At 66.4% G+C, this 55,465-nt stretch carries 56 protein-coding genes (2 of these 56 cut by a window edge); 29 read left to right on the top strand and 27 right to left on the bottom strand.

All coding sequences use genetic code 11. The features are described 5' to 3' along the window. The 5 genes in view from sufD to FHS47_RS19265 are tightly spaced (at most 18 nt apart) and all read right to left on the bottom strand, a layout consistent with a single transcriptional unit that may run on beyond the window. Positions 1-969: the 5' portion of a Fe-S cluster assembly protein SufD gene (gene sufD, locus FHS47_RS19285; RefSeq protein ID WP_167032131.1), read on the bottom strand. It extends 351 nt beyond the left edge of the window; 969 of the gene's 1,320 nt are visible here — the first part of the coding sequence; its start codon is at positions 967-969; its stop codon lies beyond the left edge, outside the window. Further along, positions 966-1,751 carry a Fe-S cluster assembly ATPase SufC gene (sufC, locus tag FHS47_RS19280; RefSeq protein ID WP_167032380.1) on the bottom strand — a complete coding sequence of 262 codons (786 nt, stop codon included), beginning with the start codon at positions 1,749-1,751 and terminating at the stop codon, positions 966-968. Before sufC ends, sufD begins: the two co-directional genes overlap by 4 nt. Positions 1,752-1,769: 18 nt before the next feature. Beyond that, the gene (locus FHS47_RS19275) at positions 1,770-2,180 is read right to left on the bottom strand and encodes an ACT domain-containing protein (RefSeq protein WP_167032128.1); all 411 of its coding nucleotides are present in this window, start codon (positions 2,178-2,180) and stop codon (positions 1,770-1,772) included. After that, positions 2,180-3,640 carry a Fe-S cluster assembly protein SufB gene (gene sufB / locus FHS47_RS19270; protein ID WP_167032377.1) on the bottom strand — a complete coding sequence of 487 codons (1,461 nt, stop codon included), beginning with the start codon at positions 3,638-3,640 and terminating at the stop codon, positions 2,180-2,182. Before sufB ends, FHS47_RS19275 begins: the two co-directional genes overlap by 1 nt. A 14-nt stretch (positions 3,641-3,654) precedes the next feature. After that, positions 3,655-4,089 (bottom strand): SUF system Fe-S cluster assembly regulator, encoded by a 435-nt coding sequence (locus tag FHS47_RS19265; RefSeq protein ID WP_167032126.1) that lies wholly within the window; start codon positions 4,087-4,089, stop codon positions 3,655-3,657. Between the two features lie 273 nt (positions 4,090-4,362). Here FHS47_RS19265 and FHS47_RS19260 point away from each other — a divergent pair, with 273 nt between their 5' ends. The 5 genes from FHS47_RS19260 to murU all read left to right on the top strand — a co-directional run bounded on the left by FHS47_RS19260 (position 4,363) and on the right by murU (position 11,263). Next, positions 4,363-4,701, top strand: coding sequence for a P-II family nitrogen regulator (locus tag FHS47_RS19260; protein ID WP_167032123.1), 339 nt, complete (start codon positions 4,363-4,365; stop codon positions 4,699-4,701). Beyond that, positions 4,691-6,016: an ammonium transporter gene (locus tag FHS47_RS19255; protein WP_167032121.1), complete on the top strand. Its 1,326-nt coding sequence runs from the start codon at positions 4,691-4,693 to the stop codon at positions 6,014-6,016. The genes FHS47_RS19260 and FHS47_RS19255 overlap by 11 nt, the downstream gene beginning before the upstream one ends. Positions 6,017-6,211: 195 nt before the next feature. Then, entirely contained in the window at positions 6,212-9,520 is a 3,309-nt protein-coding gene (locus FHS47_RS19250; protein WP_167032118.1) for a DUF6543 domain-containing protein, read from the top strand. A 52-nt stretch (positions 9,521-9,572) separates the two neighbouring features. Next, positions 9,573-10,583: a phosphotransferase gene (locus FHS47_RS19245; protein ID WP_167032115.1), complete on the top strand. Its 1,011-nt coding sequence runs from the start codon at positions 9,573-9,575 to the stop codon at positions 10,581-10,583. After that, a complete protein-coding gene (gene murU, locus FHS47_RS19240; RefSeq protein WP_167032112.1) occupies positions 10,580-11,263 on the top strand; it encodes an N-acetylmuramate alpha-1-phosphate uridylyltransferase MurU in 684 nt (227 codons plus the stop codon). The genes FHS47_RS19245 and murU overlap by 4 nt, the downstream gene beginning before the upstream one ends. A gap of 4 nt (positions 11,264-11,267) precedes the next feature. Here murU and FHS47_RS19235 read toward each other — a convergent pair whose 3' ends face one another. The 5 genes from FHS47_RS19235 to FHS47_RS19215 all read right to left on the bottom strand — a co-directional run bounded on the left by FHS47_RS19235 (position 11,268) and on the right by FHS47_RS19215 (position 15,211). Continuing rightward, the gene (locus FHS47_RS19235; RefSeq protein WP_167032109.1) at positions 11,268-11,495 is read right to left on the bottom strand and encodes a hypothetical protein; all 228 of its coding nucleotides are present in this window, start codon (positions 11,493-11,495) and stop codon (positions 11,268-11,270) included. An 80-nt stretch (positions 11,496-11,575) separates the two neighbouring features. Then, positions 11,576-12,598 carry a flagellar motor protein MotB gene (gene motB, locus FHS47_RS19230; protein ID WP_167032106.1) on the bottom strand — a complete coding sequence of 341 codons (1,023 nt, stop codon included), beginning with the start codon at positions 12,596-12,598 and terminating at the stop codon, positions 11,576-11,578. A gap of 6 nt (positions 12,599-12,604) precedes the next feature. Continuing rightward, positions 12,605-13,459, bottom strand: a complete 855-nt coding sequence (motA, locus tag FHS47_RS19225; RefSeq protein WP_167032103.1) for a flagellar motor stator protein MotA — start codon at positions 13,457-13,459, stop codon at positions 12,605-12,607. Positions 13,460-13,537: 78 nt separating this feature from the next. Next, entirely contained in the window at positions 13,538-14,851 is a 1,314-nt protein-coding gene (locus FHS47_RS19220; RefSeq protein ID WP_167032100.1) for a PAS domain-containing sensor histidine kinase, read from the bottom strand. Positions 14,852-14,950: 99 nt separating this feature from the next. Then, complete coding sequence (locus FHS47_RS19215) at positions 14,951-15,211, bottom strand: hypothetical protein (protein WP_167032097.1); 261 nt, start codon at positions 15,209-15,211, stop codon at positions 14,951-14,953. A gap of 207 nt (positions 15,212-15,418) precedes the next feature. Here FHS47_RS19215 and FHS47_RS19210 point away from each other — a divergent pair, with 207 nt between their 5' ends. Further along, a complete protein-coding gene (locus FHS47_RS19210; RefSeq protein ID WP_167032094.1) occupies positions 15,419-15,658 on the top strand; it encodes a hypothetical protein in 240 nt (79 codons plus the stop codon). A gap of 855 nt (positions 15,659-16,513) precedes the next feature. Here FHS47_RS19210 and secF read toward each other — a convergent pair. The 4 genes from secF to tgt form a co-directional block, all read right to left on the bottom strand. After that, positions 16,514-17,479 (bottom strand): protein translocase subunit SecF, encoded by a 966-nt coding sequence (gene secF / locus FHS47_RS19205; RefSeq protein ID WP_167032091.1) that lies wholly within the window; start codon positions 17,477-17,479, stop codon positions 16,514-16,516. Between the two features lie 13 nt (positions 17,480-17,492). After that, the gene (gene secD, locus FHS47_RS19200; RefSeq protein ID WP_167032088.1) at positions 17,493-19,367 is read right to left on the bottom strand and encodes a protein translocase subunit SecD; all 1,875 of its coding nucleotides are present in this window, start codon (positions 19,365-19,367) and stop codon (positions 17,493-17,495) included. A gap of 63 nt (positions 19,368-19,430) precedes the next feature. Next, a complete protein-coding gene (gene yajC, locus FHS47_RS19195) occupies positions 19,431-19,778 on the bottom strand; it encodes a preprotein translocase subunit YajC (protein ID WP_167032085.1) in 348 nt (115 codons plus the stop codon). A gap of 204 nt (positions 19,779-19,982) precedes the next feature. Next, positions 19,983-21,113 carry a tRNA guanosine(34) transglycosylase Tgt gene (gene tgt / locus FHS47_RS19190; protein WP_167032082.1) on the bottom strand — a complete coding sequence of 377 codons (1,131 nt, stop codon included), beginning with the start codon at positions 21,111-21,113 and terminating at the stop codon, positions 19,983-19,985. 237 nt (positions 21,114-21,350) lie between these two features. Here tgt and FHS47_RS19185 point away from each other — a divergent pair, with 237 nt between their 5' ends. Both FHS47_RS19185 and FHS47_RS19180 read left to right on the top strand, forming a co-directional pair. After that, positions 21,351-22,508 (top strand): flagellar hook-length control protein FliK, encoded by a 1,158-nt coding sequence (locus FHS47_RS19185; RefSeq protein WP_167032079.1) that lies wholly within the window; start codon positions 21,351-21,353, stop codon positions 22,506-22,508. Beyond that, complete coding sequence (locus tag FHS47_RS19180; RefSeq protein WP_167032076.1) at positions 22,505-22,768, top strand: flagellar biosynthesis protein; 264 nt, start codon at positions 22,505-22,507, stop codon at positions 22,766-22,768. Before FHS47_RS19185 ends, FHS47_RS19180 begins: the two co-directional genes overlap by 4 nt. Positions 22,769-22,906: 138 nt before the next feature. On the opposite strand, the gene zwf is transcribed toward FHS47_RS19180, so the two are convergent. The 4 genes from zwf to recQ all read right to left on the bottom strand — a co-directional run bounded on the left by zwf (position 22,907) and on the right by recQ (position 30,090). Further along, the gene (gene zwf, locus FHS47_RS19175; protein ID WP_167032073.1) at positions 22,907-24,649 is read right to left on the bottom strand and encodes a glucose-6-phosphate dehydrogenase; all 1,743 of its coding nucleotides are present in this window, start codon (positions 24,647-24,649) and stop codon (positions 22,907-22,909) included. Beyond that, positions 24,646-26,469, bottom strand: a complete 1,824-nt coding sequence (locus tag FHS47_RS19170) for a glycoside hydrolase family 15 protein (RefSeq protein WP_167032070.1) — start codon at positions 26,467-26,469, stop codon at positions 24,646-24,648. The genes zwf and FHS47_RS19170 overlap by 4 nt, the downstream gene beginning before the upstream one ends. Positions 26,470-26,572: 103 nt before the next feature. Continuing rightward, positions 26,573-28,231, bottom strand: coding sequence for a YbaL family putative K(+) efflux transporter (gene ybaL / locus FHS47_RS19860; protein WP_167032067.1), 1,659 nt, complete (start codon positions 28,229-28,231; stop codon positions 26,573-26,575). Between the two features lie 44 nt (positions 28,232-28,275). Then, positions 28,276-30,090 (bottom strand): DNA helicase RecQ, encoded by a 1,815-nt coding sequence (gene recQ, locus FHS47_RS19160; protein WP_167032064.1) that lies wholly within the window; start codon positions 30,088-30,090, stop codon positions 28,276-28,278. Between the two features lie 172 nt (positions 30,091-30,262). Here recQ and FHS47_RS19155 point away from each other — a divergent pair, with 172 nt between their 5' ends. Further along, the gene (locus FHS47_RS19155) at positions 30,263-30,553 is read left to right on the top strand and encodes a hypothetical protein (RefSeq protein ID WP_167032061.1); all 291 of its coding nucleotides are present in this window, start codon (positions 30,263-30,265) and stop codon (positions 30,551-30,553) included. 3 nt (positions 30,554-30,556) lie between these two features. Here FHS47_RS19155 and FHS47_RS19150 read toward each other — a convergent pair whose 3' ends face one another. Continuing rightward, complete coding sequence (locus FHS47_RS19150; RefSeq protein WP_167032058.1) at positions 30,557-30,925, bottom strand: MGMT family protein; 369 nt, start codon at positions 30,923-30,925, stop codon at positions 30,557-30,559. Positions 30,926-31,003: 78 nt separating this feature from the next. Here FHS47_RS19150 and FHS47_RS19145 point away from each other — a divergent pair, with 78 nt between their 5' ends. Continuing rightward, positions 31,004-31,408 (top strand): hypothetical protein, encoded by a 405-nt coding sequence (locus FHS47_RS19145; RefSeq protein ID WP_167032055.1) that lies wholly within the window; start codon positions 31,004-31,006, stop codon positions 31,406-31,408. A 6-nt stretch (positions 31,409-31,414) separates the two neighbouring features. Here the strand turns inward: FHS47_RS19145 and FHS47_RS19140 are convergent, their stop codons facing one another. Further along, positions 31,415-32,539 (bottom strand): inorganic phosphate transporter, encoded by a 1,125-nt coding sequence (locus tag FHS47_RS19140; RefSeq protein ID WP_167032052.1) that lies wholly within the window; start codon positions 32,537-32,539, stop codon positions 31,415-31,417. A gap of 13 nt (positions 32,540-32,552) precedes the next feature. Continuing rightward, complete coding sequence (locus tag FHS47_RS19135) at positions 32,553-33,182, bottom strand: pit accessory protein (RefSeq protein ID WP_167032049.1); 630 nt, start codon at positions 33,180-33,182, stop codon at positions 32,553-32,555. A gap of 155 nt (positions 33,183-33,337) precedes the next feature. Here FHS47_RS19135 and FHS47_RS19130 point away from each other — a divergent pair, with 155 nt between their 5' ends. Continuing rightward, on the top strand, positions 33,338-34,657 hold the full coding sequence (locus FHS47_RS19130; protein WP_167032046.1) for a hemolysin family protein: 1,320 nt from the start codon (positions 33,338-33,340) through the stop codon (positions 34,655-34,657). A 48-nt stretch (positions 34,658-34,705) separates the two neighbouring features. Next, entirely contained in the window at positions 34,706-35,317 is a 612-nt protein-coding gene (locus tag FHS47_RS19125; protein WP_167032042.1) for an exopolysaccharide biosynthesis protein, read from the top strand. A 27-nt stretch (positions 35,318-35,344) separates the two neighbouring features. Here the strand turns inward: FHS47_RS19125 and FHS47_RS19120 are convergent, their stop codons facing one another. Beyond that, the gene (locus tag FHS47_RS19120; RefSeq protein ID WP_167032039.1) at positions 35,345-36,112 is read right to left on the bottom strand and encodes an RNA methyltransferase; all 768 of its coding nucleotides are present in this window, start codon (positions 36,110-36,112) and stop codon (positions 35,345-35,347) included. Positions 36,113-36,244: 132 nt separating this feature from the next. Here FHS47_RS19120 and FHS47_RS19115 point away from each other — a divergent pair, with 132 nt between their 5' ends. Further along, on the top strand, positions 36,245-37,048 hold the full coding sequence (locus FHS47_RS19115; RefSeq protein ID WP_167032036.1) for an inositol monophosphatase family protein: 804 nt from the start codon (positions 36,245-36,247) through the stop codon (positions 37,046-37,048). Positions 37,049-37,181: 133 nt separating this feature from the next. Next, positions 37,182-38,225 (top strand): metallophosphoesterase, encoded by a 1,044-nt coding sequence (locus FHS47_RS19110; protein ID WP_167032033.1) that lies wholly within the window; start codon positions 37,182-37,184, stop codon positions 38,223-38,225. A gap of 26 nt (positions 38,226-38,251) precedes the next feature. Here FHS47_RS19110 and hda read toward each other — a convergent pair whose 3' ends face one another. The 3 genes from hda to FHS47_RS19095 are packed head-to-tail and all read right to left on the bottom strand — an operon-like array spanning position 38,252 to position 41,103. Beyond that, entirely contained in the window at positions 38,252-38,953 is a 702-nt protein-coding gene (gene hda, locus FHS47_RS19105) for a DnaA regulatory inactivator Hda (protein ID WP_167032031.1), read from the bottom strand. Next, positions 38,950-40,107, bottom strand: coding sequence for an AI-2E family transporter (locus FHS47_RS19100; protein ID WP_167032028.1), 1,158 nt, complete (start codon positions 40,105-40,107; stop codon positions 38,950-38,952). Before FHS47_RS19100 ends, hda begins: the two co-directional genes overlap by 4 nt. A 9-nt stretch (positions 40,108-40,116) precedes the next feature. Beyond that, the gene (locus tag FHS47_RS19095; RefSeq protein ID WP_167032024.1) at positions 40,117-41,103 is read right to left on the bottom strand and encodes a DUF2066 domain-containing protein; all 987 of its coding nucleotides are present in this window, start codon (positions 41,101-41,103) and stop codon (positions 40,117-40,119) included. 136 nt (positions 41,104-41,239) lie between these two features. On the opposite strand from FHS47_RS19095, the gene purM reads away from it, so the two are divergent. The 3 genes from purM to FHS47_RS19080 all read left to right on the top strand — a co-directional run bounded on the left by purM (position 41,240) and on the right by FHS47_RS19080 (position 43,809). Further along, complete coding sequence (gene purM, locus FHS47_RS19090; RefSeq protein WP_167032021.1) at positions 41,240-42,277, top strand: phosphoribosylformylglycinamidine cyclo-ligase; 1,038 nt, start codon at positions 41,240-41,242, stop codon at positions 42,275-42,277. Positions 42,278-42,282: 5 nt separating this feature from the next. Further along, the gene (gene purN, locus FHS47_RS19085) at positions 42,283-42,930 is read left to right on the top strand and encodes a phosphoribosylglycinamide formyltransferase (RefSeq protein ID WP_167032018.1); all 648 of its coding nucleotides are present in this window, start codon (positions 42,283-42,285) and stop codon (positions 42,928-42,930) included. 177 nt (positions 42,931-43,107) lie between these two features. Next, the gene (locus FHS47_RS19080; protein WP_167032015.1) at positions 43,108-43,809 is read left to right on the top strand and encodes a DUF3108 domain-containing protein; all 702 of its coding nucleotides are present in this window, start codon (positions 43,108-43,110) and stop codon (positions 43,807-43,809) included. Between the two features lie 96 nt (positions 43,810-43,905). Here the strand turns inward: FHS47_RS19080 and murA are convergent, their stop codons facing one another. Then, complete coding sequence (murA, locus tag FHS47_RS19075; RefSeq protein WP_167032013.1) at positions 43,906-45,165, bottom strand: UDP-N-acetylglucosamine 1-carboxyvinyltransferase; 1,260 nt, start codon at positions 45,163-45,165, stop codon at positions 43,906-43,908. Positions 45,166-45,217: 52 nt separating this feature from the next. Beyond that, positions 45,218-45,457 carry a BolA/IbaG family iron-sulfur metabolism protein gene (locus FHS47_RS19070; protein WP_166700831.1) on the bottom strand — a complete coding sequence of 80 codons (240 nt, stop codon included), beginning with the start codon at positions 45,455-45,457 and terminating at the stop codon, positions 45,218-45,220. A gap of 171 nt (positions 45,458-45,628) precedes the next feature. On the opposite strand from FHS47_RS19070, the gene FHS47_RS19065 reads away from it, so the two are divergent. The 12 genes from FHS47_RS19065 to ptsP form a co-directional block, all read left to right on the top strand. Continuing rightward, the gene (locus FHS47_RS19065) at positions 45,629-46,642 is read left to right on the top strand and encodes a KpsF/GutQ family sugar-phosphate isomerase (protein WP_167032009.1); all 1,014 of its coding nucleotides are present in this window, start codon (positions 45,629-45,631) and stop codon (positions 46,640-46,642) included. Positions 46,643-46,698: 56 nt separating this feature from the next. Next, on the top strand, positions 46,699-47,247 hold the full coding sequence (locus FHS47_RS19060; protein ID WP_167032006.1) for an HAD-IIIA family hydrolase: 549 nt from the start codon (positions 46,699-46,701) through the stop codon (positions 47,245-47,247). Next, positions 47,244-47,843, top strand: a complete 600-nt coding sequence (gene lptC, locus FHS47_RS19055; RefSeq protein ID WP_167032003.1) for an LPS export ABC transporter periplasmic protein LptC — start codon at positions 47,244-47,246, stop codon at positions 47,841-47,843. The genes FHS47_RS19060 and lptC overlap by 4 nt, the downstream gene beginning before the upstream one ends. A gap of 7 nt (positions 47,844-47,850) precedes the next feature. After that, positions 47,851-48,417, top strand: a complete 567-nt coding sequence (gene lptA / locus FHS47_RS19050; RefSeq protein WP_208382149.1) for a lipopolysaccharide transport periplasmic protein LptA — start codon at positions 47,851-47,853, stop codon at positions 48,415-48,417. A gap of 4 nt (positions 48,418-48,421) precedes the next feature. After that, on the top strand, positions 48,422-49,141 hold the full coding sequence (gene lptB / locus FHS47_RS19045; protein WP_167031997.1) for an LPS export ABC transporter ATP-binding protein: 720 nt from the start codon (positions 48,422-48,424) through the stop codon (positions 49,139-49,141). A gap of 88 nt (positions 49,142-49,229) precedes the next feature. After that, positions 49,230-50,717, top strand: coding sequence for an RNA polymerase factor sigma-54 (locus FHS47_RS19040; protein WP_167031994.1), 1,488 nt, complete (start codon positions 49,230-49,232; stop codon positions 50,715-50,717). Positions 50,718-50,835: 118 nt separating this feature from the next. Beyond that, the gene (raiA, locus tag FHS47_RS19035) at positions 50,836-51,183 is read left to right on the top strand and encodes a ribosome-associated translation inhibitor RaiA (RefSeq protein WP_167031991.1); all 348 of its coding nucleotides are present in this window, start codon (positions 50,836-50,838) and stop codon (positions 51,181-51,183) included. 96 nt (positions 51,184-51,279) lie between these two features. Further along, positions 51,280-52,230, top strand: coding sequence for an HPr(Ser) kinase/phosphatase (gene hprK / locus FHS47_RS19030; protein ID WP_167031989.1), 951 nt, complete (start codon positions 51,280-51,282; stop codon positions 52,228-52,230). 22 nt (positions 52,231-52,252) lie between these two features. After that, positions 52,253-53,134 carry an RNase adapter RapZ gene (gene rapZ / locus FHS47_RS19025; RefSeq protein ID WP_167031986.1) on the top strand — a complete coding sequence of 294 codons (882 nt, stop codon included), beginning with the start codon at positions 52,253-52,255 and terminating at the stop codon, positions 53,132-53,134. A 42-nt stretch (positions 53,135-53,176) separates the two neighbouring features. Continuing rightward, positions 53,177-53,569: a PTS fructose IIA subunit family protein gene (locus tag FHS47_RS19020; protein WP_167031983.1), complete on the top strand. Its 393-nt coding sequence runs from the start codon at positions 53,177-53,179 to the stop codon at positions 53,567-53,569. Beyond that, the gene (locus tag FHS47_RS19015) at positions 53,562-53,831 is read left to right on the top strand and encodes an HPr family phosphocarrier protein (RefSeq protein WP_167031980.1); all 270 of its coding nucleotides are present in this window, start codon (positions 53,562-53,564) and stop codon (positions 53,829-53,831) included. The genes FHS47_RS19020 and FHS47_RS19015 overlap by 8 nt, the downstream gene beginning before the upstream one ends. A 33-nt stretch (positions 53,832-53,864) precedes the next feature. Then, positions 53,865-55,465, top strand: partial view of a phosphoenolpyruvate--protein phosphotransferase gene (gene ptsP / locus FHS47_RS19010; RefSeq protein ID WP_167031977.1) — the 5' portion only. 148 nt of this gene lie beyond the right edge of the window; the window shows 1,601 of its 1,749 coding nt (coding positions 1-1,601); its start codon is at positions 53,865-53,867; the stop codon falls past the right edge of the window.

The raw sequence follows: 55,465 nt of genomic DNA, 5'->3' as shown, positions 1-55,465 counted from the left end.
GCGCCCGTCGGCGATACCGCGCCACAATGCGTCGGAGGCGGTATTGCGCGCCTTGTGGCGGATCTCGAGCTGCGTGTCGGCATGCTGCCGCCCCGCGAGCGCGAAGACGCCGCGCGAGTCGAAACGTGCACCGTCGCCATCCAGATCCGCGTGCAATTCATGACGAACCAGACCACCGCCCAGTTCCAGGGCATGGAGTGTTGCCTGGGCACCGGCGTCGATCCGCACATGGCCGCGTCGCACCAGCGTCGTCGCCGACGAAGCGTCCTGCAGCACGACCAGTCCGAGGCGGGCACCCTCCCGCAGCACGACATCGGCAACGACGGTGCCCAGTTGCGTGGCGTCGCCGGCGGAGACGAAGTGTTCGACGATGTCCGCCGCGGCATCCTTGCCCACTTCCACCAGCAGGCGTACATGCCACGCGGTGTCCGCCTGGCTGCTACTGGATACGTGCACGACGTGCACCGGGCGGCTTACCGTCGCACCCTCGGCAATGCGCAGAACGAAACCGTCAGTAGCCAGCGCGGCATTGAGGTGCACGAACGCATCGGCGGCGCCGCGGCGATAGCGATTGGCGAGCGCGAAGCGCAGCGGCTCCGGCTGCGAAGACAGCGCGGCCGACAGCGGTGCCAGTTCGATCCCGTCGGCATCGAGGGAGGAGAGGTCGGCACGGAACGCGCCGTCCACGAAGACGATGCGCGCACCGTCGACGCCCGGAAGCGTGAACAGCGTGGGATCGACGGCAATACCCGCCGCGGCCGTCCGGTCGGCCAGCACGAAGGCGCGTTGCGACAGCGCCCGCAGCGGCGTGTATTTCCAGGCTTCGTTGCGCCCCTCCGGCAAGCCGCCTTCGGCGAATGCCTGCAGGTTCTCGCGGCGGGCGATGTCGAGCCACGCAATGCCGCTGTCGGGCAGACCGTCGGCGGCATCCAGGGCCGCCCGCACGAACGGGGACGGCAGCGGATTCATGCCGGCGCTCCGGCAAGGTCGGCCTTGCGCAGTTCCGGATGGGTCTCGGCCAGCCAGGCGTAGCCCTGTTCTTCCAGCTTCAGTGCCAGGTCCTTGTCGCCGCTTTCGACGATGCGGCCACCGGCCAGCACGTGGACGAAATCAGGCTGGATGTAGTCGAGCAGGCGCTGGTAATGGGTGACGATGACGAAGGAACGGTCCGGCGAGCGGAGCGCGTTCACGCCTTCGGCCACCTGCTTCAGCGCGTCGATGTCCAGACCGGAATCGGTCTCGTCGAGAATCGCCAGCTTCGGCTCGAGCACGGCCATCTGGAAGATCTCGTTGCGTTTCTTCTCGCCGCCGGAGAATCCTTCGTTCACCGCGCGATGCAGCAACTCGTCGGAGATCTGCATCACTTTCAGCTTCTCGCGCACCAGCTTCAGGAAGCGCATGGAGTCCAGTTCGTCCTCACCACGGAACTTCCGCTGCGCGTTGAGCGCGGCACGCAGGAAGTAGGTGTTGTTCACCCCGGGAATTTCCACCGGATACTGGAAGGCGAGGAACACGCCTACGGCGGCGCGCTCTTCCGGCTCCAGCGCGAGCAGGTCGCGACCGGCGAAATCCACCGTACCCTGGGTGACCTCGTAACCGTCGCGGCCCGCCAGCACGTTGCCGAGCGTGGACTTGCCGGCACCGTTAGGGCCCATGATGGCGTGCACCTCGCCCGGCTTCACCGTGAGCGAGAGGCCTTTGAGGATCTCCTTGCCTTCGACGCGGGCGTGGAGGTTGTCGATCTTGAGCATGTGCATGGCGCTGTCCAATCAGGGCGTGAGGTGCGAGAGCGCGTCGAGCGCATCGTCGCGGCGTTCCCAGGGCACGAAGATGTGATCGTGCAGGAACGCGGAAACGGGGTTGCAGGGAATGCCGCGCCTCGCCAGCGCGGCGGAAACGGCGGCCATCATGCCGACGGCGGTAAGGCTGGACTGCACGCGCAGCGTGATCCGGGCCCACAGCAGGCGCTCGCTGCCGGCGATCTCGTCGCTATCCACGTCGACGATGAGCGTGGTGCCCTCAGCCTCGCGGAACATCATCAAGGCGTCGGCCATGCGCTCGCGCGCCTTCTCGTGCGACACGTGCAGGAAGCGCTTCGGCACCGGATCGATCTCGGGATCGAGCGCGGCGAGCAGGGCACGCAGGTCGGTCAGACCCGGTGCGGAGCCGGCGATGCCCATCAGCCCACCGCGCCTTCGAGGGACACCTCGAGCAGCTTCTTCGCTTCCACGGCGAATTCCATCGGCAGCTCGCGGAACACCTGCTTGCAGAAACCGTCCACGATCATCGACACCGCGTCTTCCTCGCCAATGCCGCGCGAAAGGCAGTAGAAGAGCTGGTCGTCGGAGATCTTCGACGTGGTGGCCTCGTGCTCGACGATGGCGCTGGGATTCTTCACTTCCATATACGGGAAAGTGTGCGCACCGCATTTCTTGCCGATGAGCAGCGAATCGCACTGCGTGTAGTTGCGCGCGCCCTCGGCACCCTTCTCGATCTTCACCAGCCCGCGATAGCTGTTCGAGCTGCGGCCGGCGCTGATGCCCTTGGACACGATCTTCGACTTCGTGCCCTTGCCGATGTGGATCATCTTGGTGCCGGTATCGGCTTGCTGGCGGTGGTGCGTGAGGGCCACGGAATGGAACTCGCCCACCGAGCGGTCGCCACGCAGCACGCAGCTGGGGTACTTCCAGGTGATGGCCGAACCGGTTTCCACCTGCGTCCAGGAGATCTTCGAATCCGCGCCACGGCAGTCGCCGCGCTTGGTCACGAAATTGTAGATGCCGCCGACGCCGTTCTCGTCGCCCGGGTACCAGTTCTGCACCGTGGAGTACTTGATTTGCGCGCGCTCCAGCGCGACCAGTTCCACCACGGCCGCATGCAGCTGGTTCTCGTCGCGCATGGGCGCGGTGCAGCCTTCCAGGTAAGACACATAGGCGTCGTCTTCGGCCACGATGAGCGTGCGCTCGAACTGCCCCGTGTTCATCGCGTTGATGCGGAAATACGTGGACAGTTCCATCGGGCAACGCACGCCCTTCGGGATGAACACGAAGCTGCCGTCGGAGAACACCGCCGAGTTCAGGGCGGCGAAATAGTTGTCGCCCGCCGGCACCACGCTGCCGAGGTACTGGCGAACGAGGTCGCCGTGATCGCGGATGGCCTCGGACATGGAACAGAAGATGACACCGGCCTCGGCCAGTTCCTTGCGGAACGTGGTGCCCACGGACACGGAATCGAACACCGCGTCCACGGCCACGCCGGCCAGCCGAGCACGCTCGTGCAACGGCACACCCAGCTTCTCGTACGTTTCCAGGAGCTTGGGATCGACCTCGTCCAGCGACTTCGGACCGGCCTTGGGCGCGGAGTAATAGCTGACCGCCTGGTAATCGATCGGCGCGATATCGAGCTTCGCCCAATCCGGCTCCGGCATGGTGAGCCAGTGACGATAGGCGGCGAGGCGCCACTCGGTCATCCACTCGGGCTCGCCCTTGATCGCCGACAACTGGCGAACGGTGTCCTCGTTCAGGCCCGGGGGAAGCGTGGTGGATTCGATGTCGGTGACGAAGCCCGCCTCGTAGCGGCGGTTGAGGGCCGCCTCGACTTCGGCGTTGTCGCGTACCGGCGCTGCCACTTCGCGTGTCATGTTCTCACTCTCGTTCATGCGTTTGCCTGTACGGCCGGCGCCGCGGGGCGCGCAGCCAGCATCTGTGCCAGGGTCATGGCGCGCAGCACGCCGTCGATGGTTCCGGAAACGGAGCGCCAACTGCCACTGACGCCGCAACTGGACTGCCGCTCGCAATGCCCCTGGGCCATGCTGCATTCCGTGAGGCCGATGGGGCCCTCCATCGCCTCGACGATCTCGGCGAGGCTGATCATTTCCGCCGGCCGCGCCAGGCGGTAGCCGCCGTTGACGCCGCGGAACGATTCCACCAGCCCCGCGTGGCCGAGCAGCTTCAGCAGCTTGGATACGGTGGGCAACTCCAGACGCGCCTCTTCCGCGATCTGGGCGGTGCTCAGAACGTCGGAAGGATGGGCGGCGATGCAGGTCATCACCACCGTCGCGTAGTCGGTCAGTCGGCTGACACGGAGCATGGGGAACGGGCGATCGTCAATATCGGACCAAAATGGTACTGATTTGACCCGCGAAAGGCAAGGTCGTGGAAGGCCGCGCGTCTCTTACGGCGTCACGAAACCGCGCTGGCGACACCCCTGCGACCCATAAGCTCCGCGCCGACGCCATGCCCCCACTTGGCCCACCACACGCCCCAATGTGGTGCTTTCTTGTGCCCATGCCACGGCGCCATGCGGCCTGCAGCGTGGCATGAAACCTGCTGACGCCTCACCGGGCCAAAGAAGGGGCAAGCCATGAAGTGGATAAACGCGATCATCAAGCCATTCACGCTGGACGACGTGCGGGAGGCGCTGGCCGAGGTGGGCATCCAGGGGATGACGGTCACCGAGGTCAAGGGATTCGGCAGGCAGCATGGGCATACCGAGCTTTACCGCGGCGCGGAGTACGTCGTGGATTTCCTGCCCAAGCTCAAGCTGGAAGTGGCGGTGACGGACGAACAGCTGGAGCGGGCCATCGAAGCGATAAGCCACGCCGCCCGGACCGGCAAGGTGGGCGACGGCAAGATTTTCGTGCTCGATCTCGAGCAGGCCATTCGTATCCGCACGCAGGAGGTCGACGACGATGCGCTTTGACCTTACCCGAACCATGGCGGGCTGTGCCCTCCTCCTCCCCTGCACGGCGTTCGCCCAGGCCGCTGCGCCCGCAGCGCCCGATTCCGGCGACACGGCCTGGATGCTCGCCGCGACGGCGCTCGTGCTCATGATGACCATCCCCGGACTGGCGCTTTTTTATGGCGGCATGGTCCGCGCCAAGAATCTCCTGTCCGTGCTGATGCAGTGCTTCGCGATCACCGCGGTGGTCACGGTGGCGTGGATCGTCTACGGCTACTCGGTAGCCTTCGACGATGCCGGCATGGCCACGGGAACCACGGGGCTGCATTCGTTCGTGGGCGGGCTCGGGCATGCCATGCTCGCCGGTCTCGCGCCGGCCACGATGCACGGCACGATTCCCGAACCGCTGTTCGTGATGTTCCAGATGACGTTCGCCATCATCACGCCTGCCCTCATCGTCGGTGCGCTTGCCGAACGCATGAAGTTCTCCGCGCTGCTGGTGTTCACGCTGTTGTGGCTCACCGTGGTCTACCTGCCGCTGGCGCACATGGTGTGGGGCGGCCCGGGATCGTTCCTCGGCGACTTGGGCGTCATCGATTTCGCCGGCGGCACTGTCGTGCACATCAACGCAGGTATCGCGGGCCTCGTCGGATGTCTGGTCATCGGGAAGCGCCGCGGGTATCCGCATACACCCATGCCGCCGCACAACCTGGGCTACACGCTCATCGGAGCGAGCATGCTCTGGCTGGGTTGGTTCGGCTTCAACGCCGGTTCCGCGCTCGCAGCGAACGGCAGCGCGGCGATGGCGATGCTCGTGACACAGGTGGCGACCGCGGCCGCGGCCATCGGCTGGACCGCAGTCGAATGGATCGTCCACCGCCGCCCGAGCGTGCTGGGTATTGCGTCGGGTGCGGTCGCCGGTCTGGTGGCCATCACACCCGCAGCCGGCTCGTGCGGCCCCGGCGGTGCGCTGGTTCTCGGCCTTTGCGCCGGTGTGGTCTGCTTCTTCTGCGCCACGCGGCTGAAGCGCCGCCTCGGCTATGACGACTCGCTGGACGTCTTCGGTGTGCATGCCGTCGCGGGCATCCTGGGCGCCTTGCTCACCGGCCCGCTGGCGTCGCCGGCGCTGGGCGGCTACGCCGACGTGTCGCGACCGCTCGAACAGCTGTGGATACAGTTCGAGGGCGTGGCCTTCACCGTGGTGTATAGCGGGGCGTTGAGCTACGGCATTTTCAAGATCATCGCCATGACGATGGGATTGCGCGTGGACGAGGAGCAGGAAGAAATCGGCCTCGACCTCGCGTTGCACGAAGAGCGCGGGTACAACTTGTCCTGAGGTAGCAACCGGCGCATCGCCGTCGCGAAAGCTGTCCTTCCACCCACGCGAAGCGAGGGAACAGGAGGGACAGTCCGCGATGCGACCAGGCCGTACCGTTCGGGGTCCGACTGCCGTCGTGGCAGTCCCCTCGAACGGTGCGCCGACAATGCTTGACGTAGGCGTACCGTCCCTCCGACGACCGAAGGACGATTTATGCCTGCCCCACACGTAAGGACGCGGCTCGCCGTCGCCACCGCGCTGTTCATCGCCACGCCCCTCTGGACCGCGACCACAGCGTTCGCCCAGCCCGAAGCGGCATCGATTGCCCCCAGCGGGAAAAATGCCCCGCTCATTGCTTCACCGGAGGATGCCCACGCCCTGCGCAACATGCTCATGGCGGCTTATGCGCTACCCGCACCGGACGCTCGCGCAGTGGCGAAGCAGTTCGTGGCGGAAAAGCTGGGGCTCGATAGCGACGCGTATGTGGTTGCGCATTTCGCCGACGCGCAGAGCCGCAAACGCGGCGAACCGGACCACACGACCTCGCTGACCGAGGCATTGATGGAGGCTTTCCCCGAGCACTCCCGTCACACCTTCTTCGCCGAAGCGGCCGATGCGGTGGGAGGCGTGACCGCTGGCGGGAAGGCCAGTCCGGGCATCATCTCCGGCGTGGAGGGCATCTTTGCCAGCGATAGCCCACGCGACTTCTTCCGCAAGACGGGCGCTTTTCTGTGGAGCCGCACCGGTCCTGGCTACATCTACAACACGTTCATCGCCCGGGACAACGTGGTCGACACCGTGAGCGAGGACCACCGGGATCTCGACGAGGCCTTTGGTGTGTTTCGCCAGGGCGGATACACGTCGGCGTACCTGGCCCGGCTTACGTTGTCCCAGATCGTCAACGCCTTCGCCGCTCCCACGACATTCGCCGAGCTTCCCTACGTGACGAGGCTCGACGACGACGTGCGGAAGTACTGGGCCGAGCGCGGCAACGAATGGCACGTGCTCGCACGCTATCACTTCGTACGCGAGGCCCGGCGGGCACGTGCCGATTGCGTCGGTACGCAATGCGTACTGAGCCACGACCAGTACAGGCAGATCATGTCCGCGGCAGCAGCGCGGATTCCGCTGGATGGCCCGGTGACGATGGCGCAACTTCGCGAGGTATCGCCGGCGGGTCCTGGCGTACGACGGCTCGACATCAACGGCTATCCGGCAAGCGACATCGTTCGTTTCGTACTCGACGACAAGAGCGAGGTCATTTACATCCCCGGTGGATACCCCTCGTTCGTCGTGGCGCACAGCGAGGAAGACCTCTGGCGATGGGTGTTCGATCAATCCCGGGACCCGATGAAGCTCAGCCGGCTACTTTCCCATTTCTCCCTGGAAAACGCGCAGGACACATTGTTCTGGACGGGTGTCAGGCACGGCCTCGAAAAAATCGGGAGCGGCCAGTGGCAGCCGAACGGAGATGCCATCGACCACCGGAACGCCGTGGTCGATGGCGACGTATTCCAGGACATGCGGGTGCAGACCGAGAAGCGCATGCGCGACGACGCCAGCACACAGAGCCGCACGGCGTGGGAAGGCTGGCGCGACGTGATCAATCGCGCGGCGGTGCTGCTCGGGCCGCTTGGTTATGTGCCCGCCCTTGCCATTCCGGTCCAGCTCGGCACCGCAGTAACCCAAGGGGGCACCGGATTGGAGCTCGCGATCGACGGCCGCACGGAGGAGCAAAGGAAACTCGGGCTGGAGCAGGCCGCCATGGTGGCGTTGACCGCACCGATCGCGGCCCCCTCGTTCGCCGGTTTCCGAGAGGGACATACCGGCGAATATCTGGACGATACTGCCGCCGCGGCCAAGCCCAAGCCCAACTTCGTCCCCCCACGCGAGGTGAACGGGCATCTGGGCTACCTGCTCGGTCCACACCGGCCGCCAAGGCTTCCGGAAGAGCGCCTCTACGTGCAGCGGGACGGGACGGTGGACCGCTGGATCACCGGCGGCACCGGTGTGCAGGTCACCCTGAGTGCGGAAATGCAGGAGGGGCCCGACGGCATCTTCCGACGGGGCATGGATACCTATGTCCGCTGGAAGTACACGACAACGGAACGTCCGTCGGTCGCGAAGGTATCCGTAAGCGAGGACGGCCCGCGCCTCACCGTAGTGTCGCCCGAAGGTCCGCCGTATGAGAAAGCCGGCCCTTTGATCACCAGGCTACCGGATGGCACCTGGGATATTGCCGACGTCCCCGAGAACGACGTGAAGGGATCGGTTCTCGGCCGCTTCAAATTCCTTCGCCACGGCCCCAGGGGGCATGGCGATACCGGCAAGGTGGGCAACAGGTTCTTGACCGACGACCCGCAGACGTTGAACCGGGCCGCGGAGATCATGGAGCAACTGGGCATGCCCGAAGCGGAACTGTCGCGGCTGCAAGCGACGGAAGCCATGGACTCCCCCGTTGCCGCGCTCGCGATCGTGCATGCCTTCGTCGAGAACCTGCCGCGGCGCCTTCGCAACCCCCATGCCAGGTCCTGGACGGGATGGGAGGCGAGAATCATCGCTCCCGTTCTGGCGAAAACCGTGAAGCGCCCGATCGCGCTGTACGAAGGTCCATTCCTGCGATACACGGCGTGGCACGACGGTCGCCTGGTGGATGCCGCGGAAGGACAGGCGGGCCGCCCCCCGGATAACGCCCTGCGTTTGACACTGCGGGAGGGTAAGTACCACGTGGTGGATGACACTGGCTTCGCCAAAGACTTCAACGGCTTCATAAGAGCGGTAGCGTGGGCGGCACAGACCCGATCCTCTCCCGCCGAGGCTGCGGAGCCGGCCCTGCGTGAGGCCATGGCAAGTGAGTTGGAGAGCCGTTCGCGCCTGCCCGAACTGAAGCGTACCGAAAGGGAATGGATACCGGCAGATATGCCGGACAGATCAGGTCTTCTTGAACTCTCGCATCTGCGCTTGCGGCTCTCCGACCCGCATGAAACCCCCGACGCTCGCGACTATCGACAGATTTCGTGGGCCGGCACCGACAGGCCGAACGCCAATGCCGTCGCGAATGCCTTGAAGCACCTGATCCAGACGCGAAGCGGGCTTCTACCCGACGAGTTGGACTTCCTCGTGGTGAACGATCCCGCCATGGAGGCGGCGGCGAAAATGCGTGGATGGGGCGACGACTGGTCTGCCGGCGGGCGCCATTACGTGCGATTGAGAGACCTCTACGGTCATTCGCAAGTCGTGCGAACCAGCCATACCGATATCCACGGACATCGCGAAATCCGCTGGCCGGGCAATGGCCCCGAATGGCATGCGGGCACGCCACGCACGCCCGGCGAACCCTGGGAACTCGACCTCGGTCAGGTGCGCCATGTCGGCTCCCGATGGATCGCCGCGGACTCGCCCGCAGGTCGGGCTCACAACCTGTGGCTGGAGTCATTCCCTGTCACGCCGCTTCCTCCGCTTCGGCCGTTCGTGGGTCCTCATCCATCGTCGCAGGCGGACAACGGCACCGGAGCGCCATGACAGCCCACGGCAAAGGCTCTAAGCTGACGAAAATGCCGCGCCATAGAACCGCATGACCGCTACCGACCGTTCCGCTGCCCGCCTTGCCTGGGCCCGCCAAGTCACCGGCCTACCCTCCCTCGAGCTGGCACCCGCATCCGCGGATGCCAGCTTCCGTAGCTACTGGCGGGGGTATGTCGACGGCCAGCCCGTCATCGTCATGGACTCGCCACCGGAACGCGAAGACCCGGCGCCGTGGATCGATATCGGCCAACGCCTGGCCGACGCCGGGTTGCACGTGCCCAAGGTGATGGTCGCAGACGTCCCCCTGGGCTTCCTGCTGATCGAAGACCTTGGCACGCGCACCTACCTTCCGGAGTTGACCGACGAAACGGCCGATGCGCTTTACGGCGATGCCCTGGACGCCCTTCTGCGCATGCAGTCACGGGTGGACACGGCCGGCCTGCCCGCCTTCGACCACGCATGGCAGACCATGGAGTTGGAGATCATGCCGACCTGGCTGCTGCAAAAGCACCTCGGCGTGATAGTGGCTTGCGAAGAGTGGGACATCATTGAAAACGCATTCACGGCGATCATGCATACGATCGCGGAGCAGCCGCGCGCGTTCATGCATCGCGACTATCACAGCCGCAATCTGCTGATCACCGCGGAACGCTCCCCCGGCATCATCGATTTTCAGGGCGCTATGTCGGGGCCCATCACCTACGATCTCGCATCGTTGCTGCGCGACGCGTACATCACGTGGGACGAAGAACGGGTGCGGGGCTGGGTGGAAGCGTATCGGCTGCGGCTGCTCGACGCGCGGCTGCTGGAAGAAACCGTGGATGCCGACCGGTTCCTCCGCTGGTTCGATCTGACGGGACTGCAACGGCATATCAAGATTCTCGGCCTCTTCTGTCGCCTCTGTTACCGCGACGGCAAACCCGGGTACCTCGACGATCTTCCGCGCGTATTGCGCTATGTGCTGGACACCGCGCGCAGGCACGCCGACGTGGCGCCCCTTGCGGACTACCTCGAGGCGAAGATAGGCAACCGGGATATCCGAGTGGCCGTCCAGGCATGAGGCACGCGCTCATCCTGGCCGCCGGCCTCGGCGAGCGCATGCGCCCGCTCACCACGCACACACCCAAGCCGCTGCTCGAGGTGAACGGTAAACCGCTCATCGTCCACCACATCGAAAAACTGGCAGCGGCGGACATTCGCTACATCGTGATCAATACCTCGCACCTTGCGGAACAGTTTCCGCAGACGCTCGGCGACGGTTCGCAATGGGGCGTGCGCCTGCGTTATTCCTATGAAGGGCCGACACCGCTGGAGACCGGTGGCGGGATGCTCGCCGCGCTGCCCTTGCTGGGCCCGGACCCGTTCGTGGTCGTGAGCGCTGACATCTGGAGCGACATCGACTACGCGGCACTCCCGCGCGAGCCCGAAGGCCTGGCGCACCTGGTCATGGTTGCAAACCCCGAATTCCACCCTTCGGGCGATTTCGCCCTTGCCGATGGAAAGCTCTACGACGCGGATGCCCCGGCGGCAGCCGAGCGCCTCACCTTCGGGAATGTAGGCGTGTATCGCCGCGACATCGTGGCGCACGAGGCGCCGGGGCGCTTCAAGCTGCTACCGATGTATCGGCAGGCCATCGCGGATGGCAAATTGACTGGCGAACGCTACGACGGCTTCTGGCGCAACGTGGGCACGCCGACGCAACTCGACGAACTGCGCGCGGTGCTGTCCCGGCGCGCCTGAGCGTTTACTGCACCGTGTCGACGCCCATCTCGCGCAATCGCTCGTGTCCGAGCGCGAAGGCTTCGTTGAACGCACTCGTGATGTCCTGGAAGTCGTTGGTGCCGGTGTTCGCTTCGATCTCCTCGCCGATGTGGTCGAGGATGCGGTAACTCGCGCGGTAGACCTGTTCGCCGGCAACGCCGTGATGCTTGACCGCTTTCGCGACGACCCTGTACTTGCTGTGATTTTCCACTACGCCTTCCCTCCCCTGTCGTCCCGATACTGCCGGGCCGGGGTGACCGTTGCAAGTGACTCCCGTGACAGGCCGGATACTCAGCCCCGGCGGAGGTTTCGCGGCACGGTGACGGCACTGCCCACATCGTTGGCGGGGGAGGCGGACGGCATATCGGGCGCGCCGCCACCGGCATGCTCCTGCTCCGCCGAATGCAGGGTCGCCGGGGCGGCAGGCACGTCCGGCTCGTTGGCCACTTCGGGAGAGAGTGCGGCGCGCGCCGCCTCCTTGGTCATCACCACGATACTGATGCGCCTGTTGATCGCCGCGGCTGGATCGGTCTTGTCGAGTGGCACCGATGCCGCCAATCCCACGATGCGAGCGACCTTGGAAGGCTGCATGCCGCCTTCGACGAGCGTGCGCCGGGCGGCGTTCGCACGGTCGGCAGAGAGTTCCCAGTTGCCGTAGGCACTGTCGGCACGAACATACGGTGCGCTGTCGGTATGCCCCGATATGCTGATCGAATTGGGCACCTGGTTCACGAAGCCCGCCAGTTCATGGAGGATCTGCACGGTGTACGGCTTCATCACACCGCTGCCGGTGTCGAACATGGGACGGTTCTGCTTGTCGACGATCTGGATGCGCAGGCCTTCCGAGGTGATGTCGAGCAGCAGCTGGTCCTTGTAAGGTGCCATGGCCTGACTCTTGGAGATGGCCTCCTTGAGATCCTTCATGAGTTGCTCGAGGCGACGTTTTTCCTGTTCGCGCGCGAGCTTCTCGACGTCGGACGAACTCGGCTTGGCGAACGCCTGCTGGTCGCCCGGCCCCTTGGGCAGGTCGAGCGCGCCGCCGAGCTTGATCATGCTGGTGCTGGCCCCGCCGGGACCCATCTTGCCCGACGGCGCCATGGTGGATTGCCCGGGCGTCATGCTCGGATTCTTGAAATACTCCGAGATGGCCGCGCGCTGCTGCTTGGTGCCTGCGCCCACCAGCCACATGACGAGGAAGAAGGCCATCATGGCCGTCACGAAGTCGGCATAGGCCACCTTCCAGACGCCGCCATGGTGGGCATGGGCCGCCTTTCGCCGTTTCCTGACGATGATGACCTGCTTCAGATCGCTCATGGCGGACTACCGGGCAGCCTTCAGGTGGGCTTCGAGATCCTGGAACGACGGACGCGAGGACGCTTGCAGCGACTTGCGAGCGAACTCCACGGCCACCATGGGGTTATAGCCGCGAAGGTTGGCAAGCAGGGCCACCTTCACGCACTCGAAGGCCTTGCCGTCGGTGCCGACGCGAGCTTCCATCGCCGCCGCCAGCGGACCGACGAAGCCGTAGGAAAGGAGGATGCCGAGGAACGTGCCCACCAGCGCCCCCGCGATGTGCTCGCCGATCACCGCGGCGTCGCCGTCGATCGACTTCATGGTGATGACGATGCCGAGCACCGCCGCAACGATGCCGAAGCCAGGGAGCGCATCGGCCATTTTCTGGACGGCCAGTGCGGGAACCATGGCCTCGTGGTGGTGCGTTTCCAGTTCCACGTCGAGCAGTTGCTCGAGTTCGTGAGGATCCATGGCCCCGCCCACGATGAGGCGCAGGCAATCCGTCGTGAAGTCGATGAGGTGGTGCTCGGCGACAAGCCGCGGATAGGCCGAGAACAGCGTGCTGTTCGCCGGGTCCTCGATGTGCGCCTCCATACCGAGCTGACCTTCCTTGCGCATCTTCACGAAGATGTCGTAAAGCAGCGACAGCAGATCCACGTAGTCCTGCTTGCGGTACTTGGGGCCCTTGAACAAGGCCACCACGTCGCGACCGGCCCCCTTCACGACCTCCATGGAATTGCTGCTGACGAAGGCGCCCAGCGCCGCACCAAAGATGATGAGCAGCTCGTAAGGTTGCCAGAGCGCACCGAGTTCGCCGTGGGAAAGGATGTAGCCGCCCAGTACGGATACCAGGACGACGATCGAACCGATGATGACCAACATGCCGTACTTCCTCCAGTCCTTTCCCTTATCGGCTTGGCAGGAGGAAAATTGAGGAACTTCGTCACGCTTTCTGAACGTTTACGACTCTTGTTCGTGTAGTCCCTGGTAGCGCGGGAAAACCAGCCGGAAGCGCGTTCCGATGCCGGCCTCGCTCTCGATCTCGATGGCACCACCCGCCTGGGCAACCATGCCGTACACCTGCGCCAGGCCCAACCCGGAACCGCCCTCCTTCGTGGTGAAGTAGGGTTCGAACAGCCGCTGGCGCACTTCCTCGGACATGCCGCCCCCGGAGTCCGTCACGCTGACGACCACCTGGCGGTAGCCGCCGGCTTCGTGGGAGAACCCGGGATGAGCGCCGTCCCCGGTCCTTTCGGCCACCTCCACGACGATGCTGCCGCCGCCGTCCATGGCGTCGCGCGCATTGAGGCACACGTTCATCAGCGCCTGCTCCACGCCATGCCGATCCAGCCACACCGGGAGCGACACGGGCTGGCGCACCACTTCCAGCCCGATCCGTCCGCCGAGCGCATGCCGCGCGAAGTCGGAAAACGCGACGACGACGTCGCCAAGGTCGACCGCTTCCGGCTGGGCATACTGGTTGCGTGCGAAGGCCAGGAGCCGGCGGGTCAGCGCGGTGGCGTGGCGGGCCCCCTCGACCGCGTAATTGATCATCCGCCGATGCCGCGGCGACAGTTCCTCCGAATCCTCCTGCAGCCCTGAAAGACTGACGATCACGGTCTGAAGCATGTTGTTGAAATCGTGAGCGATGCCGCTCACGAGCTGGCCGATCGCCTGCTGTTTCTGGGCCTGGCGCGCACCGGCCTCCGCCAGTTCGCGAGCCCGGTTCGCCATGTCCAGTTGCTCGCGGACACCGGCGAGGCGGTTTTCCGCGTCGCACCGGGCGCCGTGTTCCGACTCAAGGCGCTCCATCAGCGTGCCGTAGCGCGTGCTGGCCGACGCCGAGCGTGCAACCGTCTCGTTCAGGCGATCCTGCAGGAGTTCGATGATGGCCTCCAGGGAGGCCTGCAGTTCGACGCGCTCGGTGACGTCGCGACTGATGACGATGAAATGGTCCAGGGTGTCATTTGCCACGACGGGGGCGACCATCACTTCCCACCAGCGCGTCGGACCATTGCCCGGGCGCCTGGGACCGACGAAATCGACGCGCTCTCCCAAGGCGGCGCGCTCCAGCACGCGCGTCACCATGGCCTGCGCCTCCGGCGGCCAGAGATCCCGCCATTGCGTTCCGACCAGGCGATCTACCCCTTCGGGCGCCAACGCGACGCAGCCCAGGCCCGCGACGAAGCGGATGGTGCCGTCGCGATCGAGTTCCTTCATGCAGTCGGAGGAAGCCTCGACGAACTGCCGGTACCTGCCGTCCCCGTCGCTCATGGCCGCTGCCATCCCTTTGTCACGCCCGATGTGACGCTATGACGCGCCCTGGCAAGGCGTGCTGTCAAGCCGTCTTCGTGCAGGCTGCGGTGGGCAGGGTCAGTCTTCGTCGTCGAAACCGTTTTCGTCTTCGGCAAAGACGGGCGCACCGTCTTCTTCCACCCCCAGAACCAGCCCCAGCGCTTTTTCCGCCGCCGCGGCCGCGCTGGCCTCGTCGCGGAAGCTGCGATTCTCGTAGACGGCGAAGTAGCTGGGGTAGCTTCCGTCGGCGGGGTGCGCCGACAGCAGCGCGGTATACCGCGAGCCCTCGCGGGTGGCGCTGCTGCGCAAGGTGAAGCCGGGGAATTCGCGCTCTGCCATGGACCGGATCTCGAAGGAAGGGGAAAGTCTAACCCAGCCGGGGGCTTGCCGAGGCTGTTGCAGAAAAGCCCTTACGAATGTTGAAAAATGTGAACGGGCCGGCACTTGCTCACCCCCGTTTTGTAGGGTATTTCCTACACGCAAGCGACCTCACATGACCTTCACGAAGGTCGCGAAACAGGGGAACAGGGGAACAGGGGCATTAGCATGAATCTCATCACCACCGCGTCGCCGTCACGGCGCCTCGCGTGGACCGTCGCCACGGTACTTGCGCTCGCCGGCATCGTCGGCCTGGCACTGGCGCCCCGTGTGGCCGCCGCCATACCGAAGACGGCGATCCAAATGGTCTATGCCTGGCTATGCGCTTCCCTCGTCGGCTCCGCCTACGTCGTGGTCACCTTGGCCAACGACGCCGAAGGCGCCAGCGAGGACAGCGAGGATTTCTGACGTCCAGGGATGGGATGTAGACGAAGAAAAACCCGCGGGGAAACCGGCGGGTTTTTTTGGTTCTTCGCCGAAGTCCGGGGACGCACACCGCATGCACCGGTTCATTCGCCAAGGCGAATGCATGTAGCCAGCGGCTGGCGCCGCCGTTGCTCGGACGGTAGGGCCAGAGCCTTCGGTGTCCACCCTCGCTGCTCAGACAGGTCCTCCGCGTTCGGCAAGGAGGGGCCGCTTGCGCGGCCCGTTTACCTATCTGGCCTTCGGCCGCTCTCTTGTGCGGAACTCGCCTCGAGGGTGGACACCGAAGACTCTCCCGATACGCGAGGTGGCGTGTCGGGAGAGTCGACACGGCCGAAGACGGCAGCCGCTGCGGGCGGGATTGCATCGCCTCACCACACCCCGCGAATCTCGGCCAGGTCTTTCGTGACTTCGGGAGAATTCCTTGGGCGACACCCTACCGCGCTTCGAGCATCGCTCGCGCAGGCCACCGCGGACGCCCGCCGCTCTCCCACCACGCGCCCGCACCGCCCGGGAGGGTCCTTGGTGTCCACCCTCGAGGCGAGTTCCGCACAAGTGAGTGGCCGCAGGCCGATAAGAAACATGGGCCGCGGCAGCGGCCTTCCTTTACGAACGCGGAGGACCTGTCTGAGCAGCGAGGGTGGACACCAAGGGCCCATGCGAAGCGTTCTGATGCATAGTGCTTTGGCGACTCGGTGCTCGTGGACGCCGGGACGAGCTCGCGGAAACCGTAGCCGTCGAGCCGAAACATCTGTTGCCCCCGGTAATCCGTGAAGCACTATAAAAAAGGCCCGTCGAACGAACGACGGGCCTTCGGATCGGAACGTGGCCGGCGGCAGCTTAAGGCCTGCGGGCCAGCTCCGGGTCTTCCTTCGACTTCGGCATGAGGTCCTGCTTCGAGACGCCCAGCCACAGAAGGATCGGGCTGGCGACGAAAATCGAGGACAGCGTGCCGACCAGGATGCCGATGAGCATCGTGATCGAGAAGCCGTGCACCACGGGGCCGCCGATGAAGTACAGCGCGGCCATGGTGATACCCGTGAACAGCGAGGTGATGATCGTTCGCGACAGCGTGCTGTTGATCGAGCGGTTCAGCACTTCTTCCGGCGTGGCGTTGCGGCTGGAACGGAACAGTTCGCGCACGCGGTCGAACACCACCACCTTGTCGTTGATCGAGTAACCGACCACCGCCAGCACCGAGGCCAGCACCGTCAGGTCGAATTCGCGCTGGGTGATGGCGAAGATACCCAGCGTAACCAGCACGTCGTGGATTTCCGTGGCCAGGGCCGCGATGGCGAAGCGCTTCTCGAAGCGGATCCACAGGTAACCCATGATGCCGACGATGACGAAGATGACCGCGACGATACCGTCGCTGCGCAGCTCCTCGCCCACCTGCGGACCGACGAAGGACTTGCTCTTCATCGTCACTTCGGGACGCGACGCTTTCAGCGCCGCCATGATGTCGTTCGACACCTTGGTGGCGGCCTCGTCGTTCGTCATGTTGCCGGCCGCGGCCACGTCGCCCTTCGGCTGCAGGCGAATGGTGAACTCGCGCGTGCCGCCGACCGACTGCACCAGCGGGTTCTCCAGGTGCGCCTTCTCGAGGGCCGAGCGAACCTCGCTCGGGTCGATAGGCGTTTTGTATTCCACCTGCACGGCCACGCCGCCGAGGAAGTCCTGCCCGTAGTTGAAGCCGCGGGTCATGATCAGCGCGATGGAGCCGACCATGAGCAGCACGGCGAGGCCGATGCTGAACTTGCGCAGGCCGAGGAAGTTGAAGTTCGAATTGTGGTTGAAGATTTCCATGGCGTCCCTCCCGTCAGACCGACAGGGTCTTGAGCTTGCGGCCGCCGTGGATCAGCGCCGTGATGGCATGGGTGACCGTCACCGACGTGAACATCGACGTGAGGATACCGATGAACAGCGTGACGCCGAAGCCCTTGATCGGACCGGAGCCCATGGTCATGAGACCGAGCGCGGCGAGCAGGTGGGTGACGTTGGCGTCGAGAATGGTGGCCCACGCCTTGTCGTAACCGGTGCGGATGGCGGCCAGCGGCGAGGAGCCGTTGCGCAGTTCCTCGCGCACGCGTTCGCAGATCAGCACATTGGCGTCGATCGCCATGCCGAGGGTCAGCACGATACCCGCGATACCCGGCATGGTAAGGGTCACGCCGATCATCGACATGACGGCGACGAGCAGCACCAGGTTGAAGAAGAGCGCGATGTCCGCCACGAGGCCGAAGAGCTTGTAGTAGATGGCCGCGGCCACCAGCACGAGCCCGAGGCCGAGCATCACCGCCTTGAAACCCTTGTCGATGTTGTCCGCGCCGAGGCTGGGACCGATCACGCTTTCGCCCACGATATCCACCGGCGCGGCCAGCGAACCGCCGCGCAGCAGCAGCGCCAGTTCCGACGCTTCCGCATCGCTGGGCAGGCCGTTTGTGGAGAACTGCTTGCCGAAGGGCGAACTGATGTTGGCGTAGTTGATCACTTCTTCCGTGATCTTCGGCGTTTTCACTTCCTTGCCGTCGACCGTCTTGGTTTCGACGGTGCGCGTGATGTAGAGCACCGCCATCGGCTTGCCGACGTTGTCGTTGGTGAATTCCTGCATCTTGCGGGCGCCGGCGCTGTTGAGCGTGACGCTGACGTTCGGCGTGCCGTTCTGCTGGTCGCGGCCGGAAATGGCGCTGGTGAGCTCGTCGCCCTTCGCGATGACCTTCTTGCTGAGCAGGTACGGGCGGCCGTCGCGACCGTAGTAGAGCTTGGCGTCGGGCGGCACGCTGCCCGAGCGGGCGGCGTCCACCGCTTGCTGCGGCGTGTACAGACCCGCGCGGTACTCGAGGGTGGCCGTGGCGCCGATGATCTTCTTGGCTTCGGCAGTGTCCTGCACGCCCGCCAGCTCGACGATGATCTGGTTCGGGCCCTGCTGCTGGATCAACGGCTCGGACACGCCCAGGGCGTTCACGCGCTGGCGCAGCGTGGTGACGTTCTGGCTGATCGTGCTCTGGGCCAGTTCGCGCAGCTTGTCGGGCTTCACCGTGGCATTCAGCACGAAGCGATTGCCCGTGCTGGGACCGTCACTGACGACGAGATCGGGGTAGTCCGTGCCGATGAGCGTCGCCGCCTGCTGGCGGTCGGCGTCGGAGCGGAGCACCACGCTGACGCCCTTGCCGCGCGCGTTGCGATTGACGGCGTCGTACGACACGTTCTTGTCGCGCAACAGCGCGCGGATGTCGTCGGCGTAACGGGTTTCCTGCGCGTCGATGACGGCGTTCTGGTCCACTTCCATCAGGAAGTGCACGCCGCCCTGCAGGTCGAGGCCGAGCGGCATCGAGTTCGCATGGATGGCTCGCAGCCAGGACGGCACGGTGGTCGCCAGGTTCAGCGCCACCGTGTACGCATCGCCGAGGTCGGCGCGCAGCACGTCGGAGGCCTTGGCCTGTGCATCGACATTGCCGAAGCGGGCTAGCAGCCGCGTGCCCTTTTCGTCGAGTTCGATCGACGAAGCGGGAACCTTGGCCGAGGCCAGCAGGCCCTCGACCCGGGTCTTGAGGGCCGTGTCGACGGCGGCACCGCGGTTACCCGAGATCTGCACCGCCGGCTGCGGCGGGAAGACGTTCGGCAACGCATACACGATGCCGAACAGCAACACGATCACGACCAGCGCGTACTTCCAGCGTGGAAAATCACTCATGCCTTACATTCCATGGGAGCGGCCGTGCGCCGGCCGCGGCTGACGCATTGTCGGGTGGAAGCCTTACGACTTCTTGAGGGTGCCCTTGGGCAGCACCTGGGTGATCGAGCCCTTCTGCACCTGCACGACCGTGCCCGGGGCGATCTCGACGCGGACGAACGACTCGCCGACGTCCTCGATGCGGCCGGCCATGCCGCCGCTCATGACCACTTCGTCGCCCTTGGCGAGGGCGGCCAGCAGGGCGCGGTGCTCCTTCTGCCGCTTCATCTGCGGGCGGATCATCATGAAATAGAAGATGCCGAACAGCACCGCCATCATGATCAGCGGCGAAAAGCCGAAAGCGCCCTGCGGGGCGGCACCAGCGGCGGGGGCGGCGGCCTGTGCAACGGCGGCGAATGTCGTAAGGCTCATCGGAGTTCTCGCAAGTCATGGAACGGCCAAGGAAAAGCGACCGCTCACGGAAAAAGATCGTGGATTATGCCACGCGCCCCGGCACTCATCCATGTGGGAAGCTCCCTGTGGGAGCCGGCTATACCGGCGATCCCGCGGCAGCGGGCAAACTTGCCGCAAGCACCCATCGCCGCTGAAGCGGCTCCCACACGGGGTCTCCGGCCCTCAACCGTCGACTTCCGCCTTGCGACGCGCCGCATAGAAAGCGGCCACGAAATCCTCCAGCCCGCCCGCCTCGATCGCCCCGCGCAGGCCGGCCATCAGGCGCTGATAGTGGCGCAGGTTGTGCATCGTGGCCAACTGGCTGCCCAGGATTTCGTTGCAGCGGTCGAGGTGGCGGAGATAGGCACGGGAGAACCCGTTGGCACAGGCGTAGCAGTCGCAGCCCTCCTCGATCACCCGGGTGTCCATGGCGAATTTCGCGTTGCGGATGCGCAGGGTGCCCTTGGCGGTGAACAGGAAGCCGTTCCTGGCGTTCCGGGTGGGCATGACGCAGTCGAACATGTCGACGCCGCGGCGCACGGCCTCCACGATGTCTTCGGGCCGGCCCACGCCCATGAGGTAGCGCGGCCGGTCCTTCGGCAGCATCGGCAGGGTGAAGTCCAGCGTGTGGTTCCGCTCGGCCTCGGGCTCGCCGACGGCCAGGCCGCCCACCGCATAGCCGTCGAATCCGATGTCGACCAGCCGCTCGGCGGAGCGGCGGCGCAGGTGTTCGAAGGTGCTGCCCTGGACGATGCCGAAGAGCGCGTTCGGGTTGCGCAGGTCGTCGAACGCCCTGCGGGAGCGCTCGGCCCAGCGCAGGCTCAATTCCATGGAGTCGGACGCCACTTTCTCGGTAGCCGGATAGGGCGTGCATTCGTCGAAGATCATCGCGATGTCCGAATCCAGCACTTTCTGGATCCGCATCGATTCCTCGGGCGAGAGGAACACCTTCGAGCCGTCCACCGGAGAGGCGAACGTGACCCCTTCTTCGGTGATCTTCCGCTTGTGGGCCAGCGAGAACACCTGGAAACCGCCCGAGTCGGTGAGGATCGGCTTGTCCCAGCCGATGAACCGGTGCAGGCCGCCGAACTCGCCCACGATGTCGAGGCCGGGCCGCAGGAAGAGGTGGAAGGTGTTGCCGAGGATGATTTCCGCGCAGATGTCGAGCACGTCGCGCGGGGTCATGGCCTTTACCGAGCCATAGGTACCCACGGGCATGAAAGCGGGCGTTTCCACGGTACCGCGGCCAAAACGAAGGCGGCCGCGCCGCGCCGCGCCGTCGGTGGCGAGGAGGTCGAAGGGAAGCTGGGTCATGCCCATATTCTAGCGGGAGTCGGCCCTTCGGGCCTGTAAGTCGGCCGCTGCGCGGCCTGTGAACCGTAAGTTGCCAGTCGCGGGCGGCAGCTCACGGTTCACAGCCGCCGCAGGCGGCGACTTTCAGGCCCAACGGGCCGACTGACGGCACTAAAGTTTCGCAAGTTTCCGCCGATTCCCTAGCTCACAGGAGCGTGCCCATTCGCGGGCCCGCGGCGCCGTGGGAGGGCATCCCCCTTGATCATCCAGCCGACCAGTCTCGCTGCCCAGCTGTGGGCCGGCGCGGCCGCGGGCACCACGGCCGCGGCGGAGAGCTGGCGGGTCGGCACCCTGCTAACGGCCCGGGTCATGGGCCAGAACGACCTGGGCAAAGTGTTGCTGGAGATCGGCGGCCTGACGGTCGAAGCCGACGCGGCCGGCACCCAGCTGCCGCCGCAGTTCCAGGTGCGAGTGCTCACCCAGGGCGCGCAACCCCAGCTGGAAGTGCTGCCGGGCAATGTCGACGAGCGCGTGGCCATGCAGGGGCTGCGCGAACGCCTGCCCCAACAGAACGGCTACGCCCCGCTCCTCGGCGTGCTCGCGGCGCTCGGACGACGGCCCGTCGCCCGCCTGCTGCCCGCGCCGTTGCGTGCCGCCCTGGCGACGCTCGAGGCATCGATCAACAAGCCCGCCGAAGTCAGCTCGCCCGCGGGCATGAAGGAAGCGATCGCCCGCAGCGGCACTTTCCTCGAAGCGCACCTCGCGGAACCGAAAAAGGCCACCCCGGCCGCGGACGACTTCAAGGCGGCGCTGCTGGCCCTGCGCCGCACCCTCGCCGACCTGCCGGCAGCGCGTCCCGGCGCCGCGACCGTTCCCCGCCCCACGTTCGACACCCCGCCTCCCCTCGCCCAGCGCCCCCTGGTGGCCCAGGCACGCGCACCTGACGTGGTGGCGACGGAAGACGACGTCGACGGCCTTGTCGGCCAGTTGCGTGTCGACACCCGTGCAGCCTTGTCGAGGGTGGAGATCGCGCAACTCGAATCGCAACCGCAGGCTGGCCTGTGGATGGTGGAAATTCCTCTGGCGGGTACCGGCGGTTACGACGTGCTCCAGCTGCGCATCGAGGAAGGCAAACCCGGCCCGGGCGAACAGGACGGCCCGTGGACGGTCGGCTTTGCCATCGATCCGCCCGCCCTGGGCGCGGTGCAGGGCGAAATCCAATTGCGCGTGCCGCGCGTGTCCGTGCGCCTGTGGGCCCAGCACGCGGCGACCGTCACGCGCCTGGAAACGGAGTTCGTTTCCTTGCGCCGCCTGCTTGAGAAAAGCGGCCTGGTGCTCGATCAGTTCGTTTGCGTGCACGGACTGCCCGTGCCCACCACTGCGTATAGCGCCGTGCTCCTGGAAGCGCGCGCATGAATCCGTCGCTTCCCTCGCCTCGGCGGAGCGTCACGCTCCGCCTCGCTTCGCCTACCAGCAACGGCAACACGCAGCGAATCGACGCCGACGGCGTCAAGGCCATGCTCGAACGTGCGCAGGCCCTCGGGCTGGCGCCCCAGCTGGATCCGCAGATCGCAGCCCTGCTGGCGGCGGTACGCCTGCGCGACGATGTGCCGCCGGAGCTGTATGCGGCTCTGGCCGCCGTGGTCGGCACCCTGCTCGCCGCAGTCGACGACTGACTGACTCACGTCATTCCTGCGAAAGCAGGAATCCAGCGCCTCATCGCTCGATCGGAGATCGAGGCCCTGGGTCCCTGCTTTCGCAGGGACGACGGCTCGGGGGGCCCGCTATAAGCACGGCGGGGCGTCCGAGGAGCCTTATCTCTTGCGCGGACGTTTAGCGGGCGACGACGTCCGCTTCGTCGGCGCCGACTTGCGCGCCGCCACCGTCTTCCCCGGCGAAGCGGCGCGTGGCGCCTTCTTGGCCGTCGCGCGTTTCTTCGTGGCACGCCGATCGGGCGCCTTTTCGGCCGGAGGTGCGTCGGCCTTGGGCCTTGCGGTGCGCCTCGTGTTGAGTTCCGCCGCCGTGTTCAACGGGCGCCACGACCGGCCACCCATGGCCAGCAGCGTGTCCGCCGATGCGGGGCCGGCGCTTCCGGACGCGTAATTGGGGAAGTCGGCGGGCGTACGCTGCGACCAGTCGTCGAGGATGGGCTGCACGGCGCGCCAGCACGCCTCGACCATGTCCGCGCGCTGGAACAACGTGGCGTCGCCCGTCATGCAGTCGTACAGCAGGGTTTCGTAGCCCACATTCGGCTCGGCGCGGAACCAGTCCGCGTACTTGAAGTCCATGCGCACCGGAGCGAGTTCCACGCGCGGCCCCGGCCGTTTCACGTCGAACTGGAGCGAGATGCCTTCGTCCGGCTGGATCTGCAACACCAGCCAGTCGGGCCCGAACGCATCCATGCCGGTGCCGCGGAAAGGAGCGAACGGCGCCGACTTGAAGCGGATGGCGATCTCCGTGGTGCGCCGGCCCATGTGCTTGCCCGTGCGCAGGTAGAAAGGCACGCCCGACCAGCGCCACGTGTCGATGGAAAGCTTCATGGCGACGAAGGTCTCCGTCACCGAATCGGGGGCGACGTCCGGCTCGTCGCGGTACGAACTGGCGAGTTGCCCGTTCACCGCACCGGGGCCGTACTGGCCGCGCACCGCGTCCTCCGGCTGCACAGGGCGGATGGCGTCGATGGTTTCCGCCTTGCGCGTGCGTACCGCTTCGGCATCGAACGAACTCGGCGGCTCCATCGCCACCATGGCCAGCAACTGGAACAGGTGGTTGGGCACCATGTCGCGCAGTGCGCCGGTCTGCTCGTAGAACGAACCGCGACGTTCGACGCCGACCGTCTCGGCCACGGTGATCTGCACGTGGTCGATGCGATCGCGATTCCAGATCGGCTCGAACAGGCCGTTCGCGAAACGGAAGGCCATGATGTTCTGCACCGTTTCCTTCCCGAGGAAGTGATCGATGCGGAAGATCTGATCCTCGCGCAGCACTCTCAGGATGCGCTCGTTGAGCGCACGCGCCGAGGCGAGATCGTGGCCGAACGGCTTCTCGATGATCACCCTGCGCCAGAATTCGCCGTTCGGGCCGCCATCGTCCACCAGCCCGGCATCGCGCAGCTTCTCGATCACGTCGCCGAAGAAGCGTTCGGGGGTGGCGAGGTAGAACAGCACGTTGCCCTTCGTGCCCCGCTTGCGCTCAATCTCGCGCAGGCGCGCGGCAAGGCTATGGAAGGCCGCCAGATCGTCGAAGTCGCCGGCGTGGTAGCTCATCTGCGCGCTCAGCCACGCCCAGTCGTCCTCGTCGAGCTTGCCGCCGGAGTTGCCGACGAAGCGCTCGAGCGCGGTGCGCAGGTTCTTCTTCCACGCGTTGTCGGTCATCTTGCCGTGATTGAAACCGATGACCGAGAAGTTGTCGGAGAGCAGCCCTGTGCGCCGCATGTTGTACAGCGACGGCACAACGAGCCGGCTGGTGAGGTCGCCGGCGGCGCCGAAGATCACGACGGTGCAAGGATCGGCAGGATGAGCCCGCGAGGTCGCGCGCTTCGGTTGGGCTGGACTCATGCATGGGCTCCTTGTGCGAGTGCTTCGGGTGTGGCGTGGATATCGGCTGTGGCGCTGTAGCCCCTGGCGAGGCTGAACGCGGCATTGATCAGGGCGACGTGCGAGAAGGCTTGGGGGAAATTGCCGAGCAGACGCTTCGAGCGGGGATCGTACTCCTCCGAGAGCAATCCTAGGTCGTTCGTAAGCCCGACGAGACGCGAGAACAATTCGCGGGCTTCGTCGAGCCGCCCGAGCAGCACATAGTTCTCCACCAGCCAGAAGCTGCAAGGCAGGAACTGGCCTTCGCCCGGGGGCAGGCCGTCCACGCCCGTGCTCGTGTGATAGCGGAGCACGAAGCCCTCCACGAGCAGGTCTTCCTCCACGGCCCTCACCGTCGCCTCGATGCGGGGATCGTCGGGCGGCAGGAAGTCCGTGAGCGTCACCAGCAACAGGCTGGCGTCGATTTCTTTCGAGCCATAGGACTGGGTAAGGCAGCCCCGCTCCGGGTCCACGCCCTTGGCGAGGATATCCGCCTTGATCTCGTCCGCGATGTCGCGCCAGCGGCGGGTGAACTCCGCATCGGATCCCTCGCGTTCCTGCTCGGAGGCACGCTGGAAGGCCAGCCATGCCATCACCTTCGAATGAACGAAGTGGCGCGGCTCACCGCGGATCTCCCATATCCCGTTGTCCGGATGGCGCCAGATGCTGGCCAGATGCTCCAGGAAGACCGACTGCACGCTGTCCGCGGTGGGTTGCCACACCACGCCGTGACGAACCGCGTGGGCGAACGCACCCACCAGTTCACCGTAGATGTCGAGCTGGAACTGGGTGGACGCGGCGTTGCCGATCCGAACCGGCCGGGACCCTTCGTATCCCGCCAGCTCGGGCACCTCGAATTCTTCCAGGCGCCGCTCGCCGGCCAGTCCGTAGAGCACCTGCAACTGTTCCGGCGACCCGGCGACGGCACGGCGCACCCAGTCGCGCCAGGCGCTCGCTTCGTCGTGATATCCGGCGTTGACCAGCGCGGAAAGCACGAACGTGGCGTCGCGTGCCCAGCAGAAGCGATAGTCCCAGTTACGTTCGCCGCCCAGCTGCTCGGGCAGCGAGGTGGTGGGTGCCGCGACGATGCCGCCGGTAGGCAGGTAACTCAAGCCCTTCAACACCACCAACGAGCGGCGGACGATCTCCGACCACTCGCCTGCCCCGTTGCAGCGGTCGGACCACCCCTCCCAGAACGCAAGCGCATCGCGCAGGGCGGCATGGGGGTCGATCGCTTCGGGCGCCGGCAGGTGCGACGGCCCCCAGGCCAGCACGAACGGAATGGAATCGCCCGCGCTCACCTTGAAGCGGGCCACGCTGTGCATGCCCTCGCCTTCCACCGCCACGGGGCTGCGCACGACGAGCAGGTCCGGCCCCGCCACAGCCGTCAGGGTGGTGTCGTCGATGCGTGTGACCCACGGGATGGCCGTGCCGTAATCGAAGCGGATGGTGAGGACCGCTTCGAAATCCACGCGCCCTTCCAGGCCCTCGACGATGCGCGTCACCCCCGCGTGGTCGCCGTCGAAAGGCATGAAATCGACGACGCGCGCGCGGCCCGTCGCCGTGCGCCATTCGGTTTGCAGCACCAGGCTGCCATCGATATAGGCGCGCTCGCAGGTGGCATCCGGATCGGACGGTGCTATGCGCCAGCGTCCGTTATCGGGCGTGCCGACAAGCGCCGCAAAACAAGAGGCGGAATCGAAACGCGGCAGGCACAACCAGTCCACCGAACCGTCCTTCGCCACCAACGCCGCGCTCCGGCAATTGCCGAGCATCGCGTAATCCTCGATGCGGGAAGCCATGCTGTCCTCTTGATAGCCGCCGATTTCTCTTACCGTAGCGGGCCGATTGTTATCGCTGCGTATCCGGGAAAGATTGTACGGGCGCGCTGGCGCGTGCTCCGCTTCAATGGCCGGCCGGCTTCCGGGGCTGCGCCGCCTCGAACATGCTCCGCGCAAGTTCCTGCTCCCCGTACACGACCTCGCTGGCGCCGAGGCCGCCAAGATGCCCCACGCATTCCGGCGTATGCGCCCTCGCGACGATCGGCAGGTCGGGCCTTAGCGCCCGCGCGGCACGCACGATCTGCCCGCCTTCGAACGGATCGGACACGGCGACGATCAGTGCGCGGGCGCCTGAAAGGTTGGCTTCGGCGAGGACGGGCGCGGCCGCGGCGTTGCCGATCACCACTTCCACGCTGCCCGTCTCCCGCTGCTCGCGCAGGTCGCGCACGGCATCCTCGTCGGACTCGATCAGGAGTGTACGTGCGCCGCTCGCCTGTAGTTCCGCGAGCACGCGACGGCCGACGCGTCCATAGCCGACCAGCACGGTATGTCCTGCCATGTCCGGATGATCGTCCGGCGTATCGGCATCGTGCCGCGCAACCCAGCGATCGAGCGCCACGAACAGCAGCGGGTTGATCAGGATGGAAACGATGGCCGCGGCCAGCAGGATATCGCGCGCTTCGGTGCTGAGCAGACCGAGGGAGACGCCGAGCCCCGCAAGGATGAAGGAAAACTCGCCGATCTGCGCCAGGCTCGTGGCGATGGTCAACGCGGTCTTCGGCGGCCGTCCGAAGGCCCGCACGATGAGGAAGGCTGCCAGCGACTTGCCCACCACGATGATGAGGCATGCGGCCAGCACGATCCACGGCCGCAAAAGCAATATCTGCGGATTGAACAGCATGCCGATGGAGACGAAGAAGAGCACCGCGAACGCGTCGCGCAGCGGCAGGGTTTCTTCCGCCGCGCGCTGCGAGAGCTTCGACTCGCCCATCATCATGCCGGCGAAAAAGGCGCCGAGTTCGAACGACACGTCGAACAGATGGGCCGCACCGAACGCCACGCCCAGCGCGATGGCCAACACCGCCAGTCGGAACAGTTCGCGCGAGCCGCTGGCCGAGACCGTCTGCAGCACCCATGGGATCGCCCGCTTGCCCACGATGAGCATCAGCGCGACGAAGACCACCACCTTGCCGATCGTCCACGCCACAGTTTCGATCAGCGCGCCCACGCTTGGGGCAGGACCATCGTGCCCGGCACCGAGGAAACCGCCGATCGCCGGCAGGAGCACGAGCGCCAGCACCATCGCCAGGTCTTCCACGATCAGCCAGCCGACCGCGATGCGGCCGCGATCGCTGTCGAGGAGGCGTCGTTCCTCCATGGCGCGAAGGAGCACCACGGTGCTCGCCACGGAAAGCGCGAGACCGAAGACGAAACCCTGCGCCGGCGGCCATCCAAGGGCCCAGCCCAGCAACATGCCTAGGCCCGTCGCCACGCCCATCTGGCCGGCGGCACCCGGGATCGATATCGCCTTGACCGCCAGGAGATCCTTCAACGAGAAGTGCAGGCCCACACCGAACATCAGCAGGATGACGCCGAGGTCGGCCAGCTCTTGGGCTATGTGAGCATCGGCGACATAGCCGGGCGTGAACGGCCCGGCAACGACGCCGGCAACGAGATATCCCGCCAGTACGGGAAGGCGCAGCCGGAGTGCCAGCGCGCCGAAGAAGAAGGCGAGGACGAGGCCACCGACGACGGTGGCGATGAGTGGTGTGGCGTCGTGCACGGGTTCTCCTGTTCGGATGCCGCGGGCGGCATCCGGTTAGGCTATCACCCGGCGGCGGTCAGCACCGCGAGAAAGTCCTTGCCATAGCGTTTGAGTTTATTCTCACCAACGCCGCTGATGGAGGCCAGTTCGTCCTCGTTGGATGGCAGCGCGCGCAGCATCGCCAGCAAGGTGGCGTCGTGGAAGATGACGTAGGCAGGCACGCCGTGCTGCTTCGCGAGTTCTGCCCGAACACGGCGCAACTCGTTCCAGAGCGGCTGTTCGATCTCCTCGATACCAAGGGAGGTGCCGGCCGCCGCGGGGGTCGAGCGAGTGCCGCGACGCCCCCGGGCCGGGCGGGCGTCCTCGCGCAGCCACACCTTGCGTTCGCCCTTCAGCACCGGACCGCTCTGGCCGGAAAGGCGCAGCGTGCCGAAACCTTCGGGATCGGCCTCGATCAGGCCCGCTGCCAGTAACTGGCGGAACACCGAACGCCACTGCGTGGCGTCCATGTCGCCGCCGATGCCGAACACGGTGAGTTTGTCGTGGCCCAGGTCGCGCACCCGCTCGGACGCTTCCCCACGAAGAACGTCGATGAGGTGCCCGGCGCCGTAGCGCTGCCCGCTGCGATAGATGCACGACATGGCTTTCTGGGCGGCTATGGTGGCGTCCCATGTCTTCGGTGGCTGCAGGCAGTTGTCGCAGTTGCCGCAGGGCCCAGGATAGGTTTCGGCGAACGCCTCGAGCAGAAGTTGCCTGCGGCAGCGGGTCGCTTCCGCATAACCGAGCAACGAATCGAGCTTCAGCCGTTCGACGCGCTTGCGGTCGTCACCGGCCTCCGACTGGGAGATCATCTGGCTCATGGTGACCACATCGCCCAGGCCGTAGATCATCCATGCCTCGGCGGGCAGGCCGTCGCGGCCGGCGCGGCCGGTTTCCTGGTAATAACCCTCCATGCTGCGTGGAAGGTCGAGGTGCGCCACGAAGCGCACGTCGGGCTTGTCGATGCCCATGCCGAAGGCGACGGTGGCCACCATGACGATGCCGTCCTCGCGCAGGAAACGTTGCTGGTGCCGCATGCGTGTTTCCGCATCCAGCCCCGCGTGGTAAGGGAGGGCTTCCACACCGGCTTCCGACAACCATGCCGCCGTTTCGTCCACCTTGCGCCGGCTGAGGCAATAGACGATGCCGGCCTCGCCACGGTGGGCGTCGAGGAAGTCGAGCAGCTGCCTGCGTGCATTCTGCCGGGGAGCCACGCGGTAGCGGATGTTGGGTCGGTCGAAGCTCGACACGAAGCGACGTGCGTCGTGCAGGTTCAGTCGTTCGACGATTTCCTCACGTGTGCGCTCGTCCGCGGTGGCGGTGAGCGCGATGCGCGGCACCTCGGGAAAGCGTTCGTGCAGGATCGCGAGCTCGCGGTATTCCGGACGGAAGTCGTGCCCCCACTGCGAAACGCAGTGGGCTTCGTCGATGGCGAACAGGGCGATGGGGATGCGGTCGAGCAAGCCGAGGAAACGCCCCGTCAGCAGGCGCTCCGGCGCCACGTAGAGCATGTCCAGTTCGCCAGCGAGGAGGTGGCCTTCAACCTCGCGCTGGGTAGCGGCATCCAGACTGGAATTGAGGTAACGCGCCCGTACGCCGGCTTCGCCGAGGGCGTCTACCTGGTCTTGCATGAGGGCGATGAGCGGCGACACCACGATGCCCGTACCCGCTCGCATGAGGGCGGGTATCTGGAAGCACAGCGACTTGCCGCCGCCGGTGGGCATGAGCACGAGGGCGTCCTGGCCCGCAGCCACCGCCTCGACGATGTCTTGCTGCTGGCCGCGGAAACCTGGATAACCGAAAACAGAGTGAAGGAGGTCGAGTGCCTGGGACTGCATCCGCCCATGCTAGCAAACCAGCGTGGCGCTCCCCCGCCGGATGACGTTCGCACGAACGTTTACTCACACGGATTTGCGACGGGCTTCGTTTTCTTTCGACTCGCGATGACGGCTAATGAGGCCGGGACCGGAGCCCCGGCCCCATGGCGTTTCATCCTCGAGGGGGATGTGCATGCTCAGAGCGCTCCTTACCGCCGGCGTACTCGCCGGCAGCCTTCTTGCCGGCCCCGCATCGAGCTTCACCGGTGGCCGCATCGCCTTCACCGGCAGCATCGTCGAGGCTTCCTGCCCGTTGCGGCAAGACCGGCTCGATTGTCCGGCCGGGCACCCGGCGGACGCTGTCGTTCGCCGCGCGGACACCAGGCAGTTTCTGGGCATGGCCGCTCATGCCAGCCTGCTCGACTACGCAGTGAGGCGGGACCCCTCGCGGTCCTGGAACCTGGTGGAGGTGACCTATCGCTGAAGCTCAGCCGGGCAAGCCCCAGATCGCCCGATCGAGGTCGTGATCGAGGCCGAAGGCACTCATCGGTACGCGGCCGTCCTTCACGGTGACGCCCTCGGCCTTCAGCCGCCGGCATTGTTCGCGAAACCCGCGCGTGCCGGCGGGTATGCCGATGCGTCCGTCGGCACGCAACACACGATGCCAGGGAAGTTCGGCACGGTCGGGAGCCTCGCCCAACACCTTGCCGATGAGACGGGCGCGCCCGGGGTAACCGGCGCGCGCCGCAATGGCGCCGTAACTGGCCACGCGGCCCTTCGGAATGGCGGCGACCGCCTCGATGATGCGTCGTGCCCGCAAGCGGCTGGCGTCTTCATCGCCGATTTCATCGCGCATGCTCGTTTCCTGCATGTTCCGAGACGTCGTTAAGGGTACCATCCGAATCTCCTCACGACGGACCCGTGGATCACGGCCATGCGACACTTCGAAGCGATTCGCTCCCATGTCGGCGGCATTCACAAGCTCCGCCAGAACGAGCCCTACGTCATCAGCTTCGACCTGGAACTGCCCGACGGTCGGCACCAGGGCATTTACCTCGCCGAACTGGAAGATGGCGAGGGGCAACGCTTTCTCCGGCTGTCGACGCCCATCGGCCCCTTGGCCGGCGTGGACGCCCGGCGCTGCCTTCGCTTCAACTGGGAACAGCGCACCGGCTACCTCGCCGAAGCGGACCTGGACGGGTCACCCTACCTGCACCTTTGCGAGAACCGCCCGTACGACTACCTGGATGAGCGCGAGCTTGCCCGGATCATCGAGGAGCTGGGCGCCACGGGCGACCAATTGGAGCAGGTGGTGAACGGCGAAGCCGACGCCTTGTAGGTTCCGTCAGAACAGCAGATTGCCCAGCTTCACCAGCCCGTACCCGATGCCCGCGGTGATCGGCAAGGTGAGGATCCACGCCCACACCATGCGCTCGACCACCGACCAGCGGATGGCGTTGAAGCGCTTGGCCGCGCCCACGCCCATGATCGACGCGGACACGTTGTGCGTGGTGGACACCGGCACGCCAAGCATCGACGCGGTAAGAATGACGGCGGCCGAACTGCCTTCGGCGGCGAAACCGTTGATGGGATGCAGCTTCACCATCTTGTGGCCCAGCGTCTTGATGATGCGCCAGCCGCCCCCGGCGGTACCGCCAGCCATGGTGAGCGCGCACACGACCTTCACCCATATCGGAATGGGGAACCCGCCTGCCGCCGCGGGATCGTGCGGAATGCGCAGGAATTCCAGGAATACCGGCAGGTGGTCGAACTGCCCCGCTGCCGTGGCACCGGCGAGCGCGAGAGCGATGATGCCCATGCTCTTCTGGGCGTCGTTCATGCCGTGCGACAGGCCCATGGCGCTGGCCGAGACGATCTGCGCCTTGCCGAAAAAGCTGTTCACGAAGGGCGTGCGGCCGAACCGGCGCAGGGTGCCGCTGCGGCTGGAGAAGAAACCCAGCAGCGCGTAGAGGCCGCCCATGATGGCGAAGCCGATCACGAAGCCGAGGAACGGCGAGACGATCATCGGCACGATCACCTTGGGGATCACGCCCTTGCCCAGCCACCAGTGCGCACCGCCCTGCCACCAGATGATCGAGTGGAAATTGTCGTGCGCCGCGGCGAGCGCGGCACCGCAGAGGCCGCCGACGAGGGCATGGCTGGAACTGGACGGCAGGCCCAGCCACCACGTGATGAGGTTCCAGATGGTGGCGCCCAGCAGCGCGCTGATCAGGAGCTGCGAGCCGACCTCGACCACGCCGGTGTCGATCAGCCCCGAGGCGATGGTGGCGGCCACCGCCGTGCCCCACAGGGCACCGGCGAGATTGGTGACGGCCGCCAGGAGCACGGCCTGCCCGGGCGTGAGCACCTTGGTGGCGACAACGGTCGCGATGGAATTCGCCGTGTCGTGGAAGCCGTTGATATAGGTGAAAGCGAGGGCGATCAGGACGACCGCGATGACCATGCTCATGGAGTGCGGGCCGTCAGGAGTTCTTGAGCACGATGGAGTAGACGACATTGCCGACGTCGCGGCACTTGTCGACGGCCTTCTCGATCAGCTCGAAGAGGTCCTTGGCGAGAATGGCGCGGAGGGGGTCGGAGGCCTCCGCATACAGGGTGCGATACGGGTCGAGAAGCAGGCGGTCGGCCTCCGACTCCAGGGCCTGGAGCTGGTCGCGCAGCTTTTTCACCGGGTCGATCTTCAGGCCGTGGCGAAGCTGTCCGATCATGGCCACGACCACGTCCGCGGAGCGTTCGAGCAGCGCCGCGCGCTGGCTGAAGTCGATGCCCTGCAGGCGCTCGGCCACGATCACGTAGCGCTCGGCGAATTTCTCGATGGTTTTCGGAATCTTGTACAGCGCCGAGTTCAGCGCCTCGATATCCTCGCGGTCCAGGGCGGTGACGAAGGTATTCACCAGTTCCTCGCCGATCTGCCCGTGCAGGGCTTTCTCGCGAGCGCGCGCCGTGCTGAAGGCCGCCATGACCGGGGTGCGGTCGGTCTGGGTCACGAGTTCGTGCATGGCACGGGCGCTCTCGCGGGCCGCTTCGGCGCTGGCCTCGAGCAGACCGTAGAACTTGTCGCCCTTACCGAACATCGTCTGGAGTGAAAACATGGCGTCGCCTGGGAACCTGGGGGATTTGTGACCGCAATGTTACCGGACTGGCCCCCGCCTTTGCGCCCGGCGCGTCGACGCGACACACCGCGGCGGCCCGGCAGGAGCCATCCGGCCGCGTTTTCGCCCCGGGCCATCTGCTATATAAGCCCCCGATGCTCACTGAAATCCTGCTGGTTCTCGTCCTCTCCCTCGGCAACGGGTTTTTCGCCCTGTCCGAAATGTCCGTGGTCGCGTCGCGGAAGAGCCGCCTGAAGCAGATGGCCCGCGACAGCCGCCGTGCGCGGGTGGCCCTGCAGCTGGCCGAGGCGCCGGAGCGGTTCCTCTCCACGGTGCAGGTGGGCATGACCCTGATCATCCTGGTCACCGGCGCGTTGGCCGGCGACCGGCTGGGCGAACACTTCACCGCCCTCATCCATGGCGGTGGCGCGGCCTGGCTGGAGCCCTATGCCCGCATCCTCGGCTGGCTGCTGGGTTTCCTCCTCATGTCGCTGGTCCAGATCGTCATCGGCGAGCTGGTACCGAAACGCGCCGCCCTCTCCGCTCCCGAGCGCATCGCATGCCAGATCGCGGTGCCGATGCTCGTGATCTCTCGCATCACGTTGCCGATGGTGTGGCTGCTCAACCACCTTTCGACGGGCATCCTCCGGGTGCTGCGCCTGCATCGGGTGGGCGCGAACGCGGCCACCGAGGAGGAGATCCGCCTGCTCGTGGCCGAAAGTGCCGAGCAGGGCATCCTCGACAGCGACGAACGCAACATGGTGAACCGCGTGCTCCGCCTGGGCGATCGCAGCGTGGGCTCGGTGATGACCCCGCGTATGAAGATCGCCTGGCTCGACGTGGCGGCCACGCACGAGGACAACCTCGCCGTGCTCCGCGAGACCCAGTTTTCCCGCTACCCCGTCTACCGGCGCGACGAAAGCGAAGTGGTCGGGACCGTCGAGGTGAAGTCGCTGGTCGTGTCGCTCGAACGCGGGCATGTCGATCTCTTCGAGCACGTGTCGCGTCCGCTCTTCGTCCCGGCGACGGCGCGCGCGCTGGACCTCCTGGAGGCCTTCCGTGACGCGGACACCCAGCTGGCGCTGGCCGTGGACGAATACGGCGACATCGAGGGTCTGGTGACGCTGAACGACCTCCTCACGGCCGTGGTGGGCGCCACCGCCCCGGCCTCCGACGACATCGACCAGGACGGCCCCATCGTCCGCCGCGACGACGGCAGCTGGCTCGTGGACGGCTCGCTTTCCGCCGACGACCTTCGCGAGCTGCTCCAGCTGGACCGCCTGCCGAACGAGGAAGAGCACGACTTCCGCACCGTGGCCGGCATGGTCACCACGCAGTTCGGGCACATTCCCCGCGCGGGCGAATCCTTCACCTGGCAGAACCACCGTTTCGAAGTCGTGGACATGGACGGCGCCCGCATCGACAAGGTGCTGGTGAGTACGGTGGAGACCGACGACGCTCCCGTCGAGGAATAGGCGCTCCGGTTCAATGCGGGTTCAAGGCCCGGCGGTGACAGTCGTGCCATGACCAAGGAACGCGAACCCCGCGAAGAGAAAACCGCCGCCCTGCTGAGGGCGGCACTCATGTCCACGCCCGGCGAACGCGTGTCCGTGGAGCAACTTCTCGAACCGCTGCGCCGGCGCGCCTTCGGCTTTCTTCTCCTGTTGCTGGCGATTCCCAATTTCCTCCCCGTGCCGATCGGCATCGGCGGCATCATGGGCGTGCTGGTGATCGCCCTGGGCCTGGAAATGCTGATCGGCCTGGAGCACCCGTGGATCCCCGGGTTCCTGCGCCGGCGCACGATGTCGCGCGAGGGGTTGCTGCGTTTCCTCGATCGCATCGAGCCGATGACTCGGCGTCTGGAGAAGATCTGCAAACCGCGGCTGCAACGCCTCACGCGGCGGCCCTTCACCTTCGTATCGGGCGCGATCATGATCCTCGTGGGCATCCTGCTCGCGCTGCCCATTCCCTTCACGAACTACGTGTTCGGCGGCATGCTGATCGCCTTCGCCTTCGCCCTGGTGGAACGCGACGGCGCACTGCTCGTGGCCGTCTGGGCCACGACCGCCGCCATCGTCGTGGCATCCGCGAGCTTCAGCCACGCGCTGGCGGGATTCTTCCGCGACCTCTTCTGAGCCTGCCGGGGCGCGAAGCCCTCGCGCTCAAGGGTTGCCCTTGTGCGCCAGCTCCGCCATACGCTGGGCATCGGCGAGGATGCCGTGCAGGATGCGCAGTTCGCGCAATTCCGGCCGTGCGCGAAGGAACAGCTTGCGCAGCTTGAGCATGATGGTGGTGGGCGAGCGGCCCTTGTGGAATTCGATGTCGTCGAGCGTTTCCGCGAGGTGGGTGAAGAAACGCTCCACCTGTTCGGCATCGGCAGGGGCTTCGTCCGGATCGATATCCGCCACCGGCGCGCGCACCTCCTCGGCAAGCATCGCCATGCGCAGTTCGTACGCCACCACCTGCACGGCCTGCGAAAGGTTCAGCGAACTGAAATCGTCCACGCTGGGAATGCGCACCATCGCATGGCATCGCGACAGTTCGTCGTTCTCCAGGCCCGTGCGTTCGTTGCCGAACACCAGCGCCACGTGCTCGCCCCGGCGCGCGGCGGCCAAGGCCTGGGCCGCACCTTCGCGTGGGTCGAGTTCGGGCAGGTTCACTCCCCGGCGCCGGGCCGACAGGCCCAGCGCGAAGGTGGTGCCCGCGAGCCCGGCGACCAGGTCGTCGTGGATGGCAGCCTGCCCCAGCACGTCGTCCGCCCCTGCGGCCAGGGCCGTCGCTTCCGGGTCGGGGAAGCGGTGCGGGGCCACCAGCGTCAGGCGATCGAATCCCATGGTGCGGATGGCCCGCGCGGCCGAACCGATGTTCCCCGAGTGCGAGGTGCGAACGAGGACGAATCGGAAGAGATCGTGGAGTTCGTGCAGGGCCATGGCTGGCGATTCGGCTGGAAGGACCGGAAAGTCTACAACGGCAACGACTTGGGCGACGCGGGGCACAGTGGTAAACTTCGGGGCTGAAGCGGCTTTCGACCGCTCTCCCGTTCTTTTGCCAAGTCGATCCCCATGCCAAGACCCGCCGTCAACGTCGCGGCGCGCGCAGCGCGCTCCGCAGGAAACATCATCCTGCGCTACATGAACCGCATCGAGGGCCTCGCGGTCGTCGAGAAGCAGCGGATGGACTTCGCCTCCGAGGTCGACCGCCTCGCCGAAGCGGAAATCGTCAAGGAACTGCGCCGCGCGTATCCCACGCACGCCATCCTGGGCGAGGAATCCGGCCAGACGGGCAAGGGCCCGCTCACCTGGGTGATCGATCCGCTCGACGGCACGCACAACTACCTGCGCGGCATTCCCCACTTCAGCGTGTCCATCGCGCTGGTGGAAAAGGGCGAGCCGGTCTACGGCGTGGTGTTCGATCCGCTGCGCGACGAACTGTTCACCGCCAGCAAGGGCGATGGCGCCTACCTCAACGATCGCCGCATCCGCGTCGGAAAGCGCGAAGGCCTGGCCGGCGCGCTGATCGCCACGGGCTTCCCGTACCGCGTGCGCAATCACCTCGACTCGCAGCTGGCCATGACCGCCGCGCTGCTCAAGGAAGCCGAGGACGTCCGCCGCATGGGCTCCGCCGCGCTCGACCTCGCCTACGTAGCCGCCGGTCGCGTGGACGGCTACTTCGAACCCGGGCTCAGCGTGTGGGACATGGCCGCGGGCGCCCTCCTCGTGCGCGAGGCCGGTGGCGTCTATGGCGATTTCGCCGGGCGCGAGGGGCTGCCCGAGAGCGGCAACATCGTCGCGGGCAACCACAAGGTGGCCGCCGCCATGACGGAAATCATCGGCGCAAATGCCACGCCCCGCCTGCTAGGGGTGTAATCCTACGTCGCCCGGGGAAAGCGCCCGGGCGGCACTTCCGGTTTTCCTACATACCGTCCAGGGCTCGGCCATTACCTTTCCATCCGCGGACGGAAAGTCCGCCGAACCGTATCCCCGACGGACAAGGAAATCCATGGCTCCCCACATCGTTCCCGGCCGCGTCGCGGCCGCACTCGCGCTAGCCTTCGCCACGGCCGCATTCGCCCCGGCCAGCCAGGCCGAGATCCGCACCATGATCGTCACCTCCGATCCGCAATATCCGTGGACGCCCTCGTCCGATACGGATGAACCGGAAAGCGAGGCGGACCGCGATGAGCGATCGCGCGCGCTCATCGAGGAGCAATATCGAAGCATCGCCGCCTACCGCGCTGCCCGTCCCGGTCAGGACATCCCCGTGTTCATCAATGGCGACATCACGGCCTACGGCCACGGCTGGCAAAGGAGTGTGATGGCTGAGCTGCTGGAGATCCTGGGCGACAATGTGCACATCGGCCTGGGCAATCACGACTACGCCAACAACATCAGGACGTCCGACGGCAGCGGCTGCTACAACAATGGATGCGCACGCGACAGCATCGATGGGCTGGTGCAGCACGTGACCCGCAAGCGCGGGAAAGTGGCGTTCGACTTCGCCATCCACCCCGGCGTGTTCGGGGACGATTACGAAGGCAGCCTTGCCTATGCCGTGCGCGCACCGGGCATGGATCGTGTGTTGAACGTGCAACTCAACAATCACCCGAGCTATGAGGTCACATTCGACAGCTACACCGCCCTGCGGAAGGCGAGTTACAAGATCACCTCGTCGTTGCCCTGGCTGGAGAAGCTTTTCAAGACAAACCTCACCGTGCCGCCGTACGGGAAGCCGTCGGACCGGCCCTTCGACTTCGCCATCGTGCACATGCACGATCCGGTCGCGGACGGGGCCAACTTCGAATTCGCCAGCATGGTGGCAAACAACGACGTGGCGGCCATATTCGCAGGACACCTGCACGCATGGGCAGGACAGTACGGCGACATTGGCGGTGTCCCCGTATTCCTCAGCGGATCGGCATCCCGACGCACCTACCTGATCGTGGAACACGACACAGATGCGTCCGAACTGCGGGTCTACCGCGTGGCCGACAACGATCCCGACCGGAAGACCCTGGCTGGCCGGGTCAGCATCCCGCAGCACTAGTGACGCCCAGGTTGATCGGAAGGCTCTTAAGGAGGCGCCGCCCTCAGAAGCTCTCGCAGGAAAGGCACCGTCACTCGCCGTTTCGCGGCGAGTGACGCCCGGTCGAGGGTGTCGAGCAGGTCGAGCAAGGTGCCGAGATCGCGCGCGTGGTGCGCGAACAGCCAGTCGAGCACGGTGTCGTCCAGTTCAATGCCGCGCGCGCCGGCCTGCTCGCGCAGCACGTCCCTGCGCTCGGCGTCGCCGAGCGGCTTGAGGACCGCCTGGGTCAGCGAACCCAGCCGCGAGCGCAGGTCGGGCAAGACGATGCCGACGGAACCCGGCGCGCCACTGGCGGAAAACAGCAACGTGCATCCCTCTGCCCGGTAGCGGTTGAAGGTATCGAACAACGCGTGCTCCGCCTCGCTTTCACCCGCGACGGAATCGATGTCGTCGATGGCCAGCAGGTCGCTGCCCGCCATGCCGCGGATGGCCGCCGCCCGCGATCCGCGCAGGGCGGCAAGCGGCAGGTATTGCGCGGTGCGGCCGGCGTCGATCGCCGCCTGGCAGGACGCAATAAGCAGGTGGGTGCGGCCACTGCCCATGGAACCGGCGACGAACACCCATGGTGCCGCGGGGCTCGCCGCTGCCGCGCGCAACGCTTCGACGGCCGCCGCGTTGTCTCCCGGATGGAAGTGCTCGAAGCGCTGCCGTCGCGGCCAGCGCAACGCAAGGGGGAGCTGGCTGGTCATGGCCCGCCGTCGCCGGATACCGGCGGCTGCGGCCTGCGTGTTTCCACGTCGACCTCGACCTCCACCTCGATCGACTGCGCGGGAGCGTCCGCCGCCGGTTCCATGTAGAGGTCGCTTTCGCGGTAGCGGCCGATCGCATAGCGCATCAGGACGACCACCACCGACGCAGCGGGAAGCGCGAGCAGCACGCCCAGAAACCCGAAGAGGTGTCCGCCGGCCAACACGGCAAAGATGACCGCCACGGGGTGCAGACCGATCTTTCCGCCCACGAGGCGCGGCACCAGCACGTAGCCCTCGAGCAGCTGGCCGACGGTGAACACCACGCCGACGAGGATCACGTGCGTCCAGTCGCCATACTGGACCAGGGCCGCGATCAGCGCCGCAACGAAGCCGATCATGAAGCCGAGGTACGGGACGAAACTGAGCAGGCCCGCGACCATGCCGATCAGGGGACCGATGGAAATGCCGACCAGCGTGAGCCCCAGGCCGTAGAAGACGCCGAGGGCCAGCATCACGAGCAACTGGCCGCGAACGAAGGCACCCAGCACCTCGTCGGACTCGCGGGCGAGACGCACCACGGTCGGCTCGATCGAGCGCGGAAGCATGCGCTGGATCTGCGCCATCATCGCGTCCCAGTCGCGCAGCAGGTAGAACGCCACGACGGGAATCAGCACGGCGTTGGTCAGCCACATGACCACGCCCATGCCGGATTGGGTGACCTTCGCCACCGCCTTCGCGGCAATGGTGCCCACTGAGCCGATGTGTTCGCGAACGGTGGCCAGCAGGCGGTCCGTATCGAAGACATTCGGATCGAGCCGCAGCTTTGCCTGGACCCACGGCAAGGCCGTCATGCGAACCCAGTCCACGTAGTGCGGCAGGTTCTCGGCGAGGTTCTGGAACTGGCGCTGGATCAGCGGGATCAGCAGCAGGAGCACACCCACCACGACCACCGAGATCACGGTGAACACGATACTCACCGCCCAGGTACGACCCATGCCGAGGCGTTGCAGGCGGTCGGCCAGCGGGTCTCCGAGGTAAGCCAGCATCGCCGCGAGCGCGAAGGGCATGAGCACCGGCGCCAGCAGCCAGATAAGGAAGACGATGACGGCGGTGATGGCCAGCAGCTGCCAGCGACGGGACGTTTCGTGATTCATCGACATCCGTCAGGGAACCCAGCGCACGGCAAGGTCGGCGCCGTCATGACCGTCCCCGGCGAGGACGTGGCCCCCGGCGGAGTAACCTGCGACCAGCCGCGCGAGCGGTGCGCTGGCCGATACGTCGAAGAGCACGCCGTCGGCCGTGGCCGCCACCGGGGCAATGGACTTCACCGAAGGATCGTTCTGGAAGGTGGACAGAAGACCGGCGTAGTCGGCAGCGGAATGGAGCCCGGCCACCCATACCTTGCCGCTGGTGCTGCCGCCCTGGGTGGCGGCGAACTGGCGATCGAGCTTGTCTGCCATGGCGTTGGCGCCATTGGTCAGCAGCGCTGCGCGAGCTTCGCCGCTGTCTTTCCAGCTGGACGTGCGGCCGGCCGAAACAAGGGTCCAGTCGGTCTGGTCGGCGCCGATCTTGCCGACGAGCACCACCGCCGTGTTGTACTGCCGGGCCACGCCGGCCACGGCCGCGGGGTCGCCCGCCGCGAGGGCGGCCGGGTCGCCAATGGCGCCGTCCTTCGGCACGACGATCTGATATCCGCGGGTGTCGGCCATCTGGGCCAGCGGGGCGAGTTCATCCTGGCCAAGGAGCTTGCCCGCGGCGTCCCGCGCGACCACGAGCACGGGGGCCTTGGGTGCCGCGACAGCGGCGTCGCCGACGGCCAGCACGCGCCGAACCGCGCCCGGATCGAACACGATCTCCAGGCTCAGGGGGGCCCCGTTGGCGCCGCCCGTGCGGGCGTACTGGTATTGCTGGACAAGGCCGCCCGGCTGCTTCATGGCGTCGGCGTAGCCGGCCTTGCCGCGAGGGTCCGCCCCGTTCGAGGCCCGGGCCAGCACCTGGGTAAGACCCGTCGCGAAGGCCTGGTCGCGCACCGCGGCGCTGGTATCGGCCACCGGCACCGTCACCGTGTAGATGGACGTCTGTCCCGAGGCCGTGCCAAGAAAGGCGACCGCGAAGAGCATCGATGTCGCGAGGATCCGGAGTAGGCGCATGGTTTGGGCATCGCTCTGTGAAGGCAGGAAGTCTGCCCAAACCATGCCATGGCGTCCATCCAGGGGCCGTGCAGGCCCCGGTCACGGCCCCGCTTGCTGTTAGAATGCGCGGTTTCCAATAGTGCCGGAACCGCTTATGTCCTCCGACCAGGGCTCCCTCACCTACCGCGACGCAGGCGTGGACATCGACGCCGGCAATGCCCTCGTCGAGCGCATCAAGCCGATGGTCAAGCGCACCTTCCGCCCCGAGGTGATGGGCGGACTGGGCGGCTTCGGCGGCCTGTTCGACCTTTCCGGCCGCTACAAGGAACCCGTGCTCGTTTCGGGCACCGACGGCGTCGGCACCAAGCTGAAGCTTGCCCAGCAGCTCGGCCGCCACGACACCATCGGCATCGACCTGGTGGGCATGTGCGTCAACGACGTGCTCGTGCAGGGTGCCGAGCCTCTGTTCTTCCTCGACTACTTCGCCACCGGCAAGCTCGATGTCGACACGGCCGCCTCGGTGGTCGGCGGCATCGCTCGTGGATGCGAGCTCGCCGGCTGCGCGCTGATCGGCGGCGAAACGGCCGAAATGCCCGACATGTACCCGCCCGGCGAATACGACCTGGCCGGCTTCACCGTCGGCGCCGTGGAAAAGTCCGCCATGAACGACGGTTCCTCCATCGTCGCGGGCGACGTCATCCTGGGCGTGGCCTCCTCCGGCCCGCACTCGAACGGCTATTCGCTGATCCGCCGCATCCTCGAACGCGCGGGCTCCCCGCTGGAGACCGATGTCGGCGGCGTGAAGCTGGTGGACGCGCTGATGGCACCCACCACCATATACGTGAAGCCCATGCTGGACCTGATCGGCAAGGTGAGCGTGCACGGCATGGCGCACGTCACCGGCGGCGGCCTGAAGGAAAACATCATCCGCGTGGTTCCCGACGGCCTGGCCCTGTCCATCGACGCCTCATCGTGGGATCTGCCGCCCGTGTTCCAGTGGCTGCAGCGCGAAGGCAACGTCGCGGACGAGGAAATGTGGCGCACCTTCAACTGCGGCATCGGCTTTACCGTGCTGCTCGCCGAGGGCCAGGTCGAGGCTGCAAAGGCCGTGCTCGCCGGTCATGGCCTCGACAGCCAGGTGATCGGCGTGGTGGTCGCCCATGAAGGCGGCGAACGCGTCCACATCGCCTGATTCCGATGCCTCGCCCCCTTCGCGTCGCCGCACTCGCATCCGGGCGCGGCAGCAATCTTGCCGCGCTCGTCGCCGCGCGTGACGCCGGGCGCCTGCCCGTCGAATTCACGCTCGTGGGCAGCGACAAGAAGCTGGCCGGGGCCCTCGCGGTCGCCGCCGCGGCAGGCATTCCCACGGTGGCACTGAACCCGAAGGACTACGCCACGCGCGCCGAATTCGACAGCGCCCTGTTCGGCCGGGTGGCCGACAGCGGGGCCGACCTGCTCGTGCTGGCCGGTTATATGCGCATCGTCGACGCGGCGGTGGTGGCGCCATGGGAAGGCCGCGCGATCAACGTGCACCCCTCCCTGCTGCCGAAGTACCGCGGCCTGCATACCCATCGCCGCTGCCTGGAAGCCGGCGACGCCGAGCACGGTGCCAGCGTTCACTTCGTCACGGCGGAACTGGATGGCGGCCCCGTGGTCGCCCAGGCGCGCATTCCCGTCCATCCGGGCGACACGGAAGACGACCTCGCCGCGCGCCTCCTGGTCGAGGAGCACAAGCTCTTGCCGGCAGTTGTGGCGGCGATCGCAACGGGACGACTGCGCTGGCAAGGCGGCCCGCTGTTCGACGGCGCGCCGCTGACGCGCCCCCTGAGCCTCGCGGAACTGTAAGACACCGGCGATTGTGGGAGCCGGCTATGCCGGCGATCCCGCGGCAGCGGGCAACCTTGCCGCGAGCACCCATCGCCGCTGAAGCGGCTCCCACACAAAGCCAGGCTGCGGCTTCCACATAGGGATCCCGGCTCGGGCGTGGCCCGGCATTCAGCCTCGCGGCTTACAATCCGCTACATGACGACCCGCACCCTCCTCCGCGCCGGCCTCGCGCTGGCCCTCGCCCTGCCTGCCGCCGCGTTTGCCGCGGACGTGCCGCAGTCTTTCACCGCTACCTACCAGGTTTCCAAGGGCGGCGATCCGCTCGGCGAGGCCACGGTCACGCTGAAGCCGGCCGGCGGTGGCCAGTTCGAATACTCGAACCAGACCAAGGGCACCTCGGGCCTGGCTGCCATGCTTGGCGCGAATGTGTCGGAAACCTCCCGCTTCACCTGGGCCGGACAGGTCCCGCAGGCAGTGAGCTATCACTACCAGCTCGACGCGGCGATCAAGTCGAAGACCCGCGACCTCGCCGTGCAGGGCGGCACCGTCCAGGTGCAGGACAACAAGAAGAGCTTCACCTACTCCGCCGTGCCGGGCATGGTGGAACGCAACACCCTGCCGCTCGCGCTGGGGGTTGCGCTGCGTTCCGGCCAGAAGGACCTGGCGTTGCCGGTGGCGGTCAAGCAGGAAGTGGAGAACCAGAAGTTCAAGGTGTCGGCCACCGAGAAGGTTACCGTTCCCGCCGGCTCCTTCGAGGCCGTTCGCGTCGACCGCACCGACGCCGACCGCGGGTTCAACGCGTGGTACGTGCCGGCGAAGTATCCGGTGCCGGTGAAGCTGGCCCAGAAAGACGGCGGCGACATGACGATGGAGCTGGTGAAGTTCGAAGGCCGCTAATTACTGTGGGAGCCGCTATAGCGGCGAGAAGCCTACGAAGCGGTGTAGCGGTGAGGCGGGTTCCCTCGCCGCTATAGCGGCTCCTACAGCAGTCGATTAGCCCGGCAGCCGCCGGATCTTCGCACCCAGCACGCCGAGCTTTTCCTCGATGTTCTCGTAGCCGCGGTCGATGTGGTACACGCGGTCGACCGTGGTGTCGCCTTCGGCAACCAGACCGGCCAGCACGAGGCACGCCGATGCGCGCAGGTCGGTCGCCATGATCGGCGCGCCGCTCATCTTCGGTACGCCGGTAATGATGGCCGTATTGCCTTCCAGGCGAATGTCCGCGCCCAGGCGCTGCAATTCCAGCGCGTGCATGAAGCGGTTCTCGAACACCGTCTCGGTGATCACGCCCACGCCCTCGGCGATGCAATTGAGCGCGGTGAACTGCGCCTGCATGTCGGTGGGGAACGCGGGGTATGGCGCGGTGGTGAGGTTCACCGCCTTCGGACGGCGACCCTGCATGTCGAGTTCGATCCAATCCTTACCGGTGTTGATATGCGCACCGGCTTCCTCGAGCTTCTGCAGCACGGCGTCCATGGTGTCGGCACGGGCGCCGCGCGCACGCACCTTGCCGCCGGTCATCGCCGCACCGACCAGGAAGGTGCCGGTCTCGATACGGTCGGGCAGGACTTCGTAATGCGCGCCGTGCAGGCGTTCCACGCCGTGCACGATGAGCGTGGACGTACCGATGCCGTCGATCTGTGCGCCCATCGCGATAAGGCAGTGCGCGAGGTCGACCACCTCGGGCTCCTGCGCCGCGTTCTCGATGACGGTGGTGCCTTCGGCGAGGGTGGCCGCCATCAGGATGTTCTCGGTGCCGGTGACGGTCACCATGTCCATGACGATGCGGGCGCCCTTCAGGCGGCCGGAGCGCGCCTTGATGTAGCCGTTCTCCACACTGACATCGGCGCCGAGTGCCTGCAGGCCACGGATATGCTGGTCGACCGGACGGGAGCCGATGGCGCAGCCGCCGGGCAGCGAAACTTCCGCCTTGCCGTAGCGCGCGACGAGCGGGCCCAGGACGAGGATCGACGCGCGCATGGTCCGCACGAGGTCATACGGGGCCACGCAGGAGTTCTCGGGACGCGGGTCGATGTGCATCTTCATGCGGTCGTCGAGGACGACCCGCACGCCCATGCGGCCCAGCAGTTCGATGAACGTGGTGACGTCGTGCAGGTGCGGCACGTTGCCGATGCTGACCGGCTCGTCGGCGAGCAGGCAGGAAGCGAGGATGGGCAGCACGGCGTTCTTGGCGCCGGAAATGCCGACCTCGCCTTGGAGCGGCTGGCCGCCGCTGATCAGGATCTTGGCCATGGAGGGGATGCCTTGGAAGGAAGGTCAGGCGACGTAAGCCGCGGCGCACGTATCAACGGCGGCTGGCGGCTTCGTCGGGAGTGAGGGTCTTGAGGCCGAGGGCGTGGATGGCTCCGCCCATGAGATCGCCGAGGGTGGCGTAGACGAGGCGGTGGCGGGCCAACGGCAGCTTGCCGGCGAACTGTTCCGAGACCACTTCGGCCTCGAAATGAACGCCGTCGTCGCCCTGGACGTCCACCCGCGCGCCGGGCAGTCCGGCTTCGATCAGTGCCTGGATGCGCGCAGCGTCCATGAAATCTCCGGTAAAGGGGTCGCAGCGTGGGAAGGGGTTCCGAAACGGACCCTGAACCACCCGTCGATGGCAGCAACCATAAAATGAGAATATGTAATGGTAATGGAAATCCGGTGTCGCAGAAATGGACATCCCGGGTAACCAGGGAGCCCACCCGGACCTCGAGGTCGCATGAACGCCCGCACCGCACCGCCAGCCGCCAACCGACTCGTGGACGCCGACGCCGTCGTGCGCAGTGCGCGCAATGTCATCAAGACCGAGGCGGCCGGCATCCGCGCCCTCGAGGCGAGGATCGACGCGGCGTTCGTCCAGGCCTGCCAGATGATCCTCGACTGCAAGGGCCGCGTCGTGGTTTCCGGCATGGGCAAATCGGGCCACATCGGCCGGAAGGTCGCCGCCACCCTGGCCTCCACCGGCACCCCGTCCTTCTTCGTGCACCCCGGCGAGGCCAGCCACGGCGACCTCGGCATGATCCAGCCGGACGACATCGTGCTCGGCATCTCGTATTCGGGCGAAACGGACGAACTGCTCTACATCCTCCCGGCGATCAAGCGCCAGGGCATCTCCCTCATCTCGATCACGGGCAATCCGGCCTCGTCGCTGGCCACCCAGGCCGACGTCAATCTCGACGCCAACGTGGCCTGCGAGGCCTGCCCGCACGGCCTGGCCCCCACCGCCAGCACCACGGCCGCCCTGGTCATGGGCGACGCCCTGGCGGTGGCGCTGCTGGAAGCGCGGGGCTTCACCTCGGACGACTTCGCCCGCTCCCATCCCGCCGGCAGCCTCGGGCGCCGGCTGCTCCTGCATATTTCCGACGTCATGCACGCCGGCGACGACGTGCCGCGCGTCCGCCTGGACGCCTCGCTCAGCGAGGCACTGGTGGAAATGTCGCGCAAGCGCCTCGGCATGACCGCCGTCGTCGACGGCGATGATCGCCTCCTTGGCGTGTTCACCGACGGCGACCTTCGCCGTGCCCTCGACGACGACGGCGTGGACCTCCGCAGCGCCTCGGTGGCCCAACTCATGACGCGCGGCCCCAAGACCATCGGCTCCGACAAGCTCGCGGTCGAGGCGGCCCAGCTCATGGAGAAGCACCAGATCAACGCCCTCCTCGTCGTAGACGCGGAAGGCCGCGTGGTCGGCGCACTGAACATCCACGACCTGCTCCGTGCCCGCGTCGTCTGAACGAGAGCACCCCGGTGCCCTCCCCCGGCACCGATCCGTCCCCATATAGCGAAACCATGGCCTATACCCACTACACCGAAATCCCTGCCGACGTCGCCGAGCGCGCGGCACGCGTGCGCCTCGTCGTCTTCGACGTCGACGGCACGCTGACCGACGGCCGCCTGTGGTACGGCGAGGACGGCCGCGAGACCAAGGTTTTCCACGTGCACGACGGGCTGGGCCTCAAGGCCCTGCAACGGAACGGGGTGAAGGTCGGGATCATCACCGCACGCATCAGCCATCCCGTGTCCCTGCGGGCCGAAGAACTCGGCATCGCCCACGTGTACCAGGGCCAGAAAGACAAGCGGGCATGCCTGACCGGCCTGCTCGACGCGCTCAGGCTCGCGCCGGAGGAAGCGGCGTTCGTGGGCGACGACCTGCCCGACCTGCCGGCCATGGGCATCGTCGGCCTGGCGGTCGCCACGGCGAATGCCCACCCCTGGGTCGCGGAGCGCGCCCACTGGCGCACTCGCCTCATCGGCGGTTATGGCGCGGCGCGCGAGGTGGCCGACATGATCCTGGCGGCCCAGGGCAAGGCAGAAGCCGAAAGGGACCGCTGGCTATGAGCGTGTTCAACCTCATCAAGGATCGCGGGGCGGCCGGCACGACCGGCATCCTCGCGGCCGTCCTTGGTGCCAGCGTCCTGCTCTATTACTGGACTGCGCCTGAGAAGAAGGTGCAGGACTTCGTCGGTCCGCCCCGCTCCGGGTATGTCCTCACCAACTTCGACCTCGATTCCTACAACGAGGAGGGCAAGCCGGCCTTCAAGCTGGTGGCACCGCACCTGGAGCGCCGCGAGGGTGATGAGTCCCTCTACATCAATGCGCCGAACTTCGTGCTGCCTTCCACCAAGGAAACGAACGTTCCCCCGTGGACGGGCCATTCCCAGTACGGATGGGTGAACAAGGACGGCAGCCTGCTGAAGTTGCAGGGGAAGGTTCACATGGACCGCGTGGCTTTCCAGAACAACCAGCCGGCCAGCATCGACACCTCGGAAGTCACCGCCTGGCCCAAGGAAAACCGCCTGGAAACGGCGGAGGCGGCCCGGATCGTTCAGGGAACATCTACAATGCAGGGCGTTGGCATGCGCGCCAATCTCGATACCAAGCACCTGGAGCTCCTCGATGCCGTTCACACCGTCTACCAGCCGCGCAAACGCTAAGGTCGTCATGGCGACGCTCGGTATGGCGCTTCTGGCGAGCACATCCGCGTTCGCGAAGAAGGCCGACCGCGATCAGCCCGCCGACGTCGTTTCGAAGTCCTTCGACGGCACCCAGGCGCCGCAGAATGGGCAGCCGGGCAAGGTCATCTGGACCACCAACGTCGTTCTGACCCAGGGCACCCTGAAGATCACCGGCAACAAGGCCACCGGTTATCTGGACGGCGACAACACGCTCACCCGTGTGGTCGTGGAGGGCTCCCCCGCCACCATCCATCAGCTGGACGATCAGAACCAGCCGATGGACGGCCGCGCCAGCAACATCGATTACAAGATCGACAAGGACTTCGCCGTTCTCACCGGCAATGCCTATGTGAACCAGCCGGCCAAGGGTAGTGCCCAGGGCGACAAGCTCACCTACAACACCAGCGACAGCACGATGACCGGCGAGAGTAGCGGCGGAGCCCCCGTGCACATGACCTTCCAGCCGAAGAACAAGGCCCCCGGCACGCCCGCCACGTCCCCCGCGACACCGGCGAAGAACGACACGCCGGCCACCGACAGCAAGAAGCCCTGACCCGATGCTTTCAGCCCAAGGCCTGCAAAAGCGCTTTCGCGCGCGCCAGGTAGTTCGCGATTTCGCCTTCTCCATCCGCGAGGGAGAAGTGGTCGGCCTGCTCGGCCCCAACGGCGCCGGCAAGACCACCTGCTTCTACATGGTGGTGGGACTTATCCAGGCCGACGCCGGGTCGATCAAGCTCGACCAGCAGGACATCACCGGCCTGCCCATGCATGCGCGCGCGAAGCTCGGCATCGGCTACCTGCCCCAGGAAGCGTCGGTGTTCCGTCGGCTCAGCGTGTCCGACAACATCCTCGCGGTGCTCGAACTGCGCGACGGCATGACGCAGAAGCAGCGCGAAGACGAACTGGAAAGCCTGCTGGACGAACTGAAAATCGCGCACATCGCCGAGCAGAAAGGCATCAGCCTTTCCGGCGGCGAGCGACGCCGCGTCGAAATTGCCCGCGCACTGGCCGCCCGCCCGCGCTACATGCTGCTGGACGAACCGTTCGCCGGCGTGGATCCGATTTCGGTCGGCGAGATCCAGCGCATCGTTCGCCACCTGAAGGAACGCGGCATCGGCGTGCTCATCACCGACCATAACGTTCGTGAGACACTGGGCATCTGCGACCGCGCCTATATCCTGAACGACGGCGAGGTGCTTTCACGCGGCACGCCGCAACACATCCTAGCGGACGAAAAGGTGCGCGAGGTGTACCTGGGTCGCGAATTCAGGATATGACCTCCAGCCGGCCGGGATAGCCGACCGGGCGCTGGTCTGGGCCACTCCCAGGGGGTAGGATGGCTCGGGAACCACAAGCGTCGAAGGCATGAAACCCGGACTCCAGTTTCGCCTCCATCAGCAACTCACGCTGACGCCGCAATTGCAGCAGGCCATTCGCCTGTTGCAACTGTCGCAGCTTGAGCTCGAGGCCGAACTCCGCCAGATCGCGGAAAGCAACCCGCTGCTCGAGTTCGCCGAAGATGCCGAATCGGACGCCGAAACCGAGGCAACCGAAGAAAACGGTTTCGAGGCTCCCGAATTCCCTTCGCGCGAGGAATCTCCCGCCAAGTCTTCCAAGGAAGACGACGAATCCACCGCCGCCCCGTCCGAGGAACTGGCTCCCGAGTGGGAGGACGACCGTTTCCAGGGCGACCCGAGCGAATACGGTGGCAGCGCTTCCCGCACGGGGGGCACGGACGAGGACGGTTTCGAGCCGCAGAACGCCGCCCCGGAAAGCCTCCAGCAGCACCTGGAGTGGCAGCTCAACCTGTCCCAGTTCTCTCCGCGTGACCATGCCATCGCCACGGCGATCATCCACGCGCTCGACGAAGACGGTTACCTTCGCGACGGCATCGCCGCCGTGGATGCCGCCCTGCCGGCTGAAATGGCAGCCAGCCCGGACGAGATCGAAGCGGTGCGCCAGCGCGTGCAACGCTTCGATCCCACCGGCGTCGCCAGCCTCGACCTCCGCGACTGCCTGTTCTGCCAGCTTTCCCAGTTCTCCCTCGACACACCGCACCGCGAACTCGCCATTCGCGTTGTGAACGAAGAACTCGAACTGCTTGCCAGGAACGACATCGCGAAGATCGCGCGCCGCCTGAAAGCCGCGGAGGAACACGTGACGGCCGCCGCCGCGCTCATCCGCAGCCTCGACCCGCGCCCGGGCGCGGCGCTCGACGCCACCCCCGTGGAATATGTGGCGCCCGACGTCTACGCGCGCCGCGAGAACGGCCGCTGGCAGGTCAGCCTCAACCCCGACGCACAGCCGCGGCTCGGGCTCAACCAGCACTACTGCAACCTGATCGCCCGCGCGCGCGGCGAAGACGCCACCTGGATGAAAGGCCAGTTGCAGGAAGCCCGGTGGCTGCTGAAAAGCCTGCAGTCCCGTGCGGAAACCCTGCAGAAGGTGGCCGACGTCATCGTGCGGCGGCAGAGTGCCTTCCTCGACTACGGCCCGGAGGCCATGCATCCGTTGGTTCTGCGTGAAGTGGCAGAGGAAGTGGGCATGCACGAGTCCACCATCTCGCGCGTCACCACGCGCAAGTACATGCACACGCCCCGCGGCACCTTCGAGCTCAAGCACTTCTTCTCCAGCGGCGTGGCCACGGAAGACGGCGGCAGCGCATCCGCCACCGCCATCCAGGCCATGATTCGCAAGCTCATCACGTCGGAGGACGCACGCCGCCCCCTGTCCGATCAAGCCCTGGCGGAAGAACTGCATCGACGCGGCATTCAGGTGGCCCGACGTACCGTGGCCAAGTACCGCGAAGCGATGCGTATCCCCAGTTCCAGCGAACGCGTTCGCGCGAACTGACGACGCGAAGGAACCCCACCGGAGGCACGCGGTCAGAACGGTTCAAGACAAGGGAGCGACGCTCCGTCGCTCCGATCTCGCCGCCCCAGGGCGGCACCCTCAGCAAGAAGGAGGCGTCATGCAAATCCAGATCAGCGGCCAGCACATCCAGATCACTCCCGCCCTGCGCGAGCGTGTGGAACAACAGATTGGTCGCTTCGAACGCCTTTTCGACAACATCAAGGGCCTTGACGTCGTGCTCTCCGTCGACAAGGCGGAGCACAAGGCCGGCGGCACCCTGCACTGCGCCGGTACCCGGCTGCATGCGGACGGCGTCGCCCGGCTGGAAGACGACGACAAGAAAGACACCATGTACTCCGCGATCGACGAAATGATCGAGAAGCTGGCCGGCCAGCTCAAGAAGCACAAGGAAAAACTCAAGGACCACCACAACAGTGAGGTCCGGGAGTCCCGCGTCCCCGGCTGACCCAGGCAGTCCAGCCGCCCTTGATGGCACAATAGGACCCAGGCCGGCGCGCCCCGCGTGCCGGCCTTTCCTTCCCAAGGGACCAAGAGCCTGTTCATGGAACGGCTGACCGCCAGACAACTCTTCGACGGAGTACACGAGCGCATGGCCTTGCGCTGGGCCGCGGGCATGCGTGGGGAATCCCGTGTGCTCGAACCCAACGCAAAGCAAAGCCGGCGCCCCTCGCTCGTCGGCTACCTCAACGTGATCTACCCCAACAAGGTGCAGATCATCGGTACCGAGGAGCTGAACTACCTCGACGGCCTGGATTCGCGCCAGCGCTGGGAGGCCATCCACAAGATTGCCGCCTACCAGCCGGCCGCGCTGATCGTCACCAAGGATCAGTCCATCCCGCCCGACCTGCGCGAGGTGGCCGAGGAAACCGATACCCCGCTGTGGCAGAGCACGAAGCGCGGCCACGAGCTCCTCACCTACCTGCAATACCACCTGGCCCGCACGCTGGCGCCCCAGGTCACGCTGCACGGGGTGTTCCTCGAGGTTTTTTCCATCGGCGTGCTGATTACCGGCGAGCCGGGCTCGGGCAAAAGCGAACTCGCCCTCGAACTCATCAGCCGCGGCCATCGGCTGGTGGCCGACGACGCCACCGAATTCACGCTGATCGCTCCGGACGTCATCGACGGCGCCTGTCCGGAACTCCTCCAGGACCTGCTGGAAGTGCGCGGCCTGGGCGTGCTGAACATCCGCGAGATGTTCGGCCACACGGCGGTGAAGCCTTCGAAGTACCTGCGCCTCGTGGTCCACCTGAAGCCGCTGCAGATCGGCGAGGAAGGCGACGCCATGACCCGGCTCACCGGCGATGTCAGCCGGCGCAACGTGCTGGACGTGGACGTGCCCAAGATCACCATTCCCGTCGCGCCGGGCCGCAACCTGGCCGTGCTGGTCGAGGCCGCCGTGCGCAACCATGTGCTGAAGAGCAAGGGCATCGATCCCGCGCAGACCTTCATCGACCGCCAGGCGCACCAGATGCGCCGCTTCTCTCCATGGTGACCTTCCAGTGATCGACGAAGTCATGAGCCCCATCGTCGAGCCCGACGCCATCCATCTCGTCGTGCTCACCGGCATGTCCGGCGGCGGCAAGACCGTGGCCCTGCGTGCGCTGGAAGACCTCGAGTTCTATTGCGTGGACAACATGCCCGCGGAACTCATCCCGCAGCTGGTCGCCGCAGTGAGCCAGGGCGAACACGGTCCGCGCCGACGCATCGCGGTAGGCGTGGACGTACGCAACCGCCGAATCGACCTGGCGCGCATGCCGCATGTGCTGTCCGAGCTGTCCACGGCCGGCGTGCACGTGCATCTCATCTTCCTCGACAGCCGTGACGACGTGCTGATCAAGCGCTACTCGGAAACGCGCCGGCGCCACCCGCTGGCGGCCGAGAAACTGTCGCTGGCCGATTCGATCGCGCAGGAACGGAAGCTGCTGCGGCCCCTCGTTTCCATCGCGGAAAAGGTCATCGATTCCAGCGACCTGAACGTGCACCAGTTGCGCCGCCTTTTCGCCACCGGGTACGCCGCGGCCTCGGACGGCACCACGCTGCTGTTCGAATCGTTCGCCTACCGCCGTGGCCTGCCCTCGGACGCCGACTTCGTATTCGACGCCCGCTGCCTTCCCAATCCGCACTGGGACCCCCGCCTGCGACCATTCTCCGGCAAGGACCTCCCGGTGAGGGAGTTCCTCGACGCGAACCCGCTCGTGGGCGAGTACTATGACGACGTCGCACGGTGGCTCGATACCTGGCTCCCGCGATTCGACGGCGAAGACCGGAGCTACGTCACCGTCTCGATAGGCTGCACCGGCGGACGCCATCGCTCGGTCTACCTGGTCGAGAAGCTGGCCCAGCATTTCCGCTCGGAGCGCGGCAACGTTCTTACCTTCCATCGCGAACTCGAGTGACATGACCCACGGATCCCACCAGCCGCATCGAGACACCGGGCCATGACCGTCGGCGTGCTCCTCATGACCCACGAGGCCGTCGGCAAGGCGCTGATTTCCGCTGCGCGCCACGTGATGCCGAAGCTGCCGCTGGATGTCGACGCCGTCGAGGTGCCGCCCAGCGCAGACCCAGACGTCATGCGCAACCTCACTGCGCGGCACGCCCGCGAACTCGACCACGGCGACGGCGTGCTGGTGCTCGCCGACCTCTACGGCGCCACGCCCTGCAATATCGGCCTCTCGCTGGGCGAACTCGGCGTGCACCTGCGCTGCGTGTCCGGCCTCAACCTGCCGATGCTGCTGCGCGTGCTCAACTATTCGGAAAAATCGCTTCCCGAACTGGCCGAAATCGCGGCCAGCGGCGGTCGCGGAGGGATCTTCATCGACCATGCTTGAACGTGACATCGTGGTATCGAACCGGCTCGGCCTGCATGCACGCGCATCGGCCAAGCTCGTGCAGCTGGTCGCGGGATTCAAGTCGACGGTCTGGCTCGTCAGCAAGGGACGCGAGGTCAATGCACAGAGCATCATGGGCGTCATGATGCTGGCTGCCGGCATGGGCACCTCCCTCACCGTGCGCGCCGAAGGCGAGGACGCCGAGCAGGCCGTCGCCGCTGTCGTCGACCTGTTTGACCGCAAGTTCGACGAAGGCGCCTGACATGCCGATTCGCCTGCCGCGGATGGAGCCTCTATGAGACTGGTGCTGACCGGTACACCCGCTGCCAGAGGCATGGCCCTCGGACGGGCCCGTCTGGTCCAGCCGAGCCTGCTCGCAGTCGACATGCGGATGCTCGAAGACGCCGAGGTCGGCCCGGAAATCGAGCGCCTGCACAAGGCCATCGACACCGCACGCACCGAGTTGCGCGAACTGCGCGGCAAGTTGCACGGGGCCCTTGCCCGGGAAGTGGGCGACTTCATCGACGCGCACAGCCTCCTCCTCGACGACGAAGAACTCCTGCGCGGCCTGGACGATCTTGTGGCCGTGGGCCACTACACGGCCAGCGCCGCGCTGAAGATGCAGCGCGACCGCCTCGCCGCCGTGTTCGATGCCATGAACGATCCCTACCTGAAGAGCCGGGGCGAGGACATCGACCAGGTCATCGGGCGTGTCATGTCGGCGCTGAACCAGCAGTCCAGCCGCGAGGAGCGCAAGCTTGCCGCGCGCGTGGGTGAGATCGTCGTGAGCGACACCATCGCCCCGGCCGACATGGCGGGCATGGCGGGCCAGGGCATGCTCGGCGTCATCGCGAGCGCAGGCAGCATCTACTCGCACAGCGCCATTCTTGCGCGCAGTTTCAACCTTCCCATGCTCGTGGGCACGCGCGACGCACTTGCCACGATCAACGACGACGACCTCGTGCTGATCGACGCGGAACACGGCGAAGTCATCGTGCATCCCACGGCGCAGGACCTCGCGCGCTACCGGCAATGGCAGCGTCAGGCTGCCGCTGAAGGCCGCCGGCTGGCCGCGCTCGCCACGGCGCCGACGCTTACGCGCGACGGCGCGCACGTGCGCCTTTATGCGAACGCGGAACTGGCCGGCGACGTCACCCTCGCCCGGTCGAGGGGTGCCGACGGCATCGGCCTCTACCGTTCCGAGTTCCTGTTCCTGCGCCAGCGCGGCCTGCCCTCCGAAGACGAGCAGTTCACGGCCTACCGCGACGTCGTGCTGGGCATGGGCGGCCTGCCGGTCACCATCCGTACCCTGGACCTTGGTGCCGACAAGGCGGACGCAGCGGGGCTGGCGCTGCGCGGTGAAGACAATCCCGCACTGGGCGTGCGAGGCATCCGCCTGTCGCTTCGCTATCCCGACATCTTCAGCGTGCAGTTGCGCGCCATCTTGCGGGCTGCCTGCTACGGCCCGGTGCGCATCCTGGTACCGATGGTCACGCACATAGGCGAACTCACCGCCGTGCGCACACTCATCAAGAAGGCCCGCGAGGATCTTTCCCGGCAGGGCCAGGAGCTTCCGGAACGCCTGGACATCGGCGCCATGATCGAAGTGCCCGCGGCGGCCATCGGCGTCACGTCGATCCTCGCGAAGGCCGACTTCCTCGCCATCGGCACGAACGACCTCGCACAGTACGTGCTGGCCGCGGACCGCAACAACGATGCCCTCGACGGTATCTACGACCCGTTGCAACCGGCATTCCTGCGCCTCATCGCACACGTGATCGCCAGCGCCCGCCGCGCGAAGAAACCGGTAAGCCTCTGCGGCGAAATCGCCGGCGACACGCAGTTCACCGCCCTCCTCCTCGCCATGGGCCTGGAGGAATTCAGCATGCATCCCGG

Origin of the sequence: Luteibacter sp. SG786 (assembly GCF_011759605.1) — a bacterium.
GTDB lineage: Bacteria > Pseudomonadota > Gammaproteobacteria > Xanthomonadales > Rhodanobacteraceae > Luteibacter.
This window is presented reverse-complemented; position numbering and strand designations above follow the sequence as displayed.

Coding starts and splice junctions, on each gene's coding strand:
- FHS47_RS19015 (WP_167031980.1), top strand. CDS start 53,562: ATGCTTGAACGTGACATCGTGGTATCGAACCGGCTCGGCCTGCATGCA.
- secD (WP_167032088.1), bottom strand. CDS start 19,367: ATGAGTGATTTTCCACGCTGGAAGTACGCGCTGGTCGTGATCGTGTTG.
- FHS47_RS19080 (WP_167032015.1), top strand. CDS start 43,108: ATGACGACCCGCACCCTCCTCCGCGCCGGCCTCGCGCTGGCCCTCGCC.
- FHS47_RS19020 (WP_167031983.1), top strand. CDS start 53,177: ATGACCGTCGGCGTGCTCCTCATGACCCACGAGGCCGTCGGCAAGGCG.
- hda (WP_167032031.1), bottom strand. CDS start 38,953: ATGACCAGCCAGCTCCCCCTTGCGTTGCGCTGGCCGCGACGGCAGCGC.
- secF (WP_167032091.1), bottom strand. CDS start 17,479: ATGGAAATCTTCAACCACAATTCGAACTTCAACTTCCTCGGCCTGCGC.
- motB (WP_167032106.1), bottom strand. CDS start 12,598: ATGAGCGATCTGAAGCAGGTCATCATCGTCAGGAAACGGCGAAAGGCG.
- FHS47_RS19070 (WP_166700831.1), bottom strand. CDS start 45,457: ATGGACGCTGCGCGCATCCAGGCACTGATCGAAGCCGGACTGCCCGGC.
- FHS47_RS19115 (WP_167032036.1), top strand. CDS start 36,245: ATGCCAAGACCCGCCGTCAACGTCGCGGCGCGCGCAGCGCGCTCCGCA.
- FHS47_RS19140 (WP_167032052.1), bottom strand. CDS start 32,539: ATGAGCATGGTCATCGCGGTCGTCCTGATCGCCCTCGCTTTCACCTAT.
- FHS47_RS19100 (WP_167032028.1), bottom strand. CDS start 40,107: ATGAATCACGAAACGTCCCGTCGCTGGCAGCTGCTGGCCATCACCGCC.
- FHS47_RS19155 (WP_167032061.1), top strand. CDS start 30,263: ATGCTCAGAGCGCTCCTTACCGCCGGCGTACTCGCCGGCAGCCTTCTT.
- sufB (WP_167032377.1), bottom strand. CDS start 3,640: ATGACACGCGAAGTGGCAGCGCCGGTACGCGACAACGCCGAAGTCGAG.
- motA (WP_167032103.1), bottom strand. CDS start 13,459: ATGTTGGTCATCATCGGTTCGATCGTCGTCCTGGTATCCGTACTGGGC.
- FHS47_RS19210 (WP_167032094.1), top strand. CDS start 15,419: ATGAATCTCATCACCACCGCGTCGCCGTCACGGCGCCTCGCGTGGACC.
- murA (WP_167032013.1), bottom strand. CDS start 45,165: ATGGCCAAGATCCTGATCAGCGGCGGCCAGCCGCTCCAAGGCGAGGTC.
- FHS47_RS19125 (WP_167032042.1), top strand. CDS start 34,706: ATGACCAAGGAACGCGAACCCCGCGAAGAGAAAACCGCCGCCCTGCTG.
- tgt (WP_167032082.1), bottom strand. CDS start 21,113: ATGACCCAGCTTCCCTTCGACCTCCTCGCCACCGACGGCGCGGCGCGG.
- FHS47_RS19275 (WP_167032128.1), bottom strand. CDS start 2,180: ATGGGCATCGCCGGCTCCGCACCGGGTCTGACCGACCTGCGTGCCCTG.
- rapZ (WP_167031986.1), top strand. CDS start 52,253: ATGAGCCCCATCGTCGAGCCCGACGCCATCCATCTCGTCGTGCTCACC.
- FHS47_RS19135 (WP_167032049.1), bottom strand. CDS start 33,182: ATGTTTTCACTCCAGACGATGTTCGGTAAGGGCGACAAGTTCTACGGT.
- yajC (WP_167032085.1), bottom strand. CDS start 19,778: ATGAGCCTTACGACATTCGCCGCCGTTGCACAGGCCGCCGCCCCCGCC.
- raiA (WP_167031991.1), top strand. CDS start 50,836: ATGCAAATCCAGATCAGCGGCCAGCACATCCAGATCACTCCCGCCCTG.
- FHS47_RS19130 (WP_167032046.1), top strand. CDS start 33,338: ATGCTCACTGAAATCCTGCTGGTTCTCGTCCTCTCCCTCGGCAACGGG.
- lptB (WP_167031997.1), top strand. CDS start 48,422: ATGCTTTCAGCCCAAGGCCTGCAAAAGCGCTTTCGCGCGCGCCAGGTA.
- FHS47_RS19150 (WP_167032058.1), bottom strand. CDS start 30,925: ATGCGCGATGAAATCGGCGATGAAGACGCCAGCCGCTTGCGGGCACGA.
- recQ (WP_167032064.1), bottom strand. CDS start 30,090: ATGCAGTCCCAGGCACTCGACCTCCTTCACTCTGTTTTCGGTTATCCA.
- FHS47_RS19215 (WP_167032097.1), bottom strand. CDS start 15,211: ATGGCAGAGCGCGAATTCCCCGGCTTCACCTTGCGCAGCAGCGCCACC.
- FHS47_RS19110 (WP_167032033.1), top strand. CDS start 37,182: ATGGCTCCCCACATCGTTCCCGGCCGCGTCGCGGCCGCACTCGCGCTA.
- FHS47_RS19250 (WP_167032118.1), top strand. CDS start 6,212: ATGCCTGCCCCACACGTAAGGACGCGGCTCGCCGTCGCCACCGCGCTG.
- purN (WP_167032018.1), top strand. CDS start 42,283: ATGCCTCGCCCCCTTCGCGTCGCCGCACTCGCATCCGGGCGCGGCAGC.
- FHS47_RS19180 (WP_167032076.1), top strand. CDS start 22,505: ATGAATCCGTCGCTTCCCTCGCCTCGGCGGAGCGTCACGCTCCGCCTC.
- FHS47_RS19040 (WP_167031994.1), top strand. CDS start 49,230: ATGAAACCCGGACTCCAGTTTCGCCTCCATCAGCAACTCACGCTGACG.
- hprK (WP_167031989.1), top strand. CDS start 51,280: ATGGAACGGCTGACCGCCAGACAACTCTTCGACGGAGTACACGAGCGC.
- FHS47_RS19060 (WP_167032006.1), top strand. CDS start 46,699: ATGGCCTATACCCACTACACCGAAATCCCTGCCGACGTCGCCGAGCGC.
- FHS47_RS19145 (WP_167032055.1), top strand. CDS start 31,004: ATGCGACACTTCGAAGCGATTCGCTCCCATGTCGGCGGCATTCACAAG.
- FHS47_RS19245 (WP_167032115.1), top strand. CDS start 9,573: ATGACCGCTACCGACCGTTCCGCTGCCCGCCTTGCCTGGGCCCGCCAA.
- FHS47_RS19220 (WP_167032100.1), bottom strand. CDS start 14,851: ATGAGCGACGGGGACGGCAGGTACCGGCAGTTCGTCGAGGCTTCCTCC.
- zwf (WP_167032073.1), bottom strand. CDS start 24,649: ATGAGTCCAGCCCAACCGAAGCGCGCGACCTCGCGGGCTCATCCTGCC.
- FHS47_RS19260 (WP_167032123.1), top strand. CDS start 4,363: ATGAAGTGGATAAACGCGATCATCAAGCCATTCACGCTGGACGACGTG.
- FHS47_RS19170 (WP_167032070.1), bottom strand. CDS start 26,469: ATGGCTTCCCGCATCGAGGATTACGCGATGCTCGGCAATTGCCGGAGC.
- FHS47_RS19120 (WP_167032039.1), bottom strand. CDS start 36,112: ATGGCCCTGCACGAACTCCACGATCTCTTCCGATTCGTCCTCGTTCGC.
- murU (WP_167032112.1), top strand. CDS start 10,580: ATGAGGCACGCGCTCATCCTGGCCGCCGGCCTCGGCGAGCGCATGCGC.
- sufC (WP_167032380.1), bottom strand. CDS start 1,751: ATGCTCAAGATCGACAACCTCCACGCCCGCGTCGAAGGCAAGGAGATC.
- lptC (WP_167032003.1), top strand. CDS start 47,244: ATGAGCGTGTTCAACCTCATCAAGGATCGCGGGGCGGCCGGCACGACC.
- lptA (WP_208382149.1), top strand. CDS start 47,851: ATGGCGACGCTCGGTATGGCGCTTCTGGCGAGCACATCCGCGTTCGCG.
- FHS47_RS19065 (WP_167032009.1), top strand. CDS start 45,629: ATGAACGCCCGCACCGCACCGCCAGCCGCCAACCGACTCGTGGACGCC.
- purM (WP_167032021.1), top strand. CDS start 41,240: ATGTCCTCCGACCAGGGCTCCCTCACCTACCGCGACGCAGGCGTGGAC.
- FHS47_RS19095 (WP_167032024.1), bottom strand. CDS start 41,103: ATGCGCCTACTCCGGATCCTCGCGACATCGATGCTCTTCGCGGTCGCC.
- FHS47_RS19265 (WP_167032126.1), bottom strand. CDS start 4,089: ATGCTCCGTGTCAGCCGACTGACCGACTACGCGACGGTGGTGATGACC.
- FHS47_RS19255 (WP_167032121.1), top strand. CDS start 4,691: ATGCGCTTTGACCTTACCCGAACCATGGCGGGCTGTGCCCTCCTCCTC.